We start from the raw sequence: 44517 nt of genomic DNA, 5'->3' as shown, positions 1-44517 counted from the left end.
AACCAGCTCAGCGCCTTGCCGGACGACCTGCCACGCCTGACGCGGCTGCGCATCGTCTTCTGTTCCGACAATCTGTTCACCGAATTGCCAGCTGTCCTCGGCCGTTGCCCGTCGCTGGAGATGATCGGCTTCAAGGCCAACCAGATCGCAACGGTGCCGGCCGACTCCCTGCCGCCCTCGTTACGCTGGCTGGTATTGACCGACAATCGCATCGAGGCACTGCCGGCCAGCATCGGCCGTTGCCGGCCCTTGCAAAAGCTGATGCTGGCCGGTAACCGCCTGCGCGCCTTGCCGCCAGAACTGGCGGCCTGCCGCAATCTGGAACTGCTGCGCCTGGCCGCCAATGCGCTGGAAGAATTCCCGCACTGGCTGTTGACCTTGCCGCGACTGAGCTGGCTGGCCATGGCCGGCAACCCCTGGTGCGCGCCGGTGGAAGAACGGGCCGATGGCCTGGCGCAGGTGGCGGACATCGCCTGGGACGATCTGCAGCTGCAGGACAAGCTGGGCGAGGGCGCCTCCGGGGTGATCCATGCCGCCCGCTGGCAGGTGGCCGGTACGGCGCAGCCGGTGGCGGTCAAGCTCTTCAAGGGCGCCGTCACCAGCGATGGCCTGCCGGAACGCGAAATGGCCGCCTGCATCATGGCAGGCCGCCATCGCGGGCTGATCCCGGTGCTGGGCCGCCTGCAGGGACATCCGCAGGGCATGGCGGGGCTGGTGATGCCGCTGATCGATCCGGACTATGCCAACCTGGCCGGGCCGCCCAGCCTGCAGTCCTGCACCCGCGACGTGTATCCCGAAGCGATGACGCTGCCGTGGTCGCAGGCGCTGGCGATCGCGCGCGATATCGCTTCGGCGGCAGCGCACCTGCATGCCCAGGGCATCGTCCATGGCGACCTGTATGCCCACAATATCCTGCATCGTTCCGATGCCGCGCTGCTGGGCGACTTCGGTGCGGCCTGGTTCTACGATACCGCCCAGCCCCATGCCTGGGGCGTGCAGGCCATGGAGGTGCGGGCTTACGGTTGTCTGCTGGAAGAGTTGCTGGCACACAGCCAGCCGGCCGAGGAAAAGGGACGGGCGGTGCTGGCCGGATTGCGGCAGGCCTGCCTGTCGGCGGATGCGGCCTCGCGCCCGCATTTCGAGGCTATCGTCGCCATGCTCGACGAACTTGCGTAGGCGGGCTGGGGGCCTTAGCTGCGCTCGCTGGACTTGAGCAGCACCACCAGCGCACCGGCCCCGCCATCGGCGGCGCGGGCCTGGCAGAAGGCCATCACTTCATCTTTTTGCGCGAGCCAGTTGCGTACCTTGTGCTTGAGCACGGGCTCCTTGTTGACCGAACCCAGTCCCTTGCCGTGGATGATGCGCACGCAGCGCAGGCCGCGCCGGCGTGACTGGCGCAGGAATTCGCCCAGCGCTTCACGCGCCTGGTCGCGGCGATAACCGTGCAGGTCGAGCTGGGCCTGGATCACCCAGTTGCCGCGCCGCAGCTTGCCGAGCACATCGGCACCCACGCCAGGGCGGGCGAAACTGAGGTTCTCGTCGCTGTCCATCAGGGTTTCGATGGTGAATTCGTCGGAGAGCGACTCCAGCAGCGCCGCCTGTTCATCGGCGATGTGCTGGCGTGGAATGGGCAAGGGGGGATCGGGCAGGTGAAGGGTCTTGTCGACCACCCGCTGATGCAGCGGCGCCACCTGGCCGATGCTGTGGCGGAACAGATTGGCCTCCTCGCGGGCGGCCGCTTCCTGACGCTGGCGCTCGGCCAAGGCCAGCGCGCGCGCTTTTTCCTGTTCCTGCAGATCGCGGCGCAATCCCTTGAGCGCCGAGAAGTCCTTCATTGTCGCCATGACAGCACCCAACCCTGTAGCCTACGTTTCCCTGAGCTGGCAACTTTAGCAGAAGTGCAGTCCCTCGACAGCGCGATCGCAGGCCTCAGCCGCAGGCGACCTTGATGATGACCTTGCCGGGATCGATGTAGAGGTTGAGGCGGCGCGGATTGAATTCCATCGTGACCACGTCGTCAGGCTTGAGCACGCGCACCTCGGCAGCGCCCGATTCGGCCTGGGCCTGGCGTTCCAGGTAGCCGCTCAGGTTCTCGCCGATCAGGTGATCGGCACGGGAGGCATCGCACTGGCCGGGGCCAGCAGCGGCGTCGGCGCTTTCGCGCGAGGCACTGCAGGCAGCCAGTACGGCGCCCAGGGTCAGCGAGGCAAACACGGTAGTGACGGCAGCAGAGGAGCGTGGCACGGTGCTTTCCTTGTTGAAATGAGGGGAAGGGCGCTTTTGTTGTCTTTAGAATAAGCTTAATGTAAACAAAAAACGCCGGGACGAATACTCGTCACCGGCGTTTTGATGCCTTGTTGCGCTACGAGTTCTCGCAGCGCAGCATTTTTTATTCCAGCCCTTCCAGGTAGCGCTGGGCATCCAGTGCCGCCATGCAACCCGTCCCTGCGCTGGTGATGGCCTGGCGGTAGATGTGGTCCTGCACGTCGCCGGCGGCGAACACGCCTTCGATGCTGGTTGCCGTGGCGAAACCCTCGGTCCCGGTGCGGGTCTTGAGGTAGCCGTTCTGCATGTCGAGCTGGCCGTCGAAGATGCCGGTATTGGGCTTGTGGCCGATGGCGATGAACAGGCCGTGGACCGGGATCTCGGTGATGGCACCGTCCTGGGTGGACTTGATCTTGATACCGGTCACGCCGCTGTCGTCGCCGACCACTTCGTCCAGGGTGGAATGCCACTGGATGGCGATCTTGCCCTCGGTGACCTTGTGCAGCAGGCGATCGATCAGGATGGGCTCGGCGCGGAACTTGTCGCGGCGGTGGATGATGGTGACCTTGCTGGCGATGTTGGAGAGGTACAGCGCCTCTTCCACGGCCGTATTGCCGCCGCCGACCACGGCCACTTCACGGCCACGGTAGAAGAAGCCGTCGCAGGTGGCGCAGGCCGACACGCCACGACCCATGAAGGCTTGTTCCGAGGGCAGGCCGAGGTACTGGGCCGAGGCGCCGGTGGCGATGATCAGGGCGTCGGCGGTGTATTCACCGTTGTCGCCGATCAGGCGGAAAGGGCGTTCGGACAGCTTGGTGGTATGGATGTGATCGAAAATGATCTCGGTATTGAAGCGTTCGGCGTGCTGCAGCAGGCGCTGCATCAGTTCCGGACCTTGCACGCCCAGCGGATCACCGGGCCAGTTCTCGACATCGGTGGTGGTCATCAACTGGCCGCCCTGTTCCACGCCGGTGATCAGCACCGGGTTCAGGTTGGCGCGCGCGGCATAGACGGCGGCGCTGTAACCGGCGGGGCCGGAGCCGAGAATCAGGACCTTGGCATGTTTGGGCGTGCTCATAAGCTACTCATCAAATGTTGTGGGATCGCCTCTGCAACTTGAGGCGACTCCCGGGATTTCAATTCCCGACCGTCGCTGACAACGGGGCGGGCAGGGCATGCGGATCAACTGGCGGGTACCGAAGTTTGCGGATTGCCGCGCTGCAAAACGGGTAAGATTATAGTCCAAGCCCTCATCCAGGCTCATGGAATTACGCTATCCCGACGATAGGTCGAAGGTGGGTCGGATGCAGGCGGGCGCCGCATCAGCGTCCACCCAGCCTGTCTCGCTCCTTCACGCGCAGGGCAACAGAAGTGCAGTATCGGGATCAGCAAAGAATGCTGGAAAGCACCCGAGCGAGCAATTGAGCATCAGGAAAGCAGAACGATAGCGGCAAAAGCCGGTCAGTGAGCCGTTGGCGGTGCTGCCTGGCGCAAATCCGCGAAGCGCCAATTCAATGCCGTTACAATGACGGCTGGTTTTTTTTGCACGGAAGTTATGTCGAAGACGAGTCAAGCCCACATCCGCAATACCAAGGCGCCGGCGCCTCCCATGCCCAGTCGCCTGGTGCGGTTGCTATCGGAGGCACGCTGGCTGGCGCTGGCGGCCTTGCTGCTCTATCTGGTACTGATCCTGCTGACCTATTCCAAGACCGACCCCGGCTGGTCGGTGGCCAGTTCGGTGCCGCGCGTGGGTAACTGGGGAGGCCGGGTGGGCGCCTGGATGGCCGACCTGATGCTCTACATCTTTGGCCTGTCGGCCTGGTGGTGGTGCGTGCTGGTGGCGCGTTCGGTGTGGACCGGCTATCGCCGCCTGTCCAACCGTTTCCTGGTGGAGCAGCCGGTCGAGCCGGAGCACCAGCAGGAACCGCTGATCCGCGCCGTCGGCTTCGTCTTCATGCTCACCGGCAGCATGGGTATCGAATTCACCCGCATGCACCGTTTTACTCCCAAGCTGCCGCATTCCTCCGGCGGCGTGCTGGGCGAGATGATCGGTGCCGGCATGCAGCCGACCTTCGGCTTTACCGGTTCGACGTTGCTGCTGTTGCTGCTGTTCGGGCTGGGCTTCTCGCTGCTGTTCCAGGTGTCCTGGCTGGCAGCGGTGGAGCGCATCGGCGGCCTGATCGAGGATGGCCTGTTCTGGGTGCGCGATTTCTTCGCCGCCCGCGCCGACCGTCGCGCCGGCCAGGAAGCCGCCGTCAAGCGTGAGGAAACCGTGGTCCAGGAGCGCGCCAAGATCGTCGAGGCACCGCCGATCCGCATCGAACCGCAGATCGTGGAAGTGCAGAAGTCGGACCGCGTGCAGAAGGAAAGACAGACTAGCCTGTTCGACGACCTCAACAGCGAACTGCCGCCGCTGTCGCTGCTGGATGAAGCGCCGCCATCGCAGCAGACCGTGTCGGTGGAGACCCTGGAATTCACCAGCCGGCTGATCGAGAAGAAGCTTTCCGACTTCGGCGTCGAGGTCAAGGTGGTGGCCGCCTATCCCGGCCCGGTGATCACCCGCTACGAGATCGAACCGGCCACCGGCGTCAAGGGCAGCCAGATCGTCAATCTGGCGCGCGACCTGGCGCGTTCGCTGTCGCTGACCTCGATCCGCGTGGTGGAAGTCATCCAGGGCAAGAATTACATGGGCCTGGAGTTGCCCAACCCCAAGCGCCAGATCGTGCGCCTGACCGAAATCCTCGGCTCCAAGGTCTACAACGACAGCCACTCCAGCCTCACCGTGGCGCTGGGCAAGGACATCGCCGGCAACCCGGTGGTGGCCGACCTGGCCAAGATGCCCCACCTGCTGGTGGCCGGTACCACCGGTTCGGGCAAGTCTGTCGGCATCAACGCCACCATCCTGTCGTTGCTGTACAAGTCCTCGCCGCGCCAGGTGCGCCTGATCCTGATCGACCCCAAGATGCTGGAATTGTCGATCTACGAAGGCATCCCGCACCTCTTGGCGCCGGTGGTGACCGACATGCGCCAGGCCGGCCACGCCCTGAACTGGGCGGTGGAAGAGATGGAGCGCCGCTACAAGAAGATGTCCAAGCTGGGCGTGCGCAACCTGGCCGGCTACAACCAGAAGATCGCAGACGCCGACAAGCGCGGCGAGAAGATCCCCAACCCCTTCAGCCTCACTCCGGATGCACCGGAACCGCTGGAGCAGCTGGAAACCATCGTCATCATCATCGACGAACTGGCTGACCTGATGATGGTGGTGGGCAAGAAGGTGGAAGAACTGATCGCCCGCATCGCCCAGAAGGCGCGCGCGGCCGGCATCCACCTGATCCTGGCGACCCAGCGGCCCTCGGTGGACGTGATCACCGGCCTGATCAAGGCCAACGTGCCGACCCGCATCGCCTTCCAGGTGTCGTCCAAGATCGATTCCCGCACCATCCTCGACCAGATGGGCGCCGAGACCTTGCTGGGCATGGGTGACATGCTCTACAACCCGCCTGGCACCGGCCTGCCGGTGCGGGTGCACGGCGCCTTTGTCTCCGATGATGAAGTGCACCGGGTGGTGGAACACCTGAAATCCCAGGGGGAACCGAATTACATCGAGGGCATCCTAGAGGGAGGCGTGCTGGAAGACGCCGACGGCGGTGGCAGTGGTGCCGCAGCCGGCGCCGGTGGCGGCGAAGGCGACGAGATGTACGACCAGGCCGTGGCCGTGGTCCTCAAGCATCGCCGGGCCTCGATCTCGCTGGTGCAGCGTCATCTGCGCATCGGCTACAACCGTGCCGCGCGCCTGCTGGAGCAGATGGAGCAGAGCGGACTGGTATCCACCATGCAATCCAACGGCAACCGTGAAATCCTGGTGCCGGCGGGTGCCGCGGATGCAGCCGAATAGGAAGCCCGCATCGGCATCCTCGCGGACGTCTTCCACCACGCCCTGAAGGCCGGCCACTTTCGCGCCGGCCGCCACCTCCGGGTGGATCAATCAAGAAGGAATCGAACAACATGGACAATTCCAGAACCGCTTTGCGCTCGCGTCCCGCGCAAGCCCGCACCCTCAACCTCAAGCTGCGCCGCATGGTCATGGCTGCCGGCCTCTCGGCACTGGCCGTGGCCGGTGCCATCGCCATCACCGCGCTCACGCCGGGCCGTGCTTCGGCCGCCGCGCTGGACCAGTTCAAGCAATTCGTCAGCAGCACGCAATCGGCCAAGGGCAGCTTCACCCAGCGCATGGTGCGCAACGAGAACGGCACATCCAAGGTAGTCAATACCTCCAGTGGCAGCTTCGTGTTTTCGCGCCCGGGCAAGTTCATCTGGACCTACCAGAAACCCTATGAGCAGGTGATCCAGGCCGATGGAGAAAAACTCTTCATCTACGACAAGGACCTGAACCAGGTCACCACCAAGAAGCTGGGCAATGCACTGGGTTCTTCCCCGGCCGCGATCCTGTTCGGCAGCAACGACCTGGAAAAGAACTTCACCTTGAAGGAAGCCGGCAACAAGGATGGCCTGGAATGGCTGCAAGCCACCCCCAAGAGTCGTGACACCACCTTCGACAACATCGGTATCGGCCTGAAGAATGGCACGCCGGTGGCGATGGAATTGCATGATTCCTTCGGCCAGGTGTCGGTGCTGACTTTCGACAGCTTCGAGAAGAACCCCTCGCTGAAGGGCAACAGCTTCAATTTCGTGGTCCCCAAGGGCGCTGACGTGTTCGACAACTGATTGCACTGCGCCCCAAAGCAACAGCCCCGCAAGCGCGAGCCTGCGGGGCTGTTTGGTTTGAAGAGGGCGGATCAGGCCGGCGGCATCTGCAGCAGCGGGAGCTTGTCGGTCCGGTCCTTCCATTGCGCATGTTCCGGCAGGGGCGCCTTGGCCTGGGTGATGGGCTTCCAGCCGGCTTGCCTGGCCAGCTTGGCGTTGAGGTCCTCGAAGTGCGCCAGCGCCGCCGGCAGATCAGTGGCGTTGTAGATGGCCCCGACCGGGCATTCCGGTACGCACATGGAACAATCGATGCAGCCGTCCGGATCGATGACCAGGAAATTTGGCCCCTCCATGAAACAGTCCATGGGGCAGACGCTGACGCAATCGGTGTACTTGCACTGGATACAGGAATCGGTGACGACGAAGGGCATGGCAACTCGGGGTGGGCAGTCAAAAGGGCAGGCGGCATTGTAACGCCTGCGCCCGATGCCTGCTGCCCTCTGCCGGCCCTCTGCCCGCCATCTGCCCTCATCGTCCCGCTGCTGCGTTAGACTACGGCCTTTGGCGAATGCGCCTTGCAATCCGGCGCCGCGCCCGCATCCTGAAAGAACATGAAACCGATTTTCGAGACCGCCCCGATGCGCTCGCCATTGCCGGACCTCGCAACCAGTCTGGCCGGGGAGCACTCGCATGGCTGACCTGTTTGCACAAGAACCCGCCGCGCCGCTGGCCGAAGCCCTGCGTCCCAAGACGCTGGACGAGGTTATCGGCCAGTCGCACCTGCTGGGCGAAGGCAAGCCCTTGCGCCTGGCCTTCCAGTCGGGCAAGCCGCATTCCATGATCTTCTGGGGGCCGCCGGGGGTGGGCAAGACCACGCTGGCGCGCCTGACGGCAACGGCCTTCCAGTGCGAATTCATCGCCTTGTCGGCGGTGTTCTCGGGGGTCAAGGATATTCGCGCGGCGATGGAGCAGGCCGAGCAGAACCTGGCCATGGGCAAGCACACCATCCTGTTCGTGGATGAAATCCATCGCTTCAACAAGTCGCAGCAGGATGCGCTGCTACCCTACGCCGAAAGCGGCCTGGTGACCTTCATCGGCGCCACCACCGAGAATCCCTCCTTCGAGGTCAACTCGGCGCTGCTGTCGCGGGCGCAGGTGTATGTGCTCAAGTCGCTGAGTGACGACGAACTGCGGCTCCTGCTCAAGCGCGCCCAGGAAAAGGCGCTGGGTGAACTGCACTTCGACGAGCAGGCCGCCGACACCATCATCGGTTACGCCGACGGCGATGCACGTCGCTTCCTGAACCTGCTGGAGCAGACCGAAACCGCTGCCCGCACCACCGGTACGGTGCTGGTGACGGCCGATTTCCTGCAGAATGCGCTGACCCTGAACAGCCGCCGTTTCGACAAGGGCGGTGACAATTTCTATGACCAGATTTCAGCCCTGCACAAGTCGGTACGCGGTTCCCACCCGGACGCGGCGCTCTACTGGCTGACCCGCATGCTGGACGGCGGCGCCGATCCGCGCTACCTGTCACGCCGCATCGTGCGCATGGCCTGGGAGGACATCGGCCTGGCCGACCCCCGTGCTATGCAGATCGCCAACGACGCCGCGCTGACCTTCGAACGTCTGGGTAGTCCCGAGGGCGAACTGGCGCTGGGCCAGGCGGTGATCTACCTGGCCGTGGCGGCCAAGAGCAATGCCGGCTACAACGCCTACAACGCCGCCCGCGCCTTCGTGAAGCAGGACAAGAGCCGCGAGGTGCCGGTGCACCTGCGCAATGCGCCGACCAAGCTGATGAAGGAATTGGGGTATGGGCATGAATACCGTTATGCCCATGACGAACCCAATGCCTATGCGGCCGGGGAGACCTATCTGCCGGATGGCATCGATGAGCCGGGCTGGTATCAGCCGGTGCCGCGTGGGCTGGAGATCAAGATCGGCGAGAAGCTGGCGACCCTGCGCAAGTGGGATGAGGAAGCCGGTAACGACTGAGTGCGGCCGTGGAAGACGGCCTTAGATCACCACATCGTAGCGGATCGAGGCCTCACCCTTTTTCACTCGTACCGACTGGATGGCGATCCTGCCGATCTCGCCCAGTGACGCCACATGCGTGCCGCCGCAGGGATAGGCGGGCAGGGCGCCGAAACCGACCTGGCGGCGTCCACCTTCGCTGGAGAGCGCGCAGGCCAGGTCGTCGGCAATGAGGGCATTGCAGCGGCTTTCGATCTCTGCCGCTTCCAGTTCCTGCGCGCCGGCGTCGGGGGCGCTGACGCCGACGACACGACCTTCCCCTGGCCAGTGGTGAGCCTTGGTGGCGCGCCATCCCAGTTGCGCCATCACATAGCCGATCACATGCCCACCGGAATGTAGCCGCGCATGCAGCTGCCGTGGCTGGGCATCCACCCTGGCGCGGATCGGGCCGGCTGCTACGGCCGCGCTGGTGTAATGGATGATCTCGTCGCCTTCGCTCACGACCTTCGTTACCTCGATTGCGCCCAGCCAGCCGACATCGCTGGGCTGGCCGCCGCCTTGCGGATGAAACGGCGTGGCCGCCAGGTGGACCGCGTAGCGACCATCTTCCAGGGGAGTGCAGCTCAACACTTCGGTATCGGCTTCCAGCGTCGGCTGGGTCAGGTAGAGGCGGTCGGTCACGGCTGGCCTTTCGGTCGATCAGGGAGAGGGATGGGAATTGTATCGCCCGGGTGAAGTTGCGATAATCCATTACCCAAGCAAATAATCTTTGCCCCATGAGCACAAATCAAAGCATCGCCCTGCTCAACGAAATGGCTGTCTTTGCCAAGGTGGTGGAGACGGGCAGTTTCTCGGAAGCGGCACGCCAGCTGGGCGCGACGCCCTCGGCTGTCAGCCGGGCCATTGCACGCTTGGAAAAGGCACTCGGCACGCAGTTGCTGCAACGAACCACCCGCAAGCTGCGGCTGAGCGAGAGCGGGCGTGACATCCACCAGCGTTGCCGGGAAATGCTGGACGCCGCGCAATCGGTGCTGGCCGCCTCCGGTGGTTTTGATGCCGCGCCGCAGGGGCAGGTCAGGGTGAGCGTGCCCAAGGCGGTCGGGCATTACCTGGTACATCCGCATGTGCCGGATTTCCTTGCCGCCCATCCCAGGGTGGACGTCCTGTTGAGGCTGGAAGACCGCTACATGGATCTGATCGATGAGGAGGTGGACCTGGCCATCCGTATCACCGACCAGCCGCCGCCGGGCCTGATGGGCCGCAGGTTGACGCGCATCGAGCACCTGCTGTGCGCCACGCCGGAGTACCTGGCGCAGCACGGGACGCCTCAGCATCCACAGGGACTCAAGACACATTCCTGCATCTATCTCGGCGAGGCGCCCGGGGACGCGCGCTGGCGCTTCCGCCGGCAGGGTGAACGGGTCACGGTCGAGGTGCGGGGGCGCTATGCGGCCAACCATACCGGGGTGCGACTGGATGCGGTGCTGCGCCATCTCGGTATCGGCAGCCTGCCGTATTTCGTCGCCCGGGAGGCGCTGGCGCAGGGGCGTATCGTCCAGGTCCTGCCGCAATGGAGTTTCAGGACGCACTATTGCGGCGATCTGTGGGCGCTCTATCCGGCGACCCGCCATCTGCCGCCGCGGCTGGGGGCTTTCGTCAACTTCCTGGCAGAAAGGCTGGCCCGGGAGCCAACCATGGCCGATACCGGCGGACCTGGCTGATCCGTGCCGGCCTTGCCTGATATCTCAGGCTTCAGCGATCAGGCTTGAGATCAGGCGGCCGCCCGGTGCCAGACGCGGAAACTGCCCTCCATGGCGGACATGGCGGCGATCACGGTTTCGTAGTTCTTGTCGTTGTCATAGCCGGGCAGGCGCTGCTTCATCGCTTCCATCAGCTCTTCCAGGCCATCGGCGTCGTTGGGGACCAGTACGCCCTTGATACCCTCGGCAGTCTGGCCGGCAATGATCCATTGCGGCTGGGGCAGGCTGTCGTCGCTGATGCGGATGGTGACGTCGTCGATCGCGCTCCAGGCGATGCCTTCGCGCTTGGCGCCACGCACCATGGTACGGATTTCCTGATCGTCGAATTCAACACTGATCTTGCGCGCCTGCTGTGCCGCGAGGCGGCCGCTGGACAATTCGGCCGCGCCCGGGGCCTGCACCTTCCAGTCGGTCTTGCGTACCTTGGGCGGGATGAAGCGGTTCTTGATCTGCTGCCCGAAGGCGAAGGCGGCGCCGAAGGAAAGGCCGGCGATCAGTCCGTAGAACAGGCTGGCGTCATTGGACATGTAGTGGATGCCGGCCCACAGTCCCACGGCGAAGGCGGCCACCAGGCCCAGCAGGGAAAACAGGACGGGAACATCGCGCTGCGGGCGCGGGTCGGGCTGGTCGGACATGGGTGGGGAGGCTCTCTGGATGACGGGAATGGGCCGAATGGTAACCCGCAAGGCCGGTGGCCGCTACCACGGCCGCAGCATTTTCTTGAGGGGGAAGGGGGCTGGAACCCCGTGACGGGCGCGCGACTTGGTACAATCGCGGTTTCCTGCTTCAAACCTATCGTATTTTCTCCCCATGATCGACATCCAACTCCTCCGTAAAGACATCGAGAACGTCGCGGCCCGCCTGGCAGCCCGCAAGTTCGTGCTGGACGTGGCCGGCTTCAACGCGCTGGAAGCTGAACGCAAGCAGATCCAGACCCGCACCGAAGAACTGCAGGGCAAGCGCAACACCCTGTCCAAGCAGATCGGCATGCTCAAGGGCCGTGGCGAGGATGCCTCCGCGGTGATGGCCGAGGTCAATGGCATCGGCGACGAGCTCAAGTCCTCGGCGGCGCGCCTGGAAGAAGTGCAGCACCAGATGAACCTGTTCCTGCAGGCGGTTCCCAACCTGCCGCACGAATCGGTGCCGGCTGGCAATGACGAAAGCGGCAATGTGGAATTGCGCAAGGTCGGTACGCCGCGCCAGTTCGACTTCGAGATCAAGGATCACGTCGATGTCGGCGCCCCGCTGGGCCTGGATTTCGATACTGCCACCAAGCTCACCGGTTCGCGCTTTGCCGTGCTCAAGGGTGGCATCACCCGCCTGCACCGCGCGCTGGCGCAGTTCATGCTCAACACCCATACCATGGAGCATGGCTATACCGAGTGCTATACCCCCTACATCGTCAATGCCGACAGCCTGCGCGGCACCGGCCAGTTGCCCAAGTTCGAAGCCGACCTGTTCGCCGCCAAGAAGGGCGGCCAGGAAGGCGAGGCCGAGAATGCCGCGCTGTACCTGATCCCGACGGCCGAAGTGCCGCTGACCAACTTCGTGCGCGACGAGATCGTGGCCGGCGATGCGCTGCCGATGAAGTTCACGGCGCACTCGCCTTGCTTCCGTTCGGAAGCCGGCTCCTATGGTCGCGATACCCGCGGCATGATCCGCCAGCACCAGTTCGACAAGGTGGAAATGGTGCAGATCGTCCACCCCGAGAAGTCCTACGAAGCCCTGGACGAGATGCTGGGCCACGCCGAGACCATCCTCAAGAAGCTCGGCCTGCCGTACCGTGTCATCACCCTGTGTACCGGTGACATGGGCTTTGGCGCGGCCAAGACCTATGACATCGAGGTCTGGCTGCCGGCGCAGAACACCTATCGCGAAATCTCGTCGGTCTCCAACTGCGAAGCCTTCCAGGCGCGTCGCATGCAGGCGCGCTTCCGCAATGCCCAGGGCAAGCCGGAACTGCTGCATACCTTGAACGGTTCCGGTCTGGCCGTGGGCCGTACCCTGGTCGCCGTGCTGGAAAACTACCAGCAGGCCGATGGCAGCGTGGATATCCCCGAGGTCTTGCAGCCCTACATGGGCGGCGTGAGCAAGCTGGTGCCGGGCGTCTGATCGGCTTTACCACTGCAGGACGCACGAACGGCCGCCTCGTTGATGAGGCGGCCGTTTTTTTATCGGTGCGGGGGCGAGAAAACGTTTTCCTGAGCGTGCCGGCTAGGCGTCCTTCATGGCCCAGGAGAAGGTGGCCGGGATGCGGCGCTCGATGAAGAGACTGTTGCCCTGGATCTTCTTGGCCTGTTTCTTGGCACGGGTGGCGGCCGAGGCAATCTGGTGCGGTGATGAGTATTGCGAAGGCTCGATCTTCACCGCGCCCAGCGATACCGAAACCAGCGGGTGGAACACCCGGTTGCCCTGGCGATCCTCGGTGTAGTAGCCGCCACGCGCCAGGTCTTCGTCGTAGTAGAAGGCGCGGGCCTCGGCGTCGAAGTTGTCGAGGATGACGCGGCAGCGCTTTTCCCAGTCTTCGCTCTGGAACATGATCAGGAAATCGTCGCCGCCGATGTGGCCGATGAAGTCCAGGGCAGGATCGCAGGCCTGCTGCAGCACGCGGCCGGTAGCCTGGATCATGTCGTCGCCCTTGCGATAGCCATAGACATCGTTGAAGGGCTTGAACTGGTCCAGGTCGCAGTAGCAGATGCAGAATTCGACGCCGCTTTGCAGCAGGTATTCGATGTGGTCGTTGATGGGGACGTTGCCCGGCAACTGCGTGAGCGGATTGGCGTGGCGGGCGGCGTCGATCTGCATCTGCGTGATTTCGCGCAGCAGGTCGTGGCCGGTGCCCAGGCCCACATACTGGCCGCGGTCGGTGATGATGAAGCCGTTGGAGAGGTGGTGCGTCTCGGCCTGCACCAGCAGGTTGGAGAGATCTTGCAGGCTGGTGTCCTGCTCGGTCAGCAGGGGATTGGGGTCCATGAAGAAGGCGCAGGACTTTTTGCCGTACAGCTCGCGCCCATACAGGCGGGCGAAGCGCTCCACCATGCTGTAGCGGTTGATCAGGCCGATCGGCAGGCCATTGCTGACCACCGGCAGGGCCTGCAGCTGCGGATCGTTGACGAACATGTCGTAGGCCGCATCGTTGGTCACTTCCGGGCTGACGTATTGGGTCTCGCGCAGCAGCTTGGCGACGGTGGCGCTGCGCTTGCCGGGGCCGTACTTGTTGGCATGGAGCGGCACCTTGTCGCGGCGCAGGGTCTTGCTGACGTCTTCCGAGATCGAGACCGGCGGCTCCGGCAGCGGACGCGAGATATGGTAGCCCTGGCCGCAGGCGATGCCCAGGTCGCGGATGGTCAGGAGCTCGGCCTGCGACTCGATGCCTTCGGCGATGACGATGGAGCCGGATTTTTCGGCGATCTCCTGGATCGAGCGCACGAACTGCAGCTTCATCGGATCATGGTTGATGCCCTGCACGAAGTGCATGTCGATCTTCACGTATTCCGGCTGCAGTTCGGACCACAGGCGCAGGCTGGAAAAGCCTTCGCCGAGGTCGTCGATGGCGATCTGGAAGCCCATGTCGCGGTAGTGCATGGCGGCATTGCGCAGCAGGGCGTAGTCGTAGGTAGGTTCGTTCTCGGTCAGCTCGATGATGATGCGCTGCGGATTCACGCCCAGCTTTTCCAGATAGCGCAGGGTTTCGCCCTGGATCGCCTCGGGCTGCATCAGCGCCCCGGGGGAGACATTGAGGAACAGGTTGCCCGGCAGGCCGAGTTGCGCAAAGCGGGTCAGCACGATGTGCCGGCACAGGTATTCCATCTGCACCGACAGATTGTGGGCGCGCGCCACCTTGAACAGCGCCAGCGGGGAGTGCAGGGGGGTATTGGAGGGCCCTCGGATCAATCCTTCGTAGCCCAGGATTTCGCCATTGCGCATGCGCACGATGGGCTGGAACAGGGCGGAGAGCTTGCGCTGGGCGATGATCTCGTGCAGTAGGGACAGCATCGGGTCCGGATCTTCGACGCCACGCAGGGCGGCACCCGAGGCGCGGGCAATGAGATCGACGACTTCTGCGCCGAGCGGGAAGGTAGCGTTGGATAGGGGCGCCATCTGGCTGAATCCGGGTCTGAAGGTCCAAAGAACGGCAAATAGTTTACGGATGCTAGAAGTGATTTATGACAACATGATGATGAGGAATGCAGTCTGAGCGGTTTGTAGGTGAAGAAGGATTCTTTCGCCACGCTGCTTCCGGTTCAAGAGGATGAAAAGCTCTTTTTTTAAAGTTTTTTCAAAAAAACATTCCACTATGAAAATAGTTCTGATATAGTCGCTGTCTTTGCTGCACCACGCAGTGAAACGACCGAAGTTAACCGGAGAGGTGGCAGAGTGGTCGAATGTACCTGACTCGAAATCAGGCGTACGGTTTCCCGTACCGTGGGTTCGAATCCCACCCTCTCCGCCAGTTGGCTCGCAGTTGTAGCAGTTGTATAGATAAGGCTCTGAATTTTTCAGGGCCTTATTTTTTTGTCTGTCGTTTCGGGTTGTCGTGTTGGCTGGTCGCCTTTGTCTGAGGTTTCGTCATTGGCTACCTGTTCTGCCCGCCCGCCGCCTGCGCGGGAAATGCTTCCGGACCAAGCGCATCGCCGCGCTTTGTTCATCGTATCGGTGGTCACGCGTTCACGAGGGGGAAGCGCGTGATGCGCCGGTTTCTCCCATGACGTGGGAGTGCATGCCTGCTTTCGTGGCGCCGTGTCTGCGCTGCCCGCTTTTTTCATCCCTGCTGGCGATGTAGTCGTGCCGTCGATTGGTCGGCCTTGTTATATTCGTCAAATGCACTTGCCTTCGTAGCGGGCTCATCATGTCCTTGAATCGTCTGTTCCGGCTCATTTCCATCGGCTTGCTGATGCTGTTTCTGGCATTTGCAGTGGCGTTGGTCTGGACGGAATGGAGTACCTATCGCAACGGCGCCAACAGCGTGCCTGCATTGCGCAATCTGCGGCTGGCCCTGCTGGCCATGGAGAAGGTTTCGGCCGAGCGTGGCCCGGCCAATGCTTTCCTGGGCGCATCACCGCAACAATCCGAGGCACTGCTGAAGCAACTGGCCGGCGCCCGGCAACAGACCGACGTCGCCCTGGCCAGTTTGCATGCGGCGCTGGAAGCCGATGCCCGCTTGCGTCAGTCTTGGGCGCTGGACAAGGTGCGCACGGTGGAGCAGGGACTGGGGCCGGCCCGGGCCAATCTGGATCGGGTGGCGCGCCTGTCGGCCGACAATCGCAGCGACGTGCTGGTGCTGGCCGCCGTCGCCGGCATGGTAGACCTGATGCCGCTGATGATCCGCGTGGTCAGCGAATTGACACTGGACGTGGATCGGGCTGACCCGCGCCTGCGCGATGGTCTGTCGGCCGTACGTGCCACTGCCAGCCTGCGCGAATACGCCGGGCAGGTCGGTTCGCGCTTCGTCGCGCCGCTGATCGCGCAGCGCCAGCTGACCCAGGATGAGGTCATCGAAATCGGGCGCCTGTATGGCCGCATCGAACTGTTGCGCGGCGTGGTGGCTGCGCAGATGGCTGGCTACGCGAGCCAGCCGCAGTTTGCCGAGGCACTGGACCGGGTGGACAAGGAGTATTTCGATAGTGGATTCCAGTTCCTCGACTTCCTGCTGCAGATTGGCCTGCATTCCAGCAGCTATGGCGTCAGCACCGCTGATCTCTACAAGTTCTATGTGCCGCAGATGCAATCGATCACCGATCTGCGCGACCTGTTGCTGGCCGAATTGATGCGGCAGGCCGAACAGAACAATGCCCGGGCGCGCAACCTGCTGGTGCTGGTCGTGGGGCTGACGCTGACGGCCTGCCTGTTCTTCCAGTTGCTGATGGTGCTCATTCGCCGGCGCGTGGTGCAGCCGCTGGTGCGGGCCACCGATCTGGTGGCCGGTCTGGTGGAGGGCAAGCTGGAGCAGGAAATCCCGGAGGCGCGCCATCGCGACGAGATTGCTGCCATGATGCGCGCCCTGCGGGTGCTCAAGCAGCGCATGCGAGAGCGCAATAGCCTGGCCAGCGAGCGCGAAGCATTGATCACGCAGCTGCAGACCTCCTCCAATACCGATTTCCTCACGGGGGTGCTGAACCGGCGCGCCTTCTTCACCCAGGCCGGCCAGCAGATGGGCCTGTCGCAGCGCTATGGGCGGGGCATGGCGGTGGTGTTGTTCGATATCGACCACTTCAAGCGCATCAACGACACCTACGGCCATCAGGCTGGCGACGTCATCCTGCACGGCGTGGCCCAGCTCGTGGCTGGCTTGCTGCGCAAGGTGGATGTGCTGGCGCGCTATGGCGGCGAGGAGTTCATCATCCTGTTGCCGGAGGCCGACCTGGCGCAGGCTGGCAGCGCTGCCGAGAAATTGCGTGCGGCCCTGGAGCACGCCGATTTCGAGATCGAGGACGGGCGCCGGATCAAGGTCAGCGCCAGCTTCGGCGCAGCGGCGTTGAGTAATGGCGAGGGACTCGACGAACTGATCAAGCGCGCCGATCTGGCCCTGTACCGGGCCAAGCGGATCGGGCGCAATCGGGTCGAACAGGCGACTGCCGACGACCTGGTGTCCTGAGATTCCTGGGCTTCCTGATCTTTAGGCGCTGTCGCGTTCGAGGATGGCGTAGCCGAGATCGCATACCGTTTGCGTGACTGCATCGCCATCGAAGCGGGTCAGCAGCATCTCGGCGGCCGTCAGTCCGATCTGGTGGGCGCTGATCTGGACGGTGGTGAGGGCGGGCAAGACTTCCGGCGCGATATCCAGATTGGCGAAACCGGCCAGCGCGATGCGCTGCGGCACGGCGATGCCGCGTCGGGCGCACTCCAGGGCAGCGCCTGCGGCGAGGACGTCATTGCTGAAAAAGGCGGCGTCGATGCCGGGTTGTAATGCCAGGAGCCGGCAGATGGCTTCGCGCCCGGCCTGCAGGAAGGAGCCCATGGGCATGACCAGATGCACCGGCTCCGGTGCCGACTGTGCCAGCAGCGCCTCGCGCATGCCGGCATAGCGTGCCAGGCCACGCGGGTCTTCGCCGCCCACGAAGGCCATGCGGCGATAACCCTTGCGGTGCAGGTACTGCCCCATGGCGTGGCCGGCGGCATGGTTGTCGAAACCGACCAGCATGTCGATCGGTTGCGGGGTTAGATCCCAGGTTTCCACCACCGGGATGCCGGCCGCCTTGAGGCGCTGGCGGGTACGTACCGAATGCTGCACGCCGGTCAGCACCAGGCCGTCGACCCGACGGCCGATGAAGGCTTCCACCAGCCCTGTTTCCGCTTCTTCCGAATAATTGGTCTGTCCCAGCAACAACTGGTAGCCCTGCAGGCTGAGTTGTTCGGACAGCCCACGCACGGTTTCGGCGAAGATCGAATGGCTGATGGTGGGCACGATGGCGGCCACGATGCGTGTGCGCCGCGAGGCCAGCCCGCCGGCCAGCATGTTGGGGATGTACCCCATGCTGCTGATGAAGGCCTCGACCCGCTCACGGGTGGCGGGGGCCACTTTCTCCGGCGTATTGATGACCCGCGATACCGTGATGTGCGAAACACCGGCAGCGCGCGCCACGTCTTCCTTGGTGATGGCGCGGGAGAGCGCAGCGGCGGTGGCGGGTTTGCGATTCATGGGGATGGGTGGTGGCAAGTTGTCGCAAGCATAACAGCAGCTTGCCGCGGCAGGGCCTGCGGACATCCACAGGCGCCCAGCCGGACGGCGATGTGCAAGCTCAGTCGCGGTCGTTGAAGGCCGAGATGTGCGAGACCTGGAACACGCCCGACAGGGATTGCAGTTCGTCGCGGTGCAATTGCGCCAGGCGGTGCAGGTACTGCTCGCCCAGTTCGGTCAGCCGGACTTGCACCAGTCGCTTGTCGCGATCATCCGGGGCACGGGTGACCAGTCCCGCCTTCACGCAGCGCGTAACCAGCGCCACCACGCCGTGGTGCTGGGCCTGCAAGCGTTCGGCCAGTTCGCTGATGCTGGCCCACTCGCGCCCGGGAAAGCCCTTGATATGCAACAGCAACAGGTATTGCAAGGGAGTGAGGCCCTCACTTTGCGCGGCGTCTTCCGAAAAGCGCAGGAAGCGGCGCAACTGGTAGCGAAAATCCGACAGGGCTTCGAAATCCTCCTTTTGCAGGCGGCTGGCGCTTTTCATGAGGACTGGCCTTCATCGTGGAGGGAGTTTTCCGGTGCGCGGAACTGCGCAATACGGGGTAAGCGGGACATATATATCATCTTGTGATGTAATTGCGGTTTGGTCTGGTGCGTGGCTGCGTCCCAGGTTGTCGTCTGCCCAAGTTGTCAGGGAACGGATATGCCCGATTCTATCTTGCTGTGGTTCAAAAGTTTTATTCCTGCCAAGACCAATGTCGATCGCTTCGAGCGCATGCGCTCCTGCGCCGGCAGTCTGTTCGGGATTCTGCTGGTCGGCCTGATCAGTTATGCAGTCCTTCCGCATGAAGTCCGCACCATCTGGCTGATCGCGCCCATGGGGGCGTCGGCAGTGCTGTTGTTCGCGGTGCCATCCAGTCCGCTGGCCCAGCCTTGGTCCATCATCGGTGGCAACCTGTGCGCGGCGCTTATCGGTGTGAGCTGTGCCCGGCTGGTCCAGGAGCCAGCGCTGGCGGCGGCATTGGCAATCTCGCTGGCCATCGGCGCGATGTTCCTGCTGCGCTGTATTCATCCGCCCAGCGGCGCGGTGGCGCTGACCGCCGTACTGGGTGGGCCGGTGGTGCATGAGATGGGCTATGCCTTCGTGTTGTCGCCGGTGCTGCTCAATTCGGTGCTGTTGTTGCTGACGGCGCTGTTTTTCAACAACGCCACGGGGCGCCGCTATCCCCATGCGCAGTACAGCGCGGCACCGCATCCGCACCAGACGCGCGATGAACTGCCGATCACGCGGCTGGGCTTTTCGCATGAAGATCTGGATGAGGTGCTGAAGGATTTCAATCAGGTGCTCGACATCGGTCGCGACGATCTGGAGGAAATCTTCCTGCAGACCGAGATGCGCGCCTACCACCGCCGCTTTGGCCAGACCCTGTGTGCGGCGGTGATGTCCCGTGATGTGGTGGCGGTGGAGTTTGCCACCGGGCTGGATGAGGCCTGGCGGCTGTTGCAGCAGCACCGCCTGCGCGCCATGCCCGTGCTGGATCGGGGGCGGCATGTGATCGGCATCGTCAGTCGCAGCGATTTTCTGGAGCATGCCGGGGTGGAGGTGCATACCGGGCTGGTGGCGCAATTGCGGCAGCTCTTGCGCCGGGTGCCGTTCAGTCATTCGGACAAGCCGGAGGTGGTGGGGCAGATCATGAGCCGCCCCGTGATCACGGCCCAGGTGGATACGCCGGTGCTGGAGCTGGTACCGCGCATGGCCGATGGCTTGCACCAGATCCCCATTGTGCAGGCCGACGGCAAGCTGGCCGGGATGATGACGCAATCGGACATGATCGCTGCGCTCTACGAAAAGAACCTGGCCAGCGCCCGCATGGAGCCGGGCTTGCGCAGCGTGGCTTGACAGGCTGTCCGCCAGGGTGGATCGTGCTTGCATGACTCTTCACATCGGGAGCTGATCATGAGAATGAGTGGCACGGTTCTGGCGCTATGCGCGCTCTTGCTGGTGCAAGCATGTGAGCGCAAGGGTGGTACTCCGCCACGGCCGGTGACGTCGGCCTTGCACGGTGTTGCTCAGGTGGCTTGAGGTGGCTTGAGGTGGATGAGGTGGATGAGGTGGATGAGGTGGTGCTGCAACAGTTATGCGGGTGGTGAATATCTGCTATTGCCACAATAAAGCAGACTCGGCAGTGGGCCGTCGCTATAGTTGCACCTGTCTCCTCCAATCTCCTCCTTAAGAAATTGGATTGAAGCCCGCACCTCTTGGTCGCGGGCTTTTTTTTGTCTGTCGTTTCCGCATTTCCGTTCGGGTTTTCCCTGTCAGGACTGATTATCCCTTCTGGTGTCAGGGGTGGTGGTGCACCGGTTCTTGGTAAGATGGCGGACACGGCGCGCATGAGGCTGGTCGATATGACCGATCATGCCGCTTCACGTTTTCTGTTCAGATTCTGTCAATGTCTTCCACATCCCTGTCTCCCTCGTCCTTGTCTCTTGCGCCCGAGCGGCCCGATACGCCTTGCGTGGCGGTTTGCTCGACCACGTTCGATGATGTCTGCCGCGGTTGCGGTCGCACCGTCGATGAGGTCGCGCAATGGGTCTTCATGGATGTGGAGCAGCGCGAGGTGGTGTGGCAGCGCATCCTGGCCGAGGGTTATCCGCGTCGCAATTACTGATTGCCGGCGTTCTCCGTCCTGAAGAAGCGGATTCCTGCCTGGCGCAGCATGCCGGTCAGGGCGATCAGTGGCAGGCCGGTCAGTGCGGTGGGGTCGTCACTGCGTATGCTTTCCAGGATGGCAATGCCCAGGCCTTCATTCTTTGCGCTGCCGGCGCAGTCGTAGGGCTGTTCGATGCGCAGGTAGGCGTCCAGTTCTGCATCCTCCAGATCCCGAAAGCGGACCAGCGTCTGCACATTGCAGACTTGCGCGGTCCCGCCAGCCTGCCCATTTCGACCATCCCACAGGCACAGGGCGGTATGGAAGACGACTTCCCGCCCGCGCATCAACTGCAATTGCCGTAGTGCATTGGCATGGTTGCCGGGTTTGCCGATCTGCAGGCCATCCAGGGTGGCTACCTGGTCCGAGCCGATCACCAGGGCCGGCCCACTGCGCGAACCGATGGCGGCCGCCTTTTCACGCGCCAGTCGCAGGGCGGTGGCCTCCGGCGTCTCTGTGGCATGCGGGGTTTCGTCGATGTCCGGGATCATGGTCTCGAAAGGCAGGCCGAGCCGGCTCAGCAATTGCTTTCGATAGATCGAACTGGAGCCCAGGATCAGGCGGGTAGGGGAAGTTTCGGGATGCTGTTGCAACATGGTGTGTGGTGGTGTGGTGGCTGGTGTCGACAGGCGACGTGGACAAGTAAAACCGGGATTCTGGCGGAAAATCGACGCAAAAGAGGGTTTGCCGCGACAGGTTTGGCGATTTTTTCGCCTGTCTGCCGCAAATGGCGTGCTAAGGCTTTGACTGGTAAGGAAATTTTCTGTTATGATCGCAGGTTTTCCGGATTCTGCTTTGGCTATGAATGCATTTGTTATCGACGCGTTCGAATTCTGCAGGCTGAAACAGCAGGCGCAGGGTGAGATTCCGGTTGCTGAATTAGGTCGTCTGGCGCAAGAGACGGTTGACCGTTCCGGCACGATTCGTTGGGCTCTGTCCGGCGACATCGACAAGCTGGGGCATGCTCAACTCAGTCTGGCAGTGTCGGGTGCAGTTAATCTGATCTGTCAGCGTTGCCTGACGGCATTGAATTTCGAGATTGATTCGAAGTCGCTGCTGGTATTGGCAAAAGATGAGGCGCAAGCCGACACCATCGAAGAACTGCTGGATGATGACGAGATCGATGTCATCGTCGGATCGGCAGCCTTCGATGTGAACTACCTGATCGAAGACGATGCGCTGCTGGCCCTGCCGGTGGCACCCAAGCATGATGTCTGTCCTGAGGGTGGTGTGGCGGCCGAGGCCAAAGGTGCTGAACGGGCTTCCCCGTTTGAGGTACTGAAGAAGTTGAAGCAGTAACAAGTATTGTAGGGGAATGTCTGGCGTTGCCGGGCAGCGGCACAGTGGGTTTGCGGAAAAACGCAATCCGGTGTGTTAAAATTTTCAATCTTAAGTAAGGTTTAGGAGTAATCATGGCCGTTCAACAGAACAAAAAGACCCCGTCCAAGCGCGGTATGCATCGCGCACACGACTTTCTGACTGCACCCCCGCTGGCTGTGGAGCCGACGACTGGTGAAACCCACCTGCGTCACCACATCAGCCCGAACGGTTTCTACCGTGGTCGCAAGGTGCTGAAGACCAAGAACGACGAGTAATCTCATTCATTGAGCTTGCTGTTTTTGGAGAAAAGCGGCGCAATGAGCTTCTGATTCAGGAGGTTCATTTTGCGCCGCTTTTTTATGTCCGTTGCATCCGTGTAATCCGTGTGCGGACGTGCCTGCCTGCTTGCGTGAACCTTCACTTTTTGCGCGGTACGAGCGTGCTATTTTGAACGGTCTCCAATCTGCCTCATAATGTGGGCTGGCAAGGCTCTGAATCAAATCGATGACCATCAAAATTTCAATCGACTGCATGGGTGGCGATCATGGCCCGTCAGTCACTCTCCCGGCCGCTGCCTCCTTCCTGAAGCGTGAATCCGATGCCGAGCTGATCCTGGTAGGGCAGGAAAGCGTGCTGCTGCCGCTGCTGAGGAAATACCGGCTGGCCGGCGAGCCGCGTGTGCAGATTCAGAACGCCACCGAGGTGGTGACCATGGAAGACCCGATCGAGGTCGCACTGCGCCGCAAGAAGGATTCGTCCATGCGCGTGGCCGTGAACCTGGTCAAGGATGGCGTGGTCCAGGCGGCCGTGTCGGCTGGCAATACCGGGGCCCTGATGGCAGTGTCGCGCTATGTGCTCAAGACCCTGCCCGGCGTGGATCGCCCGGCCATCTGCACCATCCTGCCGAACCAGAAGGATGGCCCTACCTACATGCTCGACCTCGGCGCCAATGTCGACTGCGAGCCTCAGCATTTACATCAATTTGCACTGATGGGCTCGGCCCTGGTGGCGGTCATGGAAGGCAAGCCCAAGCCGACCGTGGGCCTCTTGAACGTGGGTGAGGAAGACATGAAGGGCAACGAGCTGGTCAAGGCGACCGCCGGGCTGCTGCGTGCTGACCACGAGAAGGGTATCCTCAACTTCTACGGCAACGTGGAAGGTAACGATATCTTCGAAGGCACGACCGACCTGGTGGTGTGCGACGGTTTCGTCGGCAACGTCACCCTGAAGGCCTCCGAGGGGCTGGGACGCTTCGTCAAGAGCGTGCTCACCAGTGAATTCAAGAAGGGATTCATCAACAAGCTGGGCGCCCTGATCGCCTATGGCGCCATCAAGGCGCTGTCGCGCCGGCTCAATCCCTCCCGTTACAATGGCGCCAGCCTGCTGGGCCTGAAGGGCCTGGTGTTCAAGAGCCATGGCGGCGCCGATGTGTATGCGTTCGAATGGGCCATCCGCCGCGCGTATGATGCGGCCAAGTATGATGTGCTCGCCCGTATTGCCGCCACCATGGCGGAGCTGATGCCCCAGGGACAGGGGCGCGCGGCCGAGACGGCTGTCGTGGCGATGGAGCCTGCGGCACCGGTCTCGCTGGATCAACCGAATTAACAGAGCAAGAAGACGGCATGACCACTTACAGCAAAATCGTCGGCACCGGCAGCTACCTGCCGACCAAGCGCGTGACCAATCACGAACTGGCTGCACAACTGGCAGAGCAGGGTATCGAGACCTCGGATGAATGGATCGTCACGCGCAGCGGTATCTCCGCGCGTCACTACGCCGAGCCGACCCAGCTCTCCAGCGACCTGGCCCTGGCCGCAGCGCAGCGCGCGCTGGAGGCGGCCAACATGCAGCCCAACGACATCGACCTGATCATCCTGGCGACGTCCACCCCGGATCACCTGGGAGGCTTTCCCAGCACCGCCTGTGTGGTCCAGCGCAAGCTGGGGATCACCAACGGCGCGCCGGCCATGGACGTGCAGGCAGTGTGCAGCGGCTTCGTCTATGCCATGTCGGTGGCTGACAGCTTCATCAAGTCCGGCGCCCACAAGAATGTGCTGGTGATCGGCGCGGAAGTCTTCTCGCGCATCCTCGACTTCAAGGATCGCACCACCTGCGTGCTCTTCGGTGACGGCGCCGGCGCCATCGTTATGAGTGCTTCGAAGGAGCCGGGCGTGCTGGCGACCAAGCTGCACGCCGACGGCAGCCACGGCCACATCCTCTGTGTGCCGGGCAGTGTGAACAATGGTGCAGTGGCCGGTTCCGCCTATCTGTACATGGATGGTCCGGCCGTGTTCAAGCTGGCCGTCTCGGTGCTGGACAAAGTGGCGCGTGAAGCGCTGGAAGCAGCCAACATGCAGTCCAGCGAAGTGGACTGGCTGGTGCCGCACCAGGCCAATATCCGCATCATGCAGGGGACGGCCAAGAAGATGGGGCTGCCACTGGAAAAGATGGTGGTCACCGTTGCCGAACACGGCAATACCTCGGCTGCCTCGATCCCGCTGGCGCTGGACCAGGCGGTGCGCGATGGTCGTATCCGGCCAGGTCACACCGTCATGATGGAAGGCGTGGGCGGCGGCTTCACCTGGGGCGCCGTGCTGGCGCGCATGTAAGCAGGGCAGGGAGCGTGGCGCCGGGTTCTCTGGCGCCGGCCCCGCATTTTTATCCAAACTCAATCACATCCAAGCATGACAACATTTGCTTTTGTTTTCCCGGGCCAGGGTTCTCAGGCGATCGGGATGCTCAACGGTTTTGCCGACAACGAGATCGTTCGCCAGACCGTCGCCGAAGCCTCCGACGCGCTGCAGTTCGACCTGGGCAAGCTCATTGCCGAAGGCCCCAAGGAAGACCTGGACCTGACCACCAACACCCAGCCCGTCATGCTGACGGCTGCCGTGGCGTTCTATCGCGCCTGGCTGGCCGCCGGTGGCAAGGTGCCGTCACTGGTTGCCGGCCACAGCCTGGGTGAATACTCGGCGCTGGTCGCCGCCGGTGTGATCCAGTTCAAGGATGCCGTGCCGCTGGTGCGCTTCCGCGCCCAGGCCATGCAGGAAGCCGTGCCGGTCGGGCAGGGTGGCATGGCCGCCATTCTCGGTCTGTCCGACGACGACGTGCGCGCCGCCTGTGCCGAAGCCGCGCAAGGTGAAGTGGTCGAGGCGGTCAATTTCAATGCGCCGGCGCAAGTGGTGATCGCCGGTCACAAGGCTGCGGTCGGCCGCGCCTGCGACATCGCCAAGGCCAAGGGTGCCAAGCGCGCACTGCCGTTGCCGGTGTCGGCACCGTTCCATTCCTCGCTGCTCAAGCCGGCTTCGGATCGCCTGCAAGCCTATCTGGCCAATGTGGCATTTGCGGCCCCGCAGATTGCCTTGATCAATAACGTCGATGTGGCGGTGGTCAGCGATCCGGCTGCCATCAAGGATGCGCTGGTGCGCCAGGCTGCAGCGCCTGTGCGCTGGGTCGAGACCGTGCAGAAGATGGCCGCCGGTGGCGTGACCCACCTGATCGAATGTGGTCCCGGCAAGGTGCTGACCGGCCTGACCAAGCGTATCAATGGCGAACTGGTGGGTGAGGCCATCGTCGACCAGGAATCCCTGAACAAAGTATTGGAGTTGCTGAAATGAGTGCACAGAATCTGCAGGGCCAGGTCGCCCTGGTGACCGGCGCATCGCGCGGTATCGGTCGTGCCATCGCCACTGAACTGGCGCGCCAGGGTGCCAAGGTGGTCGGTACCGCCACCTCCGAGGCCGGCGCGGCCGCCATCAGTGAATACCTGGCGGCGCTGGGGCCGGAAGCCGGTCGCGGCGTGGTGTTGAACGTCAACGATGCCGACGCCAGCGTGGCCGTGGTGGAGCAGGTGCAGAAGGAATTCGGTTCGCTGTCCATCCTGGTCAACAATGCTGGTATCACCCAGGATCAGCTGGCCATGCGCATGAAGGACGAGGAGTGGGACAGCGTCATCGCCACCAACCTCACGGCCGTGGGCCGACTCTCCCGCGCGGTACTGCGCGGCATGATGAAGGCCCGCAGCGGTCGCATCATCAACATCACTTCGGTGGTGGGCGAGGCCGGCAATCCCGGCCAGATGAACTACGCCGCCGCCAAGGCCGGCGTGGCCGGCATGAGCCGCGCGCTGGCGCGCGAGATCGGTAGCCGCAACATCACCGTCAATTGCGTGGCGCCCGGCTTCATCGATACCGACATGACCAAGGCCTTGAACGAGCAGCAGTCCGCCGCGATCTTGCAGCAGATTCCGCTGGGTCGTCTGGGTGCGGCCGAGGAGATCGCCTATGCGGTGGCCTTCCTGGCCTCGCCGCAAGCCGCCTACATCACCGGTACCACCCTCAATGTGAACGGTGGCATGTACATGGGTTGAGTAAGTCCTGAGGGCTTGATTCAAGTCCTTTTGCCGACTTTTGTTTGAAGTTAAGCTGCACTTGGCGCAATCTTGCCAGGAATAGTTAAAAGTAAATTTTCCCCGCGCAAACCTGCTAAAATGCGCGCACTTTTGTAACCTATCATCCCTCTGGAGGAACACTATGTCCGATATCGAACAACGCGTGAAGAAGATCGTCGCTGAGCAACTGGGCGTCGCCGAAGCCGACATCAAGAACGAATCGTCGTTCGTGGACGACCTGGGCGCCGACTCGCTGGACACCGTCGAGCTGGTTATGGCACTGGAAGATGAGTTCGAAATGGAAATCCCCGACGAACAAGCCGAAAAGATCACCACCGTGCAACAGGCGATCGACTACGCCAAGTCGCAAGTCAAGGCCTGATAAGGGCTTTGGTCAAAGTTTCAGGAGAATTGCTTGAGCCGCACTCGTGAACGTCGTGTAGTCATTACCGGCCTGGGATGCATCTCGCCTGTCGGCAACAACGTCGCCGATACGTGGAGTGCCATCAAGGAAGGCAAGTCCGGCATCGCTACCGTCACCAAATTCGACGCTACCCCCTTCACCACGCACTTCGCCGGTGAAGTCAAGGGCTTCAATATCGAGGATTACATCCCCGCCAAGGAAGCGCGTCATATGGACACCTTCATCCACTATGGCATGGCCGCCGGTATCCAGGCCATCCAGGACAGTGGCTTGACGGTGACCGACGAGAATGCCGAGCGCATCGGCGTCATGATCGGTTCGGGCATCGGCGGCTTGCCGCTGATCGAAGATACCCACGCCGAACTGACCAACCGTGGTCCGCGCCGCATCAGTCCCTTCTTCATCCCGGCCTCGATCATCAACATGATCTCCGGCAACTTGTCCATCAAGTTCGGTCTGAAGGGCCCTAACCTGGCGATTGTCACCGCCTGCACCACCGGTCTGCACTGCATCGGCTCCGCCGCGCGCATGATCATGTACGGTGATGCGGATGTGATGGTTGCTGGTGGCGCTGAATCCAGTGTCTCGCCGCTGGGCATCGGTGGTTTCGCTTCGGCGCGCGCGCTGTCGACCCGCAACGATGATCCCGCGACCGCGTCCCGACCGTGGGACAAGGATCGCGACGGCTTCGTGCTGGGCGAGGGTGCCGGCGTGATGGTGCTCGAAGAGTACGAACACGCCAAGGCCCGTGGCGCCAAGATCTATGCGGAACTGCTCGGCTTCGGCATGAGCGGCGACGCTTACCACATGACTGCCCCCAACCTTGACGGTCCGCGTCGCTGCGTGCTCAATGCACTGCGCGATGCAGGCGTCAATGGCGATGAGGTGCAGTACCTGAACGCGCACGGTACGTCGACCCCCTTGGGCGACAAGAACGAGTCGGACGCGATCAAGGCTGCATTCGGCGACCATGCTTACAAGATGGTTGTCAATTCGACCAAATCCATGACCGGTCACCTGTTGGGTGGCGCTGGCGGTCTGGAGACCGTGCTGACTGTACTGGCCGTGCACAATCAGGTGTCGCCGCCGACCATGAATATCTTCAATCAGGATCCGGAGTGCGATCTGGATTACTGCGCCAACCAGGCGCGGGACATGAAGATCGATATTGCTGTCAAGAACTCCTTCGGGTTCGGTGGCACCAACGGTACCCTGGTCATCGGCAAGATGTAAAATGCAAGACCCGGCTTCCCAGGAAGCCGGGTTTGTCGTTTTAACGGCGCCATCGCTCCCGGGCATCTCATGTCGATAGCAGTTTCTGCGGATATCAAACCCTCCCGGCTACTTCTGCTGGTCACAGGCTTTGCCTGCCTGTGCGTGGCCCTGGCCGGCATACTGATGTCGTTGCTGATGCCGGGCGCGCTGTCCTTGCCGGCGCGATTGGGCCTCGCCGGAGGCTGCATCCTGGCAGCCGCAGTCGCCCTGGCCATGGTGTTGCGCGATCGCAAGGTCATCTGGTTGCATATTTCCGGCACCGGGCAGATCCGCGTGGTGGAGCACCTGGTGCAGTCGGCGCGCGCCAAGCCGCAGGTCATGAAGGCCGGGCTGGCCCAATTGCTGGCCGGCAGCACCATCTGGCCAGGCATGCTGTTTCTGCGCCTGCGCCTGGAAAACGGCAAGACCCGTACCATTCCAATTCTTCCGGATTCGGTTTCTGAAGATACCTTCCGTTCACTTTCCGTGGCATGTCGCTGGCTGATCAGTCACAATACGGCCAAAGCGAAGATGCTCGAAAAATAAGGTCGGCAGACTTGAAAATTGCCGGGCTGGAAGCATCTGCCACGGGCAATGACGATAAAACAACACGGCCATAAAAAACAAGGAACCCGGTTTGACGACAGAACGCGAAATAGATCAGCAGCTTGTTGAGCGCGTCCAGCGCGGCGACAAGAAGGCGTTCGAGCTATTGGTAGTCAAGTATCAACGCAAGCTCATGCGGCTGGTCTCGCGCCTGGTGCGCGACCAGGCCGAAGCTGAAGACGTGGTACAGGAAGCCTTCATCAAGGCATATCGGGCATTGCCGCAATTTCGCGGCGATTCGGCCTTCTATACCTGGCTGTACCGCATCGGTATCAACACTGCCAAGAACTATTTGGTCACCATGGGCCGTCGGGCGCCAACTTCGACAGAAGCCGATGCAGAAGAAGCTGAAACTTTTGACGATGCGGACCATCTGAGGGACATCAACACTCCAGAGTCGATGTTGGCCACCAAGCAAATTGCTCAAACGGTCAACGTGGCGATGGAGGCATTGCCGGAAGAATTACGTACTGCCATCACGTTGCGCGAGATCGAGGGGTTGAGCTACGACGAGATTGCAGATGCGATGAATTGTCCGATCGGCACCGTGCGCAGTCGCATTTTCCGCGCCCGGGAAGCAATTGCCGAGAAGTTGCGTCCCTTGCTGGATACGGCGGCGGACAAGCGCTGGTAATGAGGCCACAAGCCTGTTGTAAGAAAGAAAATAATAAAGCGGGTATGGAACTAAGATTTTTGCCGGGTGACTGCTTATGGATACCAAAGTAACGACCAGAGAACAGATCTCAGCCCTTGCCGATGGCGAGTTGAGCTCTGACGAAATGACCCTTGCCTTCGCGGCCTTGCGTTCTTCCGAGAACGCCCAGGACGCTTGGGAAGATTACCACCGCATCGGCGAGGTGCTGCGTTCGGAAGAGATGGATGTCTCCCTGAGCGCCGGCTTCTCGGCCCGCATGGCGGCATTGCTGGACGCCGAGCCGTCCATCGTGGCGCCTCAGGCTGCCGCAGTGACCGCGGCAGTGCCTGCCGCTGCTGAGGTTAAGCCAGCTGCAGTCAAGACTGCTGCCAATGGTGATCATCGCGCGGCTCGTCCCAGCCGTCTGGTGCGTCTGTTGATGCCCAGCGCGGCAGCGGCTGCAGCTGCCGTGGCCGCAGTGTTCGTGGTCATGCCGCAGCAGGCGGTAGTCAATGCCGATGCCAGAATGGCGGCTCCGGTCGCTCAGGTGGCTTCGGCTCCCTTGGCTGCCCCTTCGGTACCGTCGGCGATTGCCACGGTGGCCGATACCAGCGGCAATCCGCAAAACGTGAACCAGTTCAGTTCGCTGGCCCAGCAGGGTGAAGTCAAGCGCGACCCGCGTATCGACCAGTACCTGTCTGCCCACCAGCGTTTCTCGCCTTCCTATAGTTCGGCGCAATACGCCCGTTCTGCTGCCTTCTCCTCTGACGCCGATAAATAAGATGCGTCAAACGGGGCGTCTGTACGGCGTACTCTGCTTCCTGCCCATGTTGTTCTCGCCATCCGCTCATGCGGCGGATGGCGTTTCAGCATCTCCTGCCAGTGAAGCTTCCACTCCTTCCCCATTGCCGACGCAGTTGCAAAAAATGCAATCTGCCGCGCAGCGATTGAATTATTCGGGTAGTTTCGTCTATCAGCAGGGCTCTTTGATCCGCAGTTCGCGTGTCACGCACGTGGTCGCCGGCAAGACCGAGCACGAAAAGCTGGAGCTGCTCGATGGCAAGCCCAGCGAATTCATTCGCAACAATGATGATGTCGTCGGCTATCTGCCTGACGTACGCATCATGCGCATGGAAAAACGCGTGAGCCGGGATGTGTTCCCGGCGATCCTGGATGCCCGCCCCGATGAACTGGCTGTCCACTATCGATTCAAGGCTGGCGCCCCCGAGCGCGTGGCCGGACGGGTGTGTGATGCCGTGGTGCTGGAGCCACTGGACAAGCTGCGTTACGGTTACCGGTTCTGCGGCGACAAGGCCACGGGCCTGTTGTTACGCGCCCAGACGCTGGGAGCGAAGGGGGAGGTGATCGAGCAGATCGCCTTCACACAAATAGAGATCGGCGGGATTGATCGCAGCCGCGTCAACCCCACCTACAGGGATACGCGCGGCTGGCAGGTGGAAAAGACTGCCATGAGCCCGGTCGATCTTTCCGCATGGCGGATTACGCCACCGTCGGGATTTCGCAAGATCCAGCAGGTAAGACGCATCATCCCCGGTGTGACGCCGGACGGGCCGGTGCCTGCCCAGAACCAGCCAGCCGGACGTGAAGTGTCGCAGATCGTGTTTTCTGACGGCCTGGCCGCCATCTCGGTGTTCATCGAGCCCGGTAGCCAGGGCGGGGAAGAAGGTACGATCCAGCAAGGGGCCCTGAATATCCTCGGTCGTCGCCAGGGAGACTACTGGTTGACCGTGGTTGGCGAGGTGCCCGCCGCCGCGATCCGGCAAGTCGCCGATTCCATTGAACTGACATCCAAATAGAAGAGAGACTGTTGCAATGACTCCGTTGAAGAAGACCTTTGCCAGCGCCTTGCTGGCCGCCTCCGTTGTGGCCGCCGCTCCGGGCGTGCTGGCTGCGCCGCCCGTGGCGTCGCCAAGTGTGGCCGCGCTGCCCGATTTTGCCGACATCGTCGAGCGCACCGGCCCCGGTGTGGTCAATATCCGGACTACCGAGCGCGTACGTCAGAATGCCCAGGGGCAGGGCGGGATGGATGATCCGGAAATGCAGGAATTCTTCCGGCGTTTCTTCGGTATCCCCGTCCCACGCCAGCAGCAGCCCGGAACGCCTCGTGGCAATGGCAAACAGGGTGGGCAGGGGCAGCAGGAGGAGGTGCCGCGTGGCGTTGGTTCCGGCTTCATCATCTCCGCCGACGGCTTCATCCTGACCAATGCCCATGTGGTGGAAGGTGCCAGCGAGGTCTATGTGACCCTGACTGACAAGCGTGAATTCAAGGCCAAGATCGTCGGCTCCGATACTCGCACCGATGTGGCTGTGCTCAAGATCGACGGCAGCAATCTGCCGCGTCTGAACATGGGCGACTCCGACAAGATTCGCGTCGGCGAGTGGGTGCTGGCCATCGGCTCGCCCTTCGGGCTGGAAAACACGGTCACTGCCGGCATCGTCTCGGCCAAGGCGCGTGATACCGGCGACTACCTGCCGCTGATCCAGACCGACGTTGCCGTCAATCCGGGCAACTCCGGTGGCCCGCTGATCAATCTCAAGGGCGAAGTGGTCGGCATCAACTCGCAGATCTACAGCCGTTCTGGTGGCTTCATGGGGATTTCCTTCGCGGTGCCCATCGATGAGGCGCTGCGCGTGGCCGACCAGTTGAAGGCCAGCGGTCGCGTGACACGTGGCCGCATCGGCGTGCAGATCGGCGAAGTGACCAAGGATGTGGCCGAGTCGCTGGGCCTGGCGCGCGCCCAGGGTGCCCTGGTGCAGCGTGTGGAGGCCGGCGGCCCGGCCGAGAAGGCTGGCCTGGAAGCGGGCGACATCATCCTGAAATACAACGGCGCTGCCATCGAGCGCCCCAGCGATCTGCCGCGCATGGTGGGTGCCACCAAGCCGGGGGCCAAGGCGACCGTCAACATCTGGCGCAAGGGCAGTGCGCGTGACCTGACGGTGACCGTGGTCGAGCTGGAAGCCGACAAGCCCAAGCAGGCCGAGGAAAAGAAAGCCAAGCCGGATAACACCCCCAATGCCCTGGGCCTGGTGGTGAGCGACCTGTCTGACGCCCAGAAGAAGGAATTGAAGGTCGATAACGGCGTGCTGGTGGAGGCCGTCAGCGGTGCCGCCGCAGCCGCCGGCATCCGCCCGGGCGACGTGATCCAGCGCCTGAACGAAGTCGATGTCAAGGATGCGAAGCAATTCGGGCAGTTGGTCGCCAAGCTGGATGCCAAGAAGCGCGCCGCGGTACTGGTACGCCGTGGCGACTCCTCGCAATTCGTGCCGCTGCGCCCGAACGGCGGCAACTGAGGAAGTCCGCTCCGCTAAGCAATGCCTGCGGGCATTGATGCTCAAGGCTGCGATTCCCGGGAGTCGCAGCCTTTTTCCATCCATCGCCCGGGATTGATCGCCCTTCTGTCACATGTCCCATACGTCCCCTGCATCCCCTAGTGAAGGTCAGCCGGCCCAGCCCGCAGAATTGCAGTTCATCATCTATTCGCGCAGTTATTGTCACCTGTGTGATGACTTGCGTGACGCCTTGCGCGCCGCGCTGGGTGCGCAGCCGGCGCAGATCGAAATGGTCGATGTGGATGCTGATCCGGCTCTGGTGGCGCGCTATGACGAGCTGGTGCCGGTCCTGATGGGGCAGGCGAGGGATGGGCAGTGGTTGCAGTTGTGTCATTACCATCTTGATCCGCTGCGCTTGCAGGATTTTCTTGCCGCCAGGTAAAGCTGTGTGAGGGAGCCTGTCGATTCATTTCCGCGCAAGTAAAAGTTGCCTGTCGGTCATGCTCGGCAGCGCCGCGTGGCGCGCTTTCCTGAGGTTTTTTCGCCTCCGCGAGCGCAGCCCGGCACCTGAAAGTCGGGCTTGTCACTCTGAAATCCGGTAAAATGCCGGGTCGAATAAGCTGTTGCAAAGGCGCTCGGCTGGGCACTGCCCGCTTCGGAGCGCCTTTTTTCATCGTTTCCAGTCTGTTAATGAACAATATCCGTAATTTCTCGATCATCGCCCACATCGATCACGGCAAGTCCACGCTCGCCGACCGCATCATCCAGTTGTGCGGGGGCCTCTCCAACCGCGAGATGGAAGCGCAGGTGCTGGATTCGATGGATATCGAGCGCGAGCGCGGCATCACCATCAAGGCCCAGACCGCAGCCCTGTCCTACAAGGCCAAGGATGGCCAGATCTACAATCTGAACCTCATCGATACCCCGGGTCACGTCGACTTCAGCTATGAAGTTTCGCGTTCGCTGTCGGCTTGCGAAGGTGCACTGCTGGTGGTTGATGCCTCGCAAGGCGTGGAAGCGCAGACCGTGGCCAATTGCTACACCGCTCTGGACCTGGGCGTGGAAGTGGTGCCCGTACTGAACAAGATCGACTTGCCGTCGGCTGACCCCGACAACGCCAAGAGCGAGATCGAGGATGTGATCGGCATCGATGCCTCTGATGCCACCCCATGCTCGGCCAAGACCGGCCTGGGCGTGGAAGAGGTGCTGGAAGCCATCGTCGCCAAGGTGCCGGCGCCCAAGGGCGACCCGGATGCGCCGCTGCAGGCGCTGATCATCGATTCCTGGTTCGACAACTATGTCGGCGTGGTCATGCTGGTGCGTATCGTCAACGGCACCCTGCGTCCCAAGGACAAGATCCTGCTGATGGCCACCGAGACCCAGTATCTGACTGAAAGCATCGGCGTGTTCACGCCCAAGTCGCAATCGCGTGATGCGCTCACGGCAGGGCAGGTAGGCTTCGTCATCGCCGGCATCAAGGAACTGAAATCGGCCCGCGTGGGCGACACCATCACCCTGGCCAGCAAGCCGGCGCCTTCGCCGCTGCCAGGCTTCAAGGAAGTGCAGCCGCAGGTGTTCGCGGGCCTCTTCCCGGTGGAGGCCAACCAGTACGACGCCCTGCGCGACTCGCTGGAAAAACTGAAGCTCAACGACGCCGCGCTGATGTACGAGCCCGAAGTCTCGCAGGCGCTGGGCTTCGGCTTCCGCTGCGGCTTCCTGGGCCTGCTGCACATGGAAATCGTGCAAGAGCGTCTGGAGCGCGAATTCGACATGGACCTGATCACCACTGCGCCCACGGTGGTGTACGAAGTGCAGCAGCGGGACGGCACCATGCTGATGGTGGACAACCCGTCGAAGATGCCGGAAGTGTCCAAGATCGAGGAAATCCGCGAACCCATCGTCACCGTCAACTTGTACATGCCGCAGGAATACGTGGGCTCCGTCATCACCCTGTGCACGCAGAAACGCGGCATCCAGATGAACATGAGCTACCACGGCAAGCAGGTGCAGCTGACCTATGAAATGCCGATGGCCGAGATCGTGCTGGACTTCTTTGATCGCCTGAAATCGACCTCGCGCGGCTATGCCTCGATGGACTACGAGTTCAAGGAATACCGGGCCGCCGACGTGGTCAAGGTGGATATGCTGATCAACAGCGAAAAGGTCGATGCACTGGCCATCATCGTGCACCGTGCCGCCGCCCAGATCCGTGGCCGCCAGGTGGCGGCCAAGATGCGCGAACTGATTCCGCGCCAGATGTTCGACGTCGCCATCCAGGCCGCCATCGGCGCCACCATCATCTCGCGCGAGAACGTCAAGGCCATGCGCAAGAATGTGCTGGCCAAGTGCTACGGCGGCGACATCTCGCGCAAGCGCAAGCTGCTGGAAAAGCAGAAGGCCGGCAAGAAGCGCATGAAGCAGGTGGGCTCGGTCGAAATCCCGCAGGAAGCATTCCTGGCAATCTTACAAGTGGAAGATAAATAACATGCAGGCTTTGTTGGGCAACTTCGCACTCATTCTGTTCGTCCTGATGCTGGTGACCGGCGTGATCTGGTTCGCCGATACCTTCTTCCTGTCCAAGCAGCGTCGCGCCCGCGCCGATGCCGCCCTGGCCGAGTTCGATGCCCGCGTGGCGCGTGACGAGGCCCAGGGCATCAAGCGTGACGGCGCCGTGGCCACCGGCCGCGCCGACCTCCAGGCCAGCCTGATGAAGCAGCCGGCCTGGATCGAATACTCGGGCAGCTTCTTCCCGGTGATCGCCCTGGTGTTCTGCCTGCGCTCCTTCCTCTACGAGCCGTTCAAGATTCCTTCCAGCTCCATGGTGCCCACCTTGCTGGTCGGCGACCTGATCCTGGTGAACAAATTCACCTACGGCATCCGCCTGCCCATCATCAACAAGAAGATCATCGAAGTGAACCAGCCTCAGCGCGGCGACGTCATGGTCTTCAAGTATCCGAAGGACATGTCGGTGGACTACATCAAGCGCGTGGTTGGCGTTCCTGGTGATAAAATTGTCTATAAAAACAAGCGCTTAACCGTAAATGGTGAACAAATTTCTTATAAAGCGCTGCCGGATTATCTGGACGAGGAAAATCTGACGTACTATAAGCAATGGCAGGAAAACCTGACCGGCGTGGAACACAAGATCCTCACTGATGAGCGTGCTCCCAACTTCGTGCCCAACCCGGATGCCTTCCCGCATCATGAGCTGTGCACCTACAACGCCGAAGGTTTTGCCTGCACGGTGCCGCCGGGCGAGTACTTCATGATGGGCGACAACCGGGACAACAGCCTCGACAGTCGTTACTGGGGCTTCGTGCCGGACCAGAACATCGTCGGCAAGGCCTTCTTTGTCTGGATGAACCTGGGCGATATCAAGCGGATCGGCAGCTTCCACTAAGGCGCGCCACGTTCTGATCGAGCAGCTTTCGAAGGTTTCGCAGTTTTCCGTAGTTTCCATTTGGCAATTTTGCGTTGTGGAGGCAGACCCGGAGCAGTATTGAGCTTTGCTTTGCACCGATCCCGCTGACTGGTCAGGCTGGTAATCCCCGATCCTCGCGCCGCTGCGCGAACGGGGCGGCAGACTGAATGACGGATGAAAAAATGGATCCTCAACTCTTGCAACAACGGCTAGGCCACACTTTCAAGGATGCGTCGCTCCTGCAGCAGGCCTTGACCCATCGTAGCCATAGCGCCTTGCATAACGAGCGGCTGGAATTCCTCGGCGATTCGGTACTGAACTGCGTGGTGGCATCCCTTCTGTTCGAGCGCTACGACAAGATCGACGAAGGCGACCTTTCCCGTCTGCGTGCCAATCTGGTCAAGCAGCAGTCCCTGTACGAGATCGCCCAGCGGCTGGAGCTGTCGCAGTTCCTGCGCCTGGGCGAGGGCGAGCTGAAGTCGGGCGGTTTCCGCCGCCCCTCGATCCTGGCCGATACCCTGGAGGCGCTGTTCGGCGCCATCTTCCTCGATTCCGGTTTCGAGGCGGCACGCGCGGTGATCCGTGCGCTCTACGTCCCGGTGCTGGAACACGTCGATCCCCGTACGCTGGGCAAGGATGCCAAGACGCTGCTGCAGGAATTCCTGCAGGGCAAGAAAATCCCGCTGCCGCAATACAACGTGATCGCCACCCACGGTGCCGCCCACAGCCAGGAATTCGAGATCGAATGCCTGGTGCCCAAGCTGGACATCCAGGTCTTCGGCACCGGTGGCAGTCGCCGCTCCGGTGAACAGGCCGCTGCCAAACTGGCATTGGAAGCGGTGCAGCTGGCGCTGGCCAAGACGCCCTCGGCCGGCCGCAAGCCGCGCACCCGGACCACCCAGTTGAAGCTGGCCGGCATCGCCACCATCCAGCCCGATGCACCGGACCAGGAAAGCGGCAAGGGCAACCGTCCGGAGGGGGGGGGCTCCTCCGAGCGTGCTCCTGGCAGCAAGCCGGCCAAGTCGGCCAAGGAGCCGAAGAGCCCTGCGGCGGCCACCCGCAACGAGGGCAAGAACAATACTGGCGACCGCGCTGAAACGGTCGCGGCAGAACCCATTTCGGCGGCTTCATCCGCCACGCAATCCAGAACAGCATGACAGATTCCCCCATGGCCGGCGACGCGTCGGCGCAGACCCCGGCAGACGATTACCGTTGCGGTTACATCGCCATCGTCGGTCGTCCCAACGTCGGCAAGTCGACCCTGATGAACGTGCTGGTCGGTGCCAAGGTCAGCATCACCTCGCGCAAGGCCCAGACCACGCGTCACCGCATCACCGGCATCCAGACCATCGAGAACACCCAGTACGTCTACGTCGACACGCCCGGTTTCCAGACCCGTCACAGCAATGCGCTCAACAAGACCCTGAACCGCACCGTCACCAATACCCTGACGGCAGCCGATGTGATCCTGTTCGTCATCGAGGCGGGCACCTTCGGCCCGGCCGACAAGCAGGTGCTGGACCTGCTGCCGTCCAACGTGCCCTGCATCCTGGTGTTGAACAAGGCCGACCGCAACAAGGACAAGACCACCCTCATGCCCTTTGCTGCCGAAGTGGCCTCGCATCATGACTTCGCCGCCGTGGTGCCGGTCTCGGCCAAGCAGCGCTTCCAGCTGGATCGTCTGCAGGAGGAGGTGCGCAAGCTGCTGCCGCAGAATCCGCCGATGTTCGACGAAGACGACATCACCGACCGCAGCGAGAAATTCCTGGCCTCCGAAATCGTGCGTGAAAAGGTGTTCCGCTTTGTCGGCGAAGAACTGCCCTATACCAGCACGGTGCTGATCGAGAAGTTCGAACAGGAAGGCAACCTGCGCCGCGTCTTCGCCGCCATCCTGGTCGAACGCGACACCCACAAGGCCATGGTGATCGGTCAGAAGGGCGCGCGCCTGAAGGAAATTTCCACCCAGTCGCGGCTGGACATGGAGCGTCTCTTCGGCGGTCCGGTCTACCTGGAGATCTGGGTCAAGGTCAAATCGGGCTGGGCCGACAACGAAGCCGGCCTGCGTGCCTACGGCTACGAATGATCCCGGCTGCGGCCCGTCCTGCGGGCTGCGCGAAATTCCTGCATCATCATGGCATTACGCCGCGCCCTAACGACGTGGCTTCACGCATTCAGGACGGATATCCATGACTACCATGCTCACCGAATCCCAGCTCGACAGCCAGGCTGACCCGGCAAATGCCGCAGCGCCGGCAGTCGTGCCGCAGGCGCCTGTCAAGGCTCCTGCGCGCAAGCCGGCCGCACCCCGTGCGCGCAGCCGCGCCGTGCCGGAGAAGGAGCACAAGGTACTGGCGCAGCCGGGCTTCGTGTTGCACAGCTATCCCTACAAGGAAACCAGCCTCATCATCGACGTCTTCTCGCGTGACCATGGTCGCGTGGCGCTGGTGGCCAAGGGCGCCAAGCGCCCGCATTCCAAGTTGCGTGGTGCCTTGCAGACCTTCCAGCCGCTCTCGCTGTCGTGGAGCGGCAAGTCCGAGGTGCGTACCCTGACCGATGCCGAATGGGTCGGTGGCCTGCTGCCGCTGGAGAAGTCGGCGCTGCTGTGCGGTTTCTATCTCAACGAATTGCTGGTCAAGCTGCTGGCCCGCGAAGACGCGCACCCGGCGCTGTTCGATCACTACGTGGCCACCCTGAACAAGCTGGCCCATGGCGAGAATGCACCGATCGTGCTGCGCCAGTTCGAACGCGTCCTGCTCAGGCAGACCGGCGTGGCCGGCAACTGGAGTCATTGCGTGGTCAGCGGCAAGACGGTCCAGGCCGATGGCATCTATGTCGTCGATCCGGAGCAGGGGACGCGTCCAGAGCGCATTTCCGACCGTGCGCCCAAGGTCAGCGGCAAGACCCTGCTGGACATGGAGCGCGAGGACTACAGCGACCCTACCACCCAGCTCCAGAGCAAATTCCTGATGCGCTATCTGCTGGCGCACCATCTGGGTGGGGCGCAGTTGAATACGCGCCAGATCCTGATCGACCTCATGCAATTGTGATCCGGCGGCGGCGCGCTCGCCGTCGCTCCTCCCACGCACGCTCCCAAGTCGCTACAATCATCGTCTGGCCGCATCGTCTCCGATGCGCGGCCAGATGCATACAGCACATCCGAATATCACTCACACGAAGCATCCTGACGCCATGAGTTTCCTGCAGCCCGCCGGCCCGACCATCGAACTGGGCATCAACATCGACCACGTCGCCACCCTGCGCAATGCGCGCGGGACCCGCTATCCCGATCCCATCCGCGCTGCCCTGGAAGCGGAGGAAGCCGGTGCCGACGTCATCACCCTGCACCTGCGTGAAGATCGTCGCCACATCCGCGATGACGATGTGAAGGCCATCCGCCCGCTGCTGCAGACCCGCATGAACCTGGAAGCGGCAGTGACGAAGGAAATGATCGACTTCGCCTGTCTCATCAAGCCGCAGGATGTCTGCCTGGTGCCGGAAAAGCGCACTGAAGTCACCACCGAAGGCGGGCTGGACGTGACCGGCCACTTTGCCGATGTGCAGTCCGCCATCCGCCAGTTGCAGCAGGAGCAGGTACGCGTCTCGCTCTTCATCGATCCCGACGTGCAACAGATCCAGGCGGCCGCCGAGTCCGGCGCGCCGGTGATCGAACTGCACACCGGTCGCTACGCCGACGCCACCAGCGAGCAGGAGCAGCAGGAAGAACTGGAACGCATCCGCATCGCCGTCCAGGCCGGCATCAAGCTCGGTCTGAAGGTCAATGCCGGGCATGGTCTGCACTACACCAATGTCCAGGCGATTGCCGCCATTCCCGAGATCGCCGAACTCAACATCGGCCATGCCGTGGTGGCGCATGCGGTCTTCGTGGGCTGGCGCAATGCCGTCTCCGAAATGAAGGCCATCATGGTCAAGGCGCGCCTGGAAGCGACCAGGTCCGGCACCAAGGCTTGAGGCGCATCGCATGATCTACGGCATCGGTACCGACATCCTCAAGATCCCGCGCCTGGAAGCGGCGCTCAAGCGCCACGGCGATCGCTTCGCCAGCAAGATCCTGGGGCCGCAGGAAATGGAAAAATACCTGCGGCGCAAGGCCAAGGTGGAGGCCCGTGGCATCCGTTTCCTGGCCACCCGTTTCGCGGCCAAGGAAGCCTTTTCCAAGGCCATCGGCATGGGCATGCGCATGCCCATGACCTGGCGCGCCATGCAGGTTCTGAACGCCCCCAGTGGCAAGCCGGTGGTGGTCTGTAGCGGCGCCTTGCAACAATGGATGCAAGAGCAGGGCCTCAGCGCCCACGTCACCATCACCGACGAAGTGGAATACGCCGTCGCCTTTGTCATCGTGGAGAAGTCATGAACCAAGCCGTCAAGCCCCTGGGTCCGGTGATGCTGGACGTGGTCGGCGCGCGGCTGGATGCCGCCGATATCGCCCGCCTGCAGCACCCGCTCACCGGCGGCGTCATCCTGTTTGCCCGCAACTACGAGGACCGTGCGCAGTTGGTCGCGCTGACCAGCGCCATCCGCCAGGCACGCCCCGGCATCCTGATCGCGGTCGACCACGAAGGCGGGCGTGTGCAGCGTTTTCGCAGTGATGGTTTCACCCGCCTGCCGGCCATGGGTCAACTGGGTCAGCTGTGGGACCGTGATGTGCTGCAGGCTACCAAGCTGGCGACTGCCACCGGTTTCGTGCTGGCCGCCGAGTTGCGCGCCTGTGGCATCGACCTGTCCTTCACGCCGGTGCTGGACCTTGACTACGGCGTCTCCACCGTGATCGGCGACCGCTCCTTCCATCGCGATCCGCGGGTGGTGACCTTGCTGGCCAAGAGCCTCAATCACGGCCTGGCGCTGGCCGGCATGGCCAATTGCGGCAAGCATTTCCCCGGGCACGGTTTCGTCACGGCCGATTCGCATGTGGCCATCCCGGTCGACGAGCGGGAACTGGATGACATTCTCGGCGAGGATGCGACGCCCTACGACTGGCTCGGCATGAGCCTGGCGGCGGTGATGCCGGCCCACGTCATCTATCCCAAGGTGGATGCCCAGCCGGCCGGTTTTTCCAAGGTATGGCTGTCGCTGCTGCGCGAGCGTTTCGGCTTCCAGGGTGTGATCTTCAGCGACGACCTCAGCATGCACGGCGCCAGTGTCGCCGGTGGCCCGCTGGAGGCAGCGCAGGCTGCGCTGGATGCGGGTTGCGACGTGGCGCTGATCTGCAATTCGCCCGACAAGGCCGATGCCATCCTGGCCGGTCTCAAGGGCGGCACCGATACCGCTTCCGCCACACGCCGTGCCAGCCTGCTGCCGCTGGGCCAGGCCCCGGGCTGGGATGCGCTGCAAGCCGATGCGCGCTATCTGGCTGCGCGCACATTGCTGCAATCGCTGTAAGCTGCCGTCATATCCATGTCCGATATTCCTGCCTCTGCGTTGCCCGATCCACGCGAGATCGTGCTTGAAACGGTCGGCCGCCTGCCGCACCTGCCCGGCGTCTATCGCTACTTCGATGCCGAAGACAATGTGCTCTACGTGGGCAAGGCACGCGACCTCAAGAAGCGGGTTTCCAGCTATTTCCAGAAGACCCTGACCAGCCCGCGCATCGCCATGATGGTCGAGCGCATCGCCCGCCTGGAAACCACGGTGACCCGTAGCGAAGCCGAAGCGCTGCTGCTGGAAAACAACCTGATCAAGACCCTGCGGCCGCGTTTCAACATCCTCTTTCGCGACGACAAGTCCTACCCCTATCTGAAGATCACCGGCCACGCCTTTCCGCGCATGGCCTATTACCGTGGTGCGGTGGACAAGCGCAGCCAGTATTTCGGGCCGTTTCCCAATGCCGGCGCGGTCAAGGAATCGATCCAGATCCTGCAGAAGGTCTTCCTGCTGCGCACCTGCGAAGACACGGTCTTCACCAATCGCACGCGTCCCTGCCTGCTGCACCAGATCCATCGCTGCAGCGGCCCTTGCGTGAAACTGGTGAGTCGTGAGGACTACGCCATCGACGTCGAGAACGCCTCGAAATTCCTGCGTGGTCGCCAAAGCGAAGTGATGGAAGCGCTGGAGCAGAAGATGCATGCCTTCGCCGCCGACCTCAAGTTCGAGCAGGCCGCTGCCGTGCGCGACCAGATCGGCTCGCTCTCCAGCGTGTTGCATCAGCAGAGCATGGAAACCGTCAGCGACGCCGACATCGACATCATTGCGGTGGTGGTGCAGGGCGGTCGTGCCTGCGTCAACCTGGCGATGGTGCGCGGTGGACGTCATCTCGGCGACCGTGCCTATTTCCCCACGCACGTCGACGATGCGATGGATACCGCCGAGGACAGCATCGAGGTCGAAGTGCTCAAGGCTTTCCTGGCCCAGCATTACATCGACAAGTTCGTCCCCGGCTCGCTGATCGTGGGGACCGAATTCGACGATCCGGCCCTGATGGTGGCGCTGATGGAGCAATGCGGCCATCGCATCACGCTGACCTTCCAGCCCCAGGGCCAGCGCCGGCAGTGGCTGGACATGGCGACCAAGGGCGCCGGCATTGCGCTGGCCCGGTTGCTCTCCGAGCAGGGTTCGCAGCAGGCCCGCACGCGTGCCCTGGCCGACGTGCTGGAGCTGGAGCGCGACGACCTCGACGAGCTGCGCGCCGAATGCTTCGACATCAGCCACACCCAGGGCGAGGCCACGCAGGCATCCTGCGTGGTGTTCCATCACCATGCCATGCAGAACGGCGAATACCGCCGCTACAACATCAACGACATCACCCCCGGTGATGACTACGCCGCCATGCGCCAGGTGCTCACGCGCCGTTATGAAAAGGTCGCTAACGGCGAAGGCGTCATGCCCGACATCGTCTTGATCGACGGCGGCAAGGGGCAGGTGGAAATGGCACGCCAGGTCCTGACCGAACTGGGCCTGGACATCAGCCTCATCGTCGGCGTAGCCAAGGGGGAAGGGCGCAAGGTCGGCCTGGAAACCCTGGTCTTCGCAGATGGGCGCGCGCCCAAGGAACTGGGCAAGGAGTCGGCCGCGCTGATGTTGATCGCCCAGATCCGCGACGAAGCGCACCGCTTCGCCATCACCGGCATGCGGGCCAAGCGCGCCAAGGCACGCCAGACCTCGCGCCTGGAAGAGATCGAAGGCATCGGTGCCAAGCGTCGCCAGCGCCTGCTGGTGCGCTTTGGTGGCCTGCGCGGCGTGGTCGATGCCAGCGTGGATGACCTGGCTTCGGTGGAAGGTATCTCGCGCCAGCTGGCCGAGGAAATCTACCGGCAATTGCACTGATCCGTCACGCGCGCGTTGCGCCGCGCGGCGCCGGCCGAATGAAAGGCGGGCGCAGCAGGGGACGACTCTGCTACTATTCGGTAAATTTTTTTTGTGTACGCCGCACCCACCCTCCAAGACGTATGCCTTTCAATATTCCGATTCTGCTGACCTGGTTGCGGGTGGCGCTCATTCCCCTGGTTGTCGGTGTCTACTATCTGCCCGAGATCGGCCTGAACCGCTATGAGCAAGGTATCGCCGCTACCGCTGTCTTCATCGTCGCCGCCGCGACCGACTGGTTCGACGGCTTCCTGGCCCGGCGCTGGAACCAGACCTCGGCCTTCGGTGCTTTCCTCGACCCGGTGGCCGACAAGCTCATGGTCACCGGTGCGCTGCTGGTGCTGGTGCACCTGGATCGCGTACACCCGGTGATCGCCTTCGTCATCATCGGTCGCGAGATCGCCATCTCGGCCCTGCGCGAGTGGATGGCCCAGATCGGCGCGTCCAAGTCGGTGGCCGTCAGTTCGCTGGGCAAGATCAAGACCACCGCCCAGATGATCGCCATCCCCATGCTGCTGTACTACGACACGCTGTTCTCCATCATCGATACCCGTCTGTGGGGCAACCTGCTGCTGCTGGTGGCGGCGGTGCTGACGGTCTGGTCGATGCTGTATTACCTGCGTCGCGCCATGCCGATGATCAAGGAAGCCGACGCTGAAAACCGCAAGAAGATAATTAAATAAATAATTAAAAAACCAAGTTCAATAGTTGACAAACGCCAACGGTGACTTATAATAGCGTTCTGTTTTCGATGCGGGAGTAGCTCAGTTGGTAGAGCGATACCTTGCCAAGGTATAGGTCGAGAGTTCGAGACTCTTCTCCCGCTCC

At 62.4% G+C, this 44517-nt stretch carries 44 protein-coding genes and 2 tRNA genes; 35 read left to right on the top strand and 11 right to left on the bottom strand.

All coding sequences use genetic code 11. The features are described from left to right. On the top strand, window positions 1–1176 hold a 1176-nt coding region (locus HWE04_RS22940; RefSeq protein WP_241813797.1), incomplete at its 5' end, for a leucine-rich repeat-containing protein kinase family protein. A 14-nt stretch (window positions 1177–1190) separates the two neighbouring features. On the opposite strand, the gene HWE04_RS22935 is transcribed toward HWE04_RS22940, so the two are convergent. The 3 genes from HWE04_RS22935 to trxB all read right to left on the bottom strand — a co-directional run bounded on the left by HWE04_RS22935 (window position 1191) and on the right by trxB (window position 3343). Beyond that, the gene (locus HWE04_RS22935) at window positions 1191–1844 is read right to left on the bottom strand and encodes a Smr/MutS family protein (protein WP_039875406.1); all 654 of its coding nucleotides are present in this window, start codon (window positions 1842–1844) and stop codon (window positions 1191–1193) included. Window positions 1845–1929: 85 nt separating this feature from the next. Then, window positions 1930–2244 (bottom strand): I78 family peptidase inhibitor, encoded by a 315-nt coding sequence (locus HWE04_RS22930; protein WP_006463528.1) that lies wholly within the window; start codon window positions 2242–2244, stop codon window positions 1930–1932. A gap of 145 nt (window positions 2245–2389) precedes the next feature. Continuing rightward, the gene (gene trxB / locus HWE04_RS22925) at window positions 2390–3343 is read right to left on the bottom strand and encodes a thioredoxin-disulfide reductase (protein WP_006463527.1); all 954 of its coding nucleotides are present in this window, start codon (window positions 3341–3343) and stop codon (window positions 2390–2392) included. A 477-nt stretch (window positions 3344–3820) separates the two neighbouring features. Between trxB and HWE04_RS22920 the strand changes: the two genes are divergently transcribed. Then, window positions 3821–6160, top strand: a complete 2340-nt coding sequence (locus tag HWE04_RS22920; RefSeq protein WP_241813796.1) for a DNA translocase FtsK — start codon at window positions 3821–3823, stop codon at window positions 6158–6160. Window positions 6161–6270: 110 nt separating this feature from the next. Beyond that, window positions 6271–6990: an outer membrane lipoprotein chaperone LolA gene (lolA, locus tag HWE04_RS22915; protein ID WP_006463525.1), complete on the top strand. Its 720-nt coding sequence runs from the start codon at window positions 6271–6273 to the stop codon at window positions 6988–6990. A 71-nt stretch (window positions 6991–7061) separates the two neighbouring features. Here lolA and fdxA read toward each other — a convergent pair whose 3' ends face one another. Then, window positions 7062–7400: a ferredoxin FdxA gene (gene fdxA / locus HWE04_RS22910; protein WP_077238545.1), complete on the bottom strand. Its 339-nt coding sequence runs from the start codon at window positions 7398–7400 to the stop codon at window positions 7062–7064. A 259-nt stretch (window positions 7401–7659) separates the two neighbouring features. Between fdxA and HWE04_RS22905 the strand changes: the two genes are divergently transcribed. Next, window positions 7660–8964: a replication-associated recombination protein A gene (locus tag HWE04_RS22905; RefSeq protein ID WP_241813795.1), complete on the top strand. Its 1305-nt coding sequence runs from the start codon at window positions 7660–7662 to the stop codon at window positions 8962–8964. A 21-nt stretch (window positions 8965–8985) separates the two neighbouring features. Here the strand turns inward: HWE04_RS22905 and HWE04_RS22900 are convergent, their stop codons facing one another. Then, the gene (locus HWE04_RS22900; protein ID WP_241813794.1) at window positions 8986–9624 is read right to left on the bottom strand and encodes an alanyl-tRNA editing protein; all 639 of its coding nucleotides are present in this window, start codon (window positions 9622–9624) and stop codon (window positions 8986–8988) included. A gap of 95 nt (window positions 9625–9719) precedes the next feature. On the opposite strand from HWE04_RS22900, the gene HWE04_RS22895 reads away from it, so the two are divergent. Further along, the gene (locus HWE04_RS22895) at window positions 9720–10664 is read left to right on the top strand and encodes a LysR family transcriptional regulator (protein ID WP_241813793.1); all 945 of its coding nucleotides are present in this window, start codon (window positions 9720–9722) and stop codon (window positions 10662–10664) included. A gap of 50 nt (window positions 10665–10714) precedes the next feature. Here the strand turns inward: HWE04_RS22895 and HWE04_RS22890 are convergent, their stop codons facing one another. Next, window positions 10715–11338 carry an anaphase-promoting protein gene (locus HWE04_RS22890; protein ID WP_241813792.1) on the bottom strand — a complete coding sequence of 208 codons (624 nt, stop codon included), beginning with the start codon at window positions 11336–11338 and terminating at the stop codon, window positions 10715–10717. A gap of 175 nt (window positions 11339–11513) precedes the next feature. Between HWE04_RS22890 and serS the strand changes: the two genes are divergently transcribed. Further along, the gene (gene serS / locus HWE04_RS22885; RefSeq protein ID WP_241813791.1) at window positions 11514–12815 is read left to right on the top strand and encodes a serine--tRNA ligase; all 1302 of its coding nucleotides are present in this window, start codon (window positions 11514–11516) and stop codon (window positions 12813–12815) included. A 102-nt stretch (window positions 12816–12917) separates the two neighbouring features. Here serS and HWE04_RS22880 read toward each other — a convergent pair whose 3' ends face one another. Then, a complete protein-coding gene (locus tag HWE04_RS22880; RefSeq protein ID WP_241813790.1) occupies window positions 12918–14804 on the bottom strand; it encodes a GGDEF domain-containing protein in 1887 nt (628 codons plus the stop codon). A 262-nt stretch (window positions 14805–15066) separates the two neighbouring features. Here HWE04_RS22880 and HWE04_RS22875 point away from each other — a divergent pair. Beyond that, window positions 15067–15156 (top strand) — tRNA-Ser (locus tag HWE04_RS22875). A 396-nt stretch (window positions 15157–15552) separates the two neighbouring features. After that, window positions 15553–17298: a diguanylate cyclase gene (locus tag HWE04_RS22870; RefSeq protein ID WP_241813789.1), complete on the top strand. Its 1746-nt coding sequence runs from the start codon at window positions 15553–15555 to the stop codon at window positions 17296–17298. 21 nt (window positions 17299–17319) lie between these two features. Here HWE04_RS22870 and HWE04_RS22865 read toward each other — a convergent pair whose 3' ends face one another. Both HWE04_RS22865 and HWE04_RS22860 read right to left on the bottom strand, forming a co-directional pair. Next, window positions 17320–18342: a LacI family DNA-binding transcriptional regulator gene (locus HWE04_RS22865; RefSeq protein ID WP_241813788.1), complete on the bottom strand. Its 1023-nt coding sequence runs from the start codon at window positions 18340–18342 to the stop codon at window positions 17320–17322. A 100-nt stretch (window positions 18343–18442) separates the two neighbouring features. Further along, the gene (locus tag HWE04_RS22860; RefSeq protein WP_006463515.1) at window positions 18443–18868 is read right to left on the bottom strand and encodes a MarR family winged helix-turn-helix transcriptional regulator; all 426 of its coding nucleotides are present in this window, start codon (window positions 18866–18868) and stop codon (window positions 18443–18445) included. 159 nt (window positions 18869–19027) lie between these two features. Between HWE04_RS22860 and HWE04_RS22855 the strand changes: the two genes are divergently transcribed. Together HWE04_RS22855 and HWE04_RS22850 are read left to right on the top strand one after the other, a co-directional pair. Further along, the gene (locus HWE04_RS22855; RefSeq protein ID WP_241813787.1) at window positions 19028–20224 is read left to right on the top strand and encodes an HPP family protein; all 1197 of its coding nucleotides are present in this window, start codon (window positions 19028–19030) and stop codon (window positions 20222–20224) included. A 550-nt stretch (window positions 20225–20774) separates the two neighbouring features. After that, on the top strand, window positions 20775–20993 hold the full coding sequence (locus HWE04_RS22850) for a DUF1289 domain-containing protein (RefSeq protein WP_241813786.1): 219 nt from the start codon (window positions 20775–20777) through the stop codon (window positions 20991–20993). Here the strand turns inward: HWE04_RS22850 and HWE04_RS22845 are convergent. Next, window positions 20987–21628, bottom strand: coding sequence for a Maf-like protein (locus HWE04_RS22845; protein ID WP_241813785.1), 642 nt, complete (start codon window positions 21626–21628; stop codon window positions 20987–20989). The two genes, HWE04_RS22850 and HWE04_RS22845, sit on opposite strands and share 7 nt — an antisense overlap. Window positions 21629–21800: 172 nt before the next feature. On the opposite strand from HWE04_RS22845, the gene HWE04_RS22840 reads away from it, so the two are divergent. Next, the gene (locus HWE04_RS22840) at window positions 21801–22331 is read left to right on the top strand and encodes a YceD family protein (RefSeq protein WP_006463511.1); all 531 of its coding nucleotides are present in this window, start codon (window positions 21801–21803) and stop codon (window positions 22329–22331) included. Window positions 22332–22444: 113 nt separating this feature from the next. Continuing rightward, window positions 22445–22627, top strand: coding sequence for a 50S ribosomal protein L32 (gene rpmF, locus HWE04_RS22835; protein WP_006463510.1), 183 nt, complete (start codon window positions 22445–22447; stop codon window positions 22625–22627). Between the two features lie 6 nt (window positions 22628–22633). Here rpmF and HWE04_RS22830 read toward each other — a convergent pair whose 3' ends face one another. Then, complete coding sequence (locus HWE04_RS22830; protein ID WP_241813784.1) at window positions 22634–22885, bottom strand: hypothetical protein; 252 nt, start codon at window positions 22883–22885, stop codon at window positions 22634–22636. Between HWE04_RS22830 and plsX the strand changes: the two genes are divergently transcribed. The 23 genes from plsX (at window position 22857) to HWE04_RS22715 (ending at window position 44515) form a co-directional block, all read left to right on the top strand. Then, the gene (plsX, locus tag HWE04_RS22825) at window positions 22857–23957 is read left to right on the top strand and encodes a phosphate acyltransferase PlsX (RefSeq protein ID WP_241813783.1); all 1101 of its coding nucleotides are present in this window, start codon (window positions 22857–22859) and stop codon (window positions 23955–23957) included. The genes HWE04_RS22830 and plsX overlap by 29 nt on opposite strands. Window positions 23958–23974: 17 nt before the next feature. Beyond that, window positions 23975–24961: a beta-ketoacyl-ACP synthase III gene (locus HWE04_RS22820; protein ID WP_241813782.1), complete on the top strand. Its 987-nt coding sequence runs from the start codon at window positions 23975–23977 to the stop codon at window positions 24959–24961. A gap of 75 nt (window positions 24962–25036) precedes the next feature. Next, entirely contained in the window at window positions 25037–25969 is a 933-nt protein-coding gene (gene fabD / locus HWE04_RS22815; protein ID WP_241813781.1) for an ACP S-malonyltransferase, read from the top strand. Further along, on the top strand, window positions 25966–26721 hold the full coding sequence (gene fabG, locus HWE04_RS22810; protein ID WP_241813780.1) for a 3-oxoacyl-ACP reductase FabG: 756 nt from the start codon (window positions 25966–25968) through the stop codon (window positions 26719–26721). The genes fabD and fabG overlap by 4 nt, the downstream gene beginning before the upstream one ends. Window positions 26722–26884: 163 nt before the next feature. Beyond that, entirely contained in the window at window positions 26885–27124 is a 240-nt protein-coding gene (acpP, locus tag HWE04_RS22805) for an acyl carrier protein (RefSeq protein WP_006463505.1), read from the top strand. Between the two features lie 33 nt (window positions 27125–27157). Further along, entirely contained in the window at window positions 27158–28399 is a 1242-nt protein-coding gene (gene fabF / locus HWE04_RS22800; RefSeq protein ID WP_006463504.1) for a beta-ketoacyl-ACP synthase II, read from the top strand. 69 nt (window positions 28400–28468) lie between these two features. Continuing rightward, window positions 28469–28966, top strand: a complete 498-nt coding sequence (locus HWE04_RS22795) for a protein YgfX (protein WP_039875390.1) — start codon at window positions 28469–28471, stop codon at window positions 28964–28966. Window positions 28967–29057: 91 nt separating this feature from the next. Further along, window positions 29058–29660, top strand: coding sequence for an RNA polymerase sigma factor RpoE (rpoE, locus tag HWE04_RS22790; protein ID WP_006463502.1), 603 nt, complete (start codon window positions 29058–29060; stop codon window positions 29658–29660). 76 nt (window positions 29661–29736) lie between these two features. Further along, complete coding sequence (locus HWE04_RS22785; protein ID WP_241813779.1) at window positions 29737–30441, top strand: sigma-E factor negative regulatory protein; 705 nt, start codon at window positions 29737–29739, stop codon at window positions 30439–30441. Window position 30442: 1 nt separating this feature from the next. Beyond that, entirely contained in the window at window positions 30443–31477 is a 1035-nt protein-coding gene (locus HWE04_RS22780) for a MucB/RseB C-terminal domain-containing protein (protein WP_241813778.1), read from the top strand. A gap of 16 nt (window positions 31478–31493) precedes the next feature. Next, window positions 31494–32972 carry a DegQ family serine endoprotease gene (locus HWE04_RS22775; RefSeq protein ID WP_039875385.1) on the top strand — a complete coding sequence of 493 codons (1479 nt, stop codon included), beginning with the start codon at window positions 31494–31496 and terminating at the stop codon, window positions 32970–32972. Window positions 32973–33084: 112 nt separating this feature from the next. Continuing rightward, window positions 33085–33393: a glutaredoxin family protein gene (locus HWE04_RS22770; protein WP_241813777.1), complete on the top strand. Its 309-nt coding sequence runs from the start codon at window positions 33085–33087 to the stop codon at window positions 33391–33393. A 248-nt stretch (window positions 33394–33641) separates the two neighbouring features. Then, complete coding sequence (lepA, locus tag HWE04_RS22765) at window positions 33642–35435, top strand: translation elongation factor 4 (protein WP_077236983.1); 1794 nt, start codon at window positions 33642–33644, stop codon at window positions 35433–35435. A 1-nt stretch (window position 35436) separates the two neighbouring features. Then, window positions 35437–36351, top strand: coding sequence for a signal peptidase I (lepB, locus tag HWE04_RS22760; protein WP_006463496.1), 915 nt, complete (start codon window positions 35437–35439; stop codon window positions 36349–36351). A gap of 203 nt (window positions 36352–36554) precedes the next feature. Beyond that, window positions 36555–37529, top strand: a complete 975-nt coding sequence (gene rnc, locus HWE04_RS22755; protein WP_241813776.1) for a ribonuclease III — start codon at window positions 36555–36557, stop codon at window positions 37527–37529. Next, window positions 37526–38455, top strand: a complete 930-nt coding sequence (gene era, locus HWE04_RS22750; protein WP_039875381.1) for a GTPase Era — start codon at window positions 37526–37528, stop codon at window positions 38453–38455. Before rnc ends, era begins: the two co-directional genes overlap by 4 nt. A 103-nt stretch (window positions 38456–38558) precedes the next feature. After that, window positions 38559–39419, top strand: coding sequence for a DNA repair protein RecO (gene recO / locus HWE04_RS22745; protein WP_006463493.1), 861 nt, complete (start codon window positions 38559–38561; stop codon window positions 39417–39419). Between the two features lie 142 nt (window positions 39420–39561). After that, window positions 39562–40341, top strand: a complete 780-nt coding sequence (gene pdxJ / locus HWE04_RS22740) for a pyridoxine 5'-phosphate synthase (RefSeq protein WP_241813775.1) — start codon at window positions 39562–39564, stop codon at window positions 40339–40341. Window positions 40342–40351: 10 nt separating this feature from the next. Beyond that, window positions 40352–40744 (top strand): holo-ACP synthase, encoded by a 393-nt coding sequence (gene acpS, locus HWE04_RS22735; RefSeq protein WP_077236986.1) that lies wholly within the window; start codon window positions 40352–40354, stop codon window positions 40742–40744. Then, on the top strand, window positions 40741–41769 hold the full coding sequence (gene nagZ, locus HWE04_RS22730; RefSeq protein ID WP_241813774.1) for a beta-N-acetylhexosaminidase: 1029 nt from the start codon (window positions 40741–40743) through the stop codon (window positions 41767–41769). Before acpS ends, nagZ begins: the two co-directional genes overlap by 4 nt. Before the next feature lie 15 nt (window positions 41770–41784). Further along, a complete protein-coding gene (gene uvrC, locus HWE04_RS22725; protein WP_241813773.1) occupies window positions 41785–43650 on the top strand; it encodes an excinuclease ABC subunit UvrC in 1866 nt (621 codons plus the stop codon). Window positions 43651–43772: 122 nt separating this feature from the next. Next, window positions 43773–44372, top strand: coding sequence for a CDP-diacylglycerol--glycerol-3-phosphate 3-phosphatidyltransferase (gene pgsA / locus HWE04_RS22720; protein WP_241813772.1), 600 nt, complete (start codon window positions 43773–43775; stop codon window positions 44370–44372). Window positions 44373–44442: 70 nt separating this feature from the next. Further along, a tRNA-Gly gene (locus HWE04_RS22715) sits at window positions 44443–44515 on the top strand. Window positions 44516–44517: the final 2 nt, after the last annotated feature.

This window comes from Herbaspirillum sp. C7C2 (assembly GCF_022627865.1).
Lineage (GTDB): Bacteria > Pseudomonadota > Gammaproteobacteria > Burkholderiales > Burkholderiaceae_D > Herbaspirillum > Herbaspirillum frisingense.
The sequence above is the reverse complement of the archived record's forward strand: the minus strand, read 5'-3'. Positions and strand labels throughout refer to the sequence as shown.

Coding starts and splice junctions, on each gene's coding strand:
- HWE04_RS22840 (WP_006463511.1), top strand. CDS start 21,801: ATGATCGCAGGTTTTCCGGATTCTGCTTTGGCTATGAATGCATTTGTT.
- rnc (WP_241813776.1), top strand. CDS start 36,555: ATGGATCCTCAACTCTTGCAACAACGGCTAGGCCACACTTTCAAGGAT.
- recO (WP_006463493.1), top strand. CDS start 38,559: ATGACTACCATGCTCACCGAATCCCAGCTCGACAGCCAGGCTGACCCG.
- HWE04_RS22820 (WP_241813782.1), top strand. CDS start 23,975: ATGACCACTTACAGCAAAATCGTCGGCACCGGCAGCTACCTGCCGACC.
- HWE04_RS22890 (WP_241813792.1), bottom strand. CDS start 11,338: ATGTCCGACCAGCCCGACCCGCGCCCGCAGCGCGATGTTCCCGTCCTG.
- acpP (WP_006463505.1), top strand. CDS start 26,885: ATGTCCGATATCGAACAACGCGTGAAGAAGATCGTCGCTGAGCAACTG.
- HWE04_RS22920 (WP_241813796.1), top strand. CDS start 3,821: ATGTCGAAGACGAGTCAAGCCCACATCCGCAATACCAAGGCGCCGGCG.
- HWE04_RS22855 (WP_241813787.1), top strand. CDS start 19,028: ATGCCCGATTCTATCTTGCTGTGGTTCAAAAGTTTTATTCCTGCCAAG.
- HWE04_RS22895 (WP_241813793.1), top strand. CDS start 9,720: ATGAGCACAAATCAAAGCATCGCCCTGCTCAACGAAATGGCTGTCTTT.
- HWE04_RS22795 (WP_039875390.1), top strand. CDS start 28,469: ATGTCGATAGCAGTTTCTGCGGATATCAAACCCTCCCGGCTACTTCTG.
- fabD (WP_241813781.1), top strand. CDS start 25,037: ATGACAACATTTGCTTTTGTTTTCCCGGGCCAGGGTTCTCAGGCGATC.
- pdxJ (WP_241813775.1), top strand. CDS start 39,562: ATGAGTTTCCTGCAGCCCGCCGGCCCGACCATCGAACTGGGCATCAAC.
- acpS (WP_077236986.1), top strand. CDS start 40,352: ATGATCTACGGCATCGGTACCGACATCCTCAAGATCCCGCGCCTGGAA.
- fabG (WP_241813780.1), top strand. CDS start 25,966: ATGAGTGCACAGAATCTGCAGGGCCAGGTCGCCCTGGTGACCGGCGCA.
- HWE04_RS22905 (WP_241813795.1), top strand. CDS start 7,660: ATGGCTGACCTGTTTGCACAAGAACCCGCCGCGCCGCTGGCCGAAGCC.
- lepB (WP_006463496.1), top strand. CDS start 35,437: ATGCAGGCTTTGTTGGGCAACTTCGCACTCATTCTGTTCGTCCTGATG.
- HWE04_RS22935 (WP_039875406.1), bottom strand. CDS start 1,844: ATGGCGACAATGAAGGACTTCTCGGCGCTCAAGGGATTGCGCCGCGAT.
- nagZ (WP_241813774.1), top strand. CDS start 40,741: ATGAACCAAGCCGTCAAGCCCCTGGGTCCGGTGATGCTGGACGTGGTC.
- trxB (WP_006463527.1), bottom strand. CDS start 3,343: ATGAGCACGCCCAAACATGCCAAGGTCCTGATTCTCGGCTCCGGCCCC.
- uvrC (WP_241813773.1), top strand. CDS start 41,785: ATGTCCGATATTCCTGCCTCTGCGTTGCCCGATCCACGCGAGATCGTG.
- HWE04_RS22880 (WP_241813790.1), bottom strand. CDS start 14,804: ATGGCGCCCCTATCCAACGCTACCTTCCCGCTCGGCGCAGAAGTCGTC.
- fdxA (WP_077238545.1), bottom strand. CDS start 7,400: ATGCCCTTCGTCGTCACCGATTCCTGTATCCAGTGCAAGTACACCGAT.
- HWE04_RS22845 (WP_241813785.1), bottom strand. CDS start 21,628: ATGTTGCAACAGCATCCCGAAACTTCCCCTACCCGCCTGATCCTGGGC.
- HWE04_RS22870 (WP_241813789.1), top strand. CDS start 15,553: ATGTCCTTGAATCGTCTGTTCCGGCTCATTTCCATCGGCTTGCTGATG.
- plsX (WP_241813783.1), top strand. CDS start 22,857: ATGACCATCAAAATTTCAATCGACTGCATGGGTGGCGATCATGGCCCG.
- serS (WP_241813791.1), top strand. CDS start 11,514: ATGATCGACATCCAACTCCTCCGTAAAGACATCGAGAACGTCGCGGCC.
- HWE04_RS22785 (WP_241813779.1), top strand. CDS start 29,737: ATGGATACCAAAGTAACGACCAGAGAACAGATCTCAGCCCTTGCCGAT.
- era (WP_039875381.1), top strand. CDS start 37,526: ATGACAGATTCCCCCATGGCCGGCGACGCGTCGGCGCAGACCCCGGCA.
- rpmF (WP_006463510.1), top strand. CDS start 22,445: ATGGCCGTTCAACAGAACAAAAAGACCCCGTCCAAGCGCGGTATGCAT.
- HWE04_RS22860 (WP_006463515.1), bottom strand. CDS start 18,868: ATGAAAAGCGCCAGCCGCCTGCAAAAGGAGGATTTCGAAGCCCTGTCG.
- HWE04_RS22830 (WP_241813784.1), bottom strand. CDS start 22,885: ATGCAGTCGATTGAAATTTTGATGGTCATCGATTTGATTCAGAGCCTT.
- lolA (WP_006463525.1), top strand. CDS start 6,271: ATGGACAATTCCAGAACCGCTTTGCGCTCGCGTCCCGCGCAAGCCCGC.
- lepA (WP_077236983.1), top strand. CDS start 33,642: ATGAACAATATCCGTAATTTCTCGATCATCGCCCACATCGATCACGGC.
- HWE04_RS22850 (WP_241813786.1), top strand. CDS start 20,775: ATGTCTTCCACATCCCTGTCTCCCTCGTCCTTGTCTCTTGCGCCCGAG.
- HWE04_RS22775 (WP_039875385.1), top strand. CDS start 31,494: ATGACTCCGTTGAAGAAGACCTTTGCCAGCGCCTTGCTGGCCGCCTCC.
- pgsA (WP_241813772.1), top strand. CDS start 43,773: ATGCCTTTCAATATTCCGATTCTGCTGACCTGGTTGCGGGTGGCGCTC.
- HWE04_RS22865 (WP_241813788.1), bottom strand. CDS start 18,342: ATGAATCGCAAACCCGCCACCGCCGCTGCGCTCTCCCGCGCCATCACC.
- HWE04_RS22770 (WP_241813777.1), top strand. CDS start 33,085: ATGTCCCATACGTCCCCTGCATCCCCTAGTGAAGGTCAGCCGGCCCAG.
- HWE04_RS22780 (WP_241813778.1), top strand. CDS start 30,443: ATGCGTCAAACGGGGCGTCTGTACGGCGTACTCTGCTTCCTGCCCATG.